General features: G+C 68.0%; 101 protein-coding genes (2 of these 101 only partly in view). 82 read left to right on the top strand and 19 right to left on the bottom strand.

The genetic code is table 11. The features are described from left to right. The 5 genes from ACIA6A_RS38645 to ACIA6A_RS38625 all read left to right on the top strand — a co-directional run. Positions 1–624 carry the 3' portion of a hypothetical protein gene (locus ACIA6A_RS38645; RefSeq protein ID WP_396103074.1) on the top strand. The gene continues 12 nt to the left of window position 1, outside the view, so 624 of the gene's 636 nt are visible here — the last part of the coding sequence; the start codon falls outside the window, past its left edge; the stop codon is at positions 622–624. 33 nt (positions 625–657) lie between these two features. Further along, complete coding sequence (locus ACIA6A_RS38640) at positions 658–1,005, top strand: hypothetical protein (protein ID WP_396103073.1); 348 nt, start codon at positions 658–660, stop codon at positions 1,003–1,005. Positions 1,006–1,038: 33 nt separating this feature from the next. Beyond that, positions 1,039–1,227: a hypothetical protein gene (locus tag ACIA6A_RS38635; RefSeq protein ID WP_396103071.1), complete on the top strand. Its 189-nt coding sequence runs from the start codon at positions 1,039–1,041 to the stop codon at positions 1,225–1,227. After that, positions 1,224–1,616 carry a hypothetical protein gene (locus tag ACIA6A_RS38630; protein ID WP_396103070.1) on the top strand — a complete coding sequence of 131 codons (393 nt, stop codon included), beginning with the start codon at positions 1,224–1,226 and terminating at the stop codon, positions 1,614–1,616. The genes ACIA6A_RS38635 and ACIA6A_RS38630 overlap by 4 nt, the downstream gene beginning before the upstream one ends. Before the next feature lie 325 nt (positions 1,617–1,941). Then, positions 1,942–2,199 carry a DUF4190 domain-containing protein gene (locus ACIA6A_RS38625; protein WP_396103069.1) on the top strand — a complete coding sequence of 86 codons (258 nt, stop codon included), beginning with the start codon at positions 1,942–1,944 and terminating at the stop codon, positions 2,197–2,199. Between the two features lie 66 nt (positions 2,200–2,265). Here ACIA6A_RS38625 and ACIA6A_RS38620 read toward each other — a convergent pair whose 3' ends face one another. The 4 genes from ACIA6A_RS38620 to ACIA6A_RS38605 all read right to left on the bottom strand — a co-directional run bounded on the left by ACIA6A_RS38620 (position 2,266) and on the right by ACIA6A_RS38605 (position 5,307). Next, on the bottom strand, positions 2,266–3,105 hold the full coding sequence (locus tag ACIA6A_RS38620) for a Scr1 family TA system antitoxin-like transcriptional regulator (protein WP_396103068.1): 840 nt from the start codon (positions 3,103–3,105) through the stop codon (positions 2,266–2,268). A 65-nt stretch (positions 3,106–3,170) separates the two neighbouring features. Continuing rightward, positions 3,171–3,770: a cysteine hydrolase gene (locus ACIA6A_RS38615; protein ID WP_396103067.1), complete on the bottom strand. Its 600-nt coding sequence runs from the start codon at positions 3,768–3,770 to the stop codon at positions 3,171–3,173. Continuing rightward, positions 3,767–4,930 (bottom strand): XRE family transcriptional regulator, encoded by a 1,164-nt coding sequence (locus ACIA6A_RS38610; RefSeq protein WP_396103066.1) that lies wholly within the window; start codon positions 4,928–4,930, stop codon positions 3,767–3,769. The genes ACIA6A_RS38615 and ACIA6A_RS38610 overlap by 4 nt, the downstream gene beginning before the upstream one ends. 32 nt (positions 4,931–4,962) lie before the next feature. Next, positions 4,963–5,307: a hypothetical protein gene (locus tag ACIA6A_RS38605; RefSeq protein WP_396103065.1), complete on the bottom strand. Its 345-nt coding sequence runs from the start codon at positions 5,305–5,307 to the stop codon at positions 4,963–4,965. Positions 5,308–5,534: 227 nt separating this feature from the next. Here ACIA6A_RS38605 and ACIA6A_RS38600 point away from each other — a divergent pair, with 227 nt between their 5' ends. The 6 genes from ACIA6A_RS38600 (at position 5,535) to ACIA6A_RS38575 (ending at position 7,326) form a co-directional block, all read left to right on the top strand. Then, positions 5,535–5,870 (top strand): hypothetical protein, encoded by a 336-nt coding sequence (locus tag ACIA6A_RS38600; RefSeq protein ID WP_396103064.1) that lies wholly within the window; start codon positions 5,535–5,537, stop codon positions 5,868–5,870. 94 nt (positions 5,871–5,964) lie between these two features. Beyond that, complete coding sequence (locus ACIA6A_RS38595) at positions 5,965–6,258, top strand: hypothetical protein (protein ID WP_396103063.1); 294 nt, start codon at positions 5,965–5,967, stop codon at positions 6,256–6,258. 72 nt (positions 6,259–6,330) lie between these two features. Further along, positions 6,331–6,510, top strand: a complete 180-nt coding sequence (locus tag ACIA6A_RS38590) for a hypothetical protein (RefSeq protein ID WP_396103062.1) — start codon at positions 6,331–6,333, stop codon at positions 6,508–6,510. Next, on the top strand, positions 6,507–6,725 hold the full coding sequence (locus tag ACIA6A_RS38585; protein ID WP_396103060.1) for a hypothetical protein: 219 nt from the start codon (positions 6,507–6,509) through the stop codon (positions 6,723–6,725). Before ACIA6A_RS38590 ends, ACIA6A_RS38585 begins: the two co-directional genes overlap by 4 nt. Next, positions 6,722–7,000, top strand: coding sequence for a hypothetical protein (locus ACIA6A_RS38580; protein ID WP_396103058.1), 279 nt, complete (start codon positions 6,722–6,724; stop codon positions 6,998–7,000). Before ACIA6A_RS38585 ends, ACIA6A_RS38580 begins: the two co-directional genes overlap by 4 nt. Beyond that, entirely contained in the window at positions 6,997–7,326 is a 330-nt protein-coding gene (locus ACIA6A_RS38575) for a hypothetical protein (RefSeq protein WP_396103057.1), read from the top strand. Before ACIA6A_RS38580 ends, ACIA6A_RS38575 begins: the two co-directional genes overlap by 4 nt. Positions 7,327–7,348: 22 nt before the next feature. Here the strand turns inward: ACIA6A_RS38575 and ACIA6A_RS38570 are convergent, their stop codons facing one another. Then, on the bottom strand, positions 7,349–7,597 hold the full coding sequence (locus ACIA6A_RS38570; RefSeq protein ID WP_396103056.1) for a hypothetical protein: 249 nt from the start codon (positions 7,595–7,597) through the stop codon (positions 7,349–7,351). Between the two features lie 26 nt (positions 7,598–7,623). On the opposite strand from ACIA6A_RS38570, the gene ACIA6A_RS38565 reads away from it, so the two are divergent. From ACIA6A_RS38565 to ACIA6A_RS38490, 16 genes are all read left to right on the top strand, one after another. Then, the gene (locus tag ACIA6A_RS38565; RefSeq protein ID WP_396103055.1) at positions 7,624–8,130 is read left to right on the top strand and encodes a hypothetical protein; all 507 of its coding nucleotides are present in this window, start codon (positions 7,624–7,626) and stop codon (positions 8,128–8,130) included. Then, on the top strand, positions 8,127–8,330 hold the full coding sequence (locus tag ACIA6A_RS38560; protein WP_396103054.1) for a hypothetical protein: 204 nt from the start codon (positions 8,127–8,129) through the stop codon (positions 8,328–8,330). Before ACIA6A_RS38565 ends, ACIA6A_RS38560 begins: the two co-directional genes overlap by 4 nt. Before the next feature lie 59 nt (positions 8,331–8,389). Then, a complete protein-coding gene (locus ACIA6A_RS38555) occupies positions 8,390–8,569 on the top strand; it encodes a hypothetical protein (RefSeq protein ID WP_396103053.1) in 180 nt (59 codons plus the stop codon). A 16-nt stretch (positions 8,570–8,585) separates the two neighbouring features. Next, entirely contained in the window at positions 8,586–8,789 is a 204-nt protein-coding gene (locus tag ACIA6A_RS38550) for a hypothetical protein (protein ID WP_396103052.1), read from the top strand. Next, entirely contained in the window at positions 8,789–8,989 is a 201-nt protein-coding gene (locus ACIA6A_RS38545) for a hypothetical protein (RefSeq protein ID WP_396103050.1), read from the top strand. The genes ACIA6A_RS38550 and ACIA6A_RS38545 overlap by 1 nt, the downstream gene beginning before the upstream one ends. Then, on the top strand, positions 8,989–9,189 hold the full coding sequence (locus ACIA6A_RS38540) for a hypothetical protein (protein WP_396103048.1): 201 nt from the start codon (positions 8,989–8,991) through the stop codon (positions 9,187–9,189). Before ACIA6A_RS38545 ends, ACIA6A_RS38540 begins: the two co-directional genes overlap by 1 nt. Then, positions 9,186–9,437, top strand: a complete 252-nt coding sequence (locus ACIA6A_RS38535; protein ID WP_396103046.1) for a hypothetical protein — start codon at positions 9,186–9,188, stop codon at positions 9,435–9,437. Before ACIA6A_RS38540 ends, ACIA6A_RS38535 begins: the two co-directional genes overlap by 4 nt. Further along, positions 9,434–9,637 carry a hypothetical protein gene (locus ACIA6A_RS38530; protein WP_396103045.1) on the top strand — a complete coding sequence of 68 codons (204 nt, stop codon included), beginning with the start codon at positions 9,434–9,436 and terminating at the stop codon, positions 9,635–9,637. Before ACIA6A_RS38535 ends, ACIA6A_RS38530 begins: the two co-directional genes overlap by 4 nt. After that, a complete protein-coding gene (locus ACIA6A_RS38525; protein WP_396103044.1) occupies positions 9,634–9,816 on the top strand; it encodes a hypothetical protein in 183 nt (60 codons plus the stop codon). The genes ACIA6A_RS38530 and ACIA6A_RS38525 overlap by 4 nt, the downstream gene beginning before the upstream one ends. Positions 9,817–9,892: 76 nt before the next feature. Next, positions 9,893–10,174 (top strand): hypothetical protein, encoded by a 282-nt coding sequence (locus ACIA6A_RS38520; RefSeq protein WP_396103043.1) that lies wholly within the window; start codon positions 9,893–9,895, stop codon positions 10,172–10,174. Continuing rightward, a complete protein-coding gene (locus ACIA6A_RS38515; protein WP_396103042.1) occupies positions 10,171–10,398 on the top strand; it encodes a hypothetical protein in 228 nt (75 codons plus the stop codon). Before ACIA6A_RS38520 ends, ACIA6A_RS38515 begins: the two co-directional genes overlap by 4 nt. Beyond that, complete coding sequence (locus tag ACIA6A_RS38510) at positions 10,395–10,595, top strand: hypothetical protein (protein WP_396103041.1); 201 nt, start codon at positions 10,395–10,397, stop codon at positions 10,593–10,595. The genes ACIA6A_RS38515 and ACIA6A_RS38510 overlap by 4 nt, the downstream gene beginning before the upstream one ends. After that, positions 10,592–11,026, top strand: coding sequence for a hypothetical protein (locus ACIA6A_RS38505; RefSeq protein ID WP_396103040.1), 435 nt, complete (start codon positions 10,592–10,594; stop codon positions 11,024–11,026). The genes ACIA6A_RS38510 and ACIA6A_RS38505 overlap by 4 nt, the downstream gene beginning before the upstream one ends. After that, on the top strand, positions 11,023–11,217 hold the full coding sequence (locus tag ACIA6A_RS38500) for a hypothetical protein (protein WP_396103039.1): 195 nt from the start codon (positions 11,023–11,025) through the stop codon (positions 11,215–11,217). The genes ACIA6A_RS38505 and ACIA6A_RS38500 overlap by 4 nt, the downstream gene beginning before the upstream one ends. After that, on the top strand, positions 11,214–11,420 hold the full coding sequence (locus ACIA6A_RS38495; RefSeq protein WP_396103038.1) for a hypothetical protein: 207 nt from the start codon (positions 11,214–11,216) through the stop codon (positions 11,418–11,420). Before ACIA6A_RS38500 ends, ACIA6A_RS38495 begins: the two co-directional genes overlap by 4 nt. Before the next feature lie 208 nt (positions 11,421–11,628). Next, complete coding sequence (locus ACIA6A_RS38490) at positions 11,629–11,892, top strand: hypothetical protein (RefSeq protein ID WP_396103037.1); 264 nt, start codon at positions 11,629–11,631, stop codon at positions 11,890–11,892. 232 nt (positions 11,893–12,124) lie between these two features. On the opposite strand, the gene ACIA6A_RS38485 is transcribed toward ACIA6A_RS38490, so the two are convergent. Next, entirely contained in the window at positions 12,125–12,409 is a 285-nt protein-coding gene (locus ACIA6A_RS38485; RefSeq protein WP_396103036.1) for a hypothetical protein, read from the bottom strand. 128 nt (positions 12,410–12,537) lie between these two features. Here ACIA6A_RS38485 and ACIA6A_RS38480 point away from each other — a divergent pair, with 128 nt between their 5' ends. From ACIA6A_RS38480 to ACIA6A_RS38400, 17 genes are read left to right on the top strand one after another with little or no spacing between them, the layout of a single operon-like run. Next, a complete protein-coding gene (locus ACIA6A_RS38480; protein WP_396103035.1) occupies positions 12,538–12,738 on the top strand; it encodes a hypothetical protein in 201 nt (66 codons plus the stop codon). A 10-nt stretch (positions 12,739–12,748) separates the two neighbouring features. After that, a complete protein-coding gene (locus ACIA6A_RS38475) occupies positions 12,749–12,955 on the top strand; it encodes a hypothetical protein (protein ID WP_396103034.1) in 207 nt (68 codons plus the stop codon). Positions 12,956–12,958: 3 nt separating this feature from the next. Then, on the top strand, positions 12,959–13,192 hold the full coding sequence (locus tag ACIA6A_RS38470) for a hypothetical protein (RefSeq protein WP_396103033.1): 234 nt from the start codon (positions 12,959–12,961) through the stop codon (positions 13,190–13,192). Positions 13,193–13,209: 17 nt separating this feature from the next. Next, on the top strand, positions 13,210–13,452 hold the full coding sequence (locus ACIA6A_RS38465) for a hypothetical protein (protein WP_396103032.1): 243 nt from the start codon (positions 13,210–13,212) through the stop codon (positions 13,450–13,452). A gap of 2 nt (positions 13,453–13,454) precedes the next feature. Next, the gene (locus ACIA6A_RS38460; RefSeq protein ID WP_396103031.1) at positions 13,455–13,697 is read left to right on the top strand and encodes a hypothetical protein; all 243 of its coding nucleotides are present in this window, start codon (positions 13,455–13,457) and stop codon (positions 13,695–13,697) included. Then, the gene (locus ACIA6A_RS38455; protein WP_396103030.1) at positions 13,694–13,900 is read left to right on the top strand and encodes a hypothetical protein; all 207 of its coding nucleotides are present in this window, start codon (positions 13,694–13,696) and stop codon (positions 13,898–13,900) included. The genes ACIA6A_RS38460 and ACIA6A_RS38455 overlap by 4 nt, the downstream gene beginning before the upstream one ends. Beyond that, a complete protein-coding gene (locus ACIA6A_RS38450) occupies positions 13,897–14,208 on the top strand; it encodes a hypothetical protein (protein ID WP_396103029.1) in 312 nt (103 codons plus the stop codon). Before ACIA6A_RS38455 ends, ACIA6A_RS38450 begins: the two co-directional genes overlap by 4 nt. Next, the gene (locus ACIA6A_RS38445; RefSeq protein ID WP_396103028.1) at positions 14,205–14,462 is read left to right on the top strand and encodes a hypothetical protein; all 258 of its coding nucleotides are present in this window, start codon (positions 14,205–14,207) and stop codon (positions 14,460–14,462) included. Before ACIA6A_RS38450 ends, ACIA6A_RS38445 begins: the two co-directional genes overlap by 4 nt. Positions 14,463–14,474: 12 nt before the next feature. Beyond that, a complete protein-coding gene (locus ACIA6A_RS38440) occupies positions 14,475–14,747 on the top strand; it encodes a hypothetical protein (protein ID WP_396103027.1) in 273 nt (90 codons plus the stop codon). Positions 14,748–14,749: 2 nt separating this feature from the next. Beyond that, positions 14,750–14,983 carry a hypothetical protein gene (locus tag ACIA6A_RS38435; RefSeq protein ID WP_396103026.1) on the top strand — a complete coding sequence of 78 codons (234 nt, stop codon included), beginning with the start codon at positions 14,750–14,752 and terminating at the stop codon, positions 14,981–14,983. Continuing rightward, positions 14,980–15,159, top strand: coding sequence for a hypothetical protein (locus ACIA6A_RS38430; protein WP_396103025.1), 180 nt, complete (start codon positions 14,980–14,982; stop codon positions 15,157–15,159). The genes ACIA6A_RS38435 and ACIA6A_RS38430 overlap by 4 nt, the downstream gene beginning before the upstream one ends. Continuing rightward, positions 15,156–15,422 carry a hypothetical protein gene (locus tag ACIA6A_RS38425; RefSeq protein WP_396103024.1) on the top strand — a complete coding sequence of 89 codons (267 nt, stop codon included), beginning with the start codon at positions 15,156–15,158 and terminating at the stop codon, positions 15,420–15,422. Before ACIA6A_RS38430 ends, ACIA6A_RS38425 begins: the two co-directional genes overlap by 4 nt. Further along, positions 15,419–15,604 (top strand): hypothetical protein, encoded by a 186-nt coding sequence (locus ACIA6A_RS38420; RefSeq protein WP_396103023.1) that lies wholly within the window; start codon positions 15,419–15,421, stop codon positions 15,602–15,604. Before ACIA6A_RS38425 ends, ACIA6A_RS38420 begins: the two co-directional genes overlap by 4 nt. Then, on the top strand, positions 15,601–15,846 hold the full coding sequence (locus ACIA6A_RS38415; protein WP_396103022.1) for a hypothetical protein: 246 nt from the start codon (positions 15,601–15,603) through the stop codon (positions 15,844–15,846). The genes ACIA6A_RS38420 and ACIA6A_RS38415 overlap by 4 nt, the downstream gene beginning before the upstream one ends. Positions 15,847–15,848: 2 nt before the next feature. Then, positions 15,849–16,115: a hypothetical protein gene (locus tag ACIA6A_RS38410; RefSeq protein ID WP_396103021.1), complete on the top strand. Its 267-nt coding sequence runs from the start codon at positions 15,849–15,851 to the stop codon at positions 16,113–16,115. Beyond that, complete coding sequence (locus tag ACIA6A_RS38405) at positions 16,112–16,654, top strand: hypothetical protein (protein ID WP_396103020.1); 543 nt, start codon at positions 16,112–16,114, stop codon at positions 16,652–16,654. The genes ACIA6A_RS38410 and ACIA6A_RS38405 overlap by 4 nt, the downstream gene beginning before the upstream one ends. Next, the gene (locus ACIA6A_RS38400; RefSeq protein WP_396103019.1) at positions 16,651–17,052 is read left to right on the top strand and encodes a hypothetical protein; all 402 of its coding nucleotides are present in this window, start codon (positions 16,651–16,653) and stop codon (positions 17,050–17,052) included. The genes ACIA6A_RS38405 and ACIA6A_RS38400 overlap by 4 nt, the downstream gene beginning before the upstream one ends. Positions 17,053–17,473: 421 nt before the next feature. Here the strand turns inward: ACIA6A_RS38400 and ACIA6A_RS38395 are convergent, their stop codons facing one another. Then, positions 17,474–17,635 carry an excalibur calcium-binding domain-containing protein gene (locus tag ACIA6A_RS38395; RefSeq protein ID WP_396103018.1) on the bottom strand — a complete coding sequence of 54 codons (162 nt, stop codon included), beginning with the start codon at positions 17,633–17,635 and terminating at the stop codon, positions 17,474–17,476. Here ACIA6A_RS38395 and ACIA6A_RS38390 point away from each other — a divergent pair. From ACIA6A_RS38390 to ACIA6A_RS38375, 4 genes are all read left to right on the top strand, one after another. After that, positions 17,604–18,005: a hypothetical protein gene (locus tag ACIA6A_RS38390; protein WP_396103120.1), complete on the top strand. Its 402-nt coding sequence runs from the start codon at positions 17,604–17,606 to the stop codon at positions 18,003–18,005. The genes ACIA6A_RS38395 and ACIA6A_RS38390 overlap by 32 nt on opposite strands. 145 nt (positions 18,006–18,150) lie before the next feature. Next, positions 18,151–18,897 carry a hypothetical protein gene (locus ACIA6A_RS38385; RefSeq protein WP_396103017.1) on the top strand — a complete coding sequence of 249 codons (747 nt, stop codon included), beginning with the start codon at positions 18,151–18,153 and terminating at the stop codon, positions 18,895–18,897. A 72-nt stretch (positions 18,898–18,969) separates the two neighbouring features. After that, the gene (locus ACIA6A_RS38380) at positions 18,970–19,248 is read left to right on the top strand and encodes a hypothetical protein (RefSeq protein ID WP_396103016.1); all 279 of its coding nucleotides are present in this window, start codon (positions 18,970–18,972) and stop codon (positions 19,246–19,248) included. Between the two features lie 123 nt (positions 19,249–19,371). Then, a complete protein-coding gene (locus tag ACIA6A_RS38375; protein WP_396103015.1) occupies positions 19,372–20,088 on the top strand; it encodes a hypothetical protein in 717 nt (238 codons plus the stop codon). Positions 20,089–20,390: 302 nt separating this feature from the next. Here ACIA6A_RS38375 and ACIA6A_RS38370 read toward each other — a convergent pair whose 3' ends face one another. The 5 genes from ACIA6A_RS38370 to ACIA6A_RS38350 all read right to left on the bottom strand — a co-directional run bounded on the left by ACIA6A_RS38370 (position 20,391) and on the right by ACIA6A_RS38350 (position 22,144). After that, on the bottom strand, positions 20,391–20,702 hold the full coding sequence (locus ACIA6A_RS38370) for a hypothetical protein (protein WP_396103014.1): 312 nt from the start codon (positions 20,700–20,702) through the stop codon (positions 20,391–20,393). A 62-nt stretch (positions 20,703–20,764) separates the two neighbouring features. Next, positions 20,765–21,214, bottom strand: coding sequence for a hypothetical protein (locus ACIA6A_RS38365; protein WP_396103013.1), 450 nt, complete (start codon positions 21,212–21,214; stop codon positions 20,765–20,767). 246 nt (positions 21,215–21,460) lie between these two features. Beyond that, the gene (locus ACIA6A_RS38360) at positions 21,461–21,676 is read right to left on the bottom strand and encodes a hypothetical protein (RefSeq protein WP_396103012.1); all 216 of its coding nucleotides are present in this window, start codon (positions 21,674–21,676) and stop codon (positions 21,461–21,463) included. An 82-nt stretch (positions 21,677–21,758) separates the two neighbouring features. After that, positions 21,759–22,004, bottom strand: coding sequence for a hypothetical protein (locus ACIA6A_RS38355; RefSeq protein ID WP_396103011.1), 246 nt, complete (start codon positions 22,002–22,004; stop codon positions 21,759–21,761). Then, on the bottom strand, positions 22,001–22,144 hold the full coding sequence (locus tag ACIA6A_RS38350) for a hypothetical protein (protein ID WP_396103010.1): 144 nt from the start codon (positions 22,142–22,144) through the stop codon (positions 22,001–22,003). Before ACIA6A_RS38350 ends, ACIA6A_RS38355 begins: the two co-directional genes overlap by 4 nt. A 21-nt stretch (positions 22,145–22,165) precedes the next feature. Between ACIA6A_RS38350 and ACIA6A_RS38345 the strand changes: the two genes are divergently transcribed. Then, a complete protein-coding gene (locus tag ACIA6A_RS38345; protein ID WP_396103009.1) occupies positions 22,166–23,302 on the top strand; it encodes an IS701 family transposase in 1,137 nt (378 codons plus the stop codon). An 89-nt stretch (positions 23,303–23,391) separates the two neighbouring features. On the opposite strand, the gene ACIA6A_RS38340 is transcribed toward ACIA6A_RS38345, so the two are convergent. The 3 genes from ACIA6A_RS38340 to ACIA6A_RS38330 all read right to left on the bottom strand — a co-directional run bounded on the left by ACIA6A_RS38340 (position 23,392) and on the right by ACIA6A_RS38330 (position 25,088). Then, entirely contained in the window at positions 23,392–23,625 is a 234-nt protein-coding gene (locus ACIA6A_RS38340) for a hypothetical protein (protein WP_396103008.1), read from the bottom strand. 26 nt (positions 23,626–23,651) lie between these two features. Then, a complete protein-coding gene (locus tag ACIA6A_RS38335) occupies positions 23,652–24,458 on the bottom strand; it encodes a hypothetical protein (RefSeq protein ID WP_396103006.1) in 807 nt (268 codons plus the stop codon). Between the two features lie 186 nt (positions 24,459–24,644). Then, positions 24,645–25,088 carry a hypothetical protein gene (locus ACIA6A_RS38330; RefSeq protein ID WP_396103004.1) on the bottom strand — a complete coding sequence of 148 codons (444 nt, stop codon included), beginning with the start codon at positions 25,086–25,088 and terminating at the stop codon, positions 24,645–24,647. 124 nt (positions 25,089–25,212) lie between these two features. Between ACIA6A_RS38330 and ACIA6A_RS38325 the strand changes: the two genes are divergently transcribed. From ACIA6A_RS38325 to ACIA6A_RS38270, 12 genes are all read left to right on the top strand, one after another. Further along, a complete protein-coding gene (locus ACIA6A_RS38325; RefSeq protein WP_396103003.1) occupies positions 25,213–25,464 on the top strand; it encodes a helix-turn-helix domain-containing protein in 252 nt (83 codons plus the stop codon). Between the two features lie 177 nt (positions 25,465–25,641). Beyond that, positions 25,642–25,824, top strand: a complete 183-nt coding sequence (locus ACIA6A_RS38320; RefSeq protein ID WP_396103001.1) for a hypothetical protein — start codon at positions 25,642–25,644, stop codon at positions 25,822–25,824. Continuing rightward, positions 25,821–26,150, top strand: a complete 330-nt coding sequence (locus ACIA6A_RS38315; RefSeq protein WP_396103000.1) for a hypothetical protein — start codon at positions 25,821–25,823, stop codon at positions 26,148–26,150. The genes ACIA6A_RS38320 and ACIA6A_RS38315 overlap by 4 nt, the downstream gene beginning before the upstream one ends. Continuing rightward, positions 26,147–26,407: a hypothetical protein gene (locus ACIA6A_RS38310; RefSeq protein ID WP_396102999.1), complete on the top strand. Its 261-nt coding sequence runs from the start codon at positions 26,147–26,149 to the stop codon at positions 26,405–26,407. The genes ACIA6A_RS38315 and ACIA6A_RS38310 overlap by 4 nt, the downstream gene beginning before the upstream one ends. After that, the gene (locus ACIA6A_RS38305; RefSeq protein WP_396102998.1) at positions 26,404–26,739 is read left to right on the top strand and encodes a hypothetical protein; all 336 of its coding nucleotides are present in this window, start codon (positions 26,404–26,406) and stop codon (positions 26,737–26,739) included. The genes ACIA6A_RS38310 and ACIA6A_RS38305 overlap by 4 nt, the downstream gene beginning before the upstream one ends. Beyond that, entirely contained in the window at positions 26,733–27,017 is a 285-nt protein-coding gene (locus tag ACIA6A_RS38300; RefSeq protein ID WP_396102997.1) for a hypothetical protein, read from the top strand. Before ACIA6A_RS38305 ends, ACIA6A_RS38300 begins: the two co-directional genes overlap by 7 nt. Next, positions 27,014–27,283 carry a hypothetical protein gene (locus ACIA6A_RS38295; RefSeq protein ID WP_396102995.1) on the top strand — a complete coding sequence of 90 codons (270 nt, stop codon included), beginning with the start codon at positions 27,014–27,016 and terminating at the stop codon, positions 27,281–27,283. The genes ACIA6A_RS38300 and ACIA6A_RS38295 overlap by 4 nt, the downstream gene beginning before the upstream one ends. After that, on the top strand, positions 27,280–27,534 hold the full coding sequence (locus tag ACIA6A_RS38290; protein ID WP_396102994.1) for a hypothetical protein: 255 nt from the start codon (positions 27,280–27,282) through the stop codon (positions 27,532–27,534). The genes ACIA6A_RS38295 and ACIA6A_RS38290 overlap by 4 nt, the downstream gene beginning before the upstream one ends. After that, positions 27,531–27,743 (top strand): hypothetical protein, encoded by a 213-nt coding sequence (locus tag ACIA6A_RS38285; protein WP_396102993.1) that lies wholly within the window; start codon positions 27,531–27,533, stop codon positions 27,741–27,743. Before ACIA6A_RS38290 ends, ACIA6A_RS38285 begins: the two co-directional genes overlap by 4 nt. Before the next feature lie 59 nt (positions 27,744–27,802). Continuing rightward, positions 27,803–28,003 (top strand): hypothetical protein, encoded by a 201-nt coding sequence (locus ACIA6A_RS38280; protein ID WP_396102992.1) that lies wholly within the window; start codon positions 27,803–27,805, stop codon positions 28,001–28,003. Next, on the top strand, positions 28,000–28,347 hold the full coding sequence (locus ACIA6A_RS38275; RefSeq protein ID WP_396102991.1) for a hypothetical protein: 348 nt from the start codon (positions 28,000–28,002) through the stop codon (positions 28,345–28,347). Before ACIA6A_RS38280 ends, ACIA6A_RS38275 begins: the two co-directional genes overlap by 4 nt. A 168-nt stretch (positions 28,348–28,515) precedes the next feature. Continuing rightward, positions 28,516–28,854, top strand: a complete 339-nt coding sequence (locus tag ACIA6A_RS38270; protein WP_396102989.1) for a hypothetical protein — start codon at positions 28,516–28,518, stop codon at positions 28,852–28,854. Positions 28,855–28,861: 7 nt separating this feature from the next. Here ACIA6A_RS38270 and ACIA6A_RS38265 read toward each other — a convergent pair whose 3' ends face one another. Next, on the bottom strand, positions 28,862–29,083 hold the full coding sequence (locus ACIA6A_RS38265; RefSeq protein ID WP_396102988.1) for a hypothetical protein: 222 nt from the start codon (positions 29,081–29,083) through the stop codon (positions 28,862–28,864). Positions 29,084–29,182: 99 nt separating this feature from the next. Here ACIA6A_RS38265 and ACIA6A_RS38260 point away from each other — a divergent pair, with 99 nt between their 5' ends. Both ACIA6A_RS38260 and ACIA6A_RS38255 read left to right on the top strand, forming a co-directional pair. Beyond that, on the top strand, positions 29,183–29,476 hold the full coding sequence (locus tag ACIA6A_RS38260; protein WP_396102987.1) for a hypothetical protein: 294 nt from the start codon (positions 29,183–29,185) through the stop codon (positions 29,474–29,476). Positions 29,477–29,673: 197 nt separating this feature from the next. Beyond that, positions 29,674–30,261: a hypothetical protein gene (locus tag ACIA6A_RS38255; protein ID WP_396102986.1), complete on the top strand. Its 588-nt coding sequence runs from the start codon at positions 29,674–29,676 to the stop codon at positions 30,259–30,261. Positions 30,262–30,325: 64 nt separating this feature from the next. On the opposite strand, the gene ACIA6A_RS38250 is transcribed toward ACIA6A_RS38255, so the two are convergent. Then, positions 30,326–30,529, bottom strand: coding sequence for a helix-turn-helix transcriptional regulator (locus ACIA6A_RS38250; protein WP_396102985.1), 204 nt, complete (start codon positions 30,527–30,529; stop codon positions 30,326–30,328). A gap of 147 nt (positions 30,530–30,676) precedes the next feature. On the opposite strand from ACIA6A_RS38250, the gene ACIA6A_RS38245 reads away from it, so the two are divergent. Continuing rightward, positions 30,677–30,928, top strand: a complete 252-nt coding sequence (locus ACIA6A_RS38245; protein WP_396102984.1) for a hypothetical protein — start codon at positions 30,677–30,679, stop codon at positions 30,926–30,928. A 241-nt stretch (positions 30,929–31,169) separates the two neighbouring features. Here the strand turns inward: ACIA6A_RS38245 and ACIA6A_RS38240 are convergent, their stop codons facing one another. Next, entirely contained in the window at positions 31,170–31,364 is a 195-nt protein-coding gene (locus tag ACIA6A_RS38240) for a hypothetical protein (RefSeq protein WP_396102983.1), read from the bottom strand. A 139-nt stretch (positions 31,365–31,503) separates the two neighbouring features. Between ACIA6A_RS38240 and ACIA6A_RS38235 the strand changes: the two genes are divergently transcribed. The 17 genes from ACIA6A_RS38235 to ACIA6A_RS38155 all read left to right on the top strand — a co-directional run bounded on the left by ACIA6A_RS38235 (position 31,504) and on the right by ACIA6A_RS38155 (position 45,546). Then, on the top strand, positions 31,504–32,103 hold the full coding sequence (locus tag ACIA6A_RS38235; RefSeq protein WP_396102982.1) for a hypothetical protein: 600 nt from the start codon (positions 31,504–31,506) through the stop codon (positions 32,101–32,103). Then, positions 32,103–32,507: a hypothetical protein gene (locus ACIA6A_RS38230; protein WP_396102981.1), complete on the top strand. Its 405-nt coding sequence runs from the start codon at positions 32,103–32,105 to the stop codon at positions 32,505–32,507. The genes ACIA6A_RS38235 and ACIA6A_RS38230 overlap by 1 nt, the downstream gene beginning before the upstream one ends. Beyond that, positions 32,507–32,698: a hypothetical protein gene (locus ACIA6A_RS38225; protein WP_396102980.1), complete on the top strand. Its 192-nt coding sequence runs from the start codon at positions 32,507–32,509 to the stop codon at positions 32,696–32,698. The genes ACIA6A_RS38230 and ACIA6A_RS38225 overlap by 1 nt, the downstream gene beginning before the upstream one ends. A 12-nt stretch (positions 32,699–32,710) precedes the next feature. Continuing rightward, the gene (locus ACIA6A_RS38220; RefSeq protein WP_396102979.1) at positions 32,711–33,157 is read left to right on the top strand and encodes an HD domain-containing protein; all 447 of its coding nucleotides are present in this window, start codon (positions 32,711–32,713) and stop codon (positions 33,155–33,157) included. Beyond that, complete coding sequence (locus tag ACIA6A_RS38215; RefSeq protein ID WP_396102978.1) at positions 33,154–33,363, top strand: hypothetical protein; 210 nt, start codon at positions 33,154–33,156, stop codon at positions 33,361–33,363. The genes ACIA6A_RS38220 and ACIA6A_RS38215 overlap by 4 nt, the downstream gene beginning before the upstream one ends. Next, positions 33,360–33,671 (top strand): hypothetical protein, encoded by a 312-nt coding sequence (locus ACIA6A_RS38210; protein WP_396102977.1) that lies wholly within the window; start codon positions 33,360–33,362, stop codon positions 33,669–33,671. The genes ACIA6A_RS38215 and ACIA6A_RS38210 overlap by 4 nt, the downstream gene beginning before the upstream one ends. Beyond that, positions 33,668–33,859 carry a hypothetical protein gene (locus tag ACIA6A_RS38205; protein ID WP_396102976.1) on the top strand — a complete coding sequence of 64 codons (192 nt, stop codon included), beginning with the start codon at positions 33,668–33,670 and terminating at the stop codon, positions 33,857–33,859. Before ACIA6A_RS38210 ends, ACIA6A_RS38205 begins: the two co-directional genes overlap by 4 nt. Positions 33,860–34,001: 142 nt before the next feature. Further along, the gene (locus tag ACIA6A_RS38200; protein ID WP_396102975.1) at positions 34,002–34,130 is read left to right on the top strand and encodes a hypothetical protein; all 129 of its coding nucleotides are present in this window, start codon (positions 34,002–34,004) and stop codon (positions 34,128–34,130) included. A gap of 384 nt (positions 34,131–34,514) precedes the next feature. Continuing rightward, positions 34,515–35,048: a hypothetical protein gene (locus ACIA6A_RS38195; RefSeq protein ID WP_396102974.1), complete on the top strand. Its 534-nt coding sequence runs from the start codon at positions 34,515–34,517 to the stop codon at positions 35,046–35,048. Between the two features lie 69 nt (positions 35,049–35,117). After that, positions 35,118–35,528, top strand: a complete 411-nt coding sequence (locus tag ACIA6A_RS38190; protein WP_396102973.1) for a GntR family transcriptional regulator — start codon at positions 35,118–35,120, stop codon at positions 35,526–35,528. A 249-nt stretch (positions 35,529–35,777) separates the two neighbouring features. Then, positions 35,778–36,962 (top strand): alginate lyase family protein, encoded by a 1,185-nt coding sequence (locus ACIA6A_RS38185; RefSeq protein WP_396102972.1) that lies wholly within the window; start codon positions 35,778–35,780, stop codon positions 36,960–36,962. After that, on the top strand, positions 36,959–39,103 hold the full coding sequence (locus ACIA6A_RS38180; RefSeq protein ID WP_396102971.1) for a ricin-type beta-trefoil lectin domain protein: 2,145 nt from the start codon (positions 36,959–36,961) through the stop codon (positions 39,101–39,103). The genes ACIA6A_RS38185 and ACIA6A_RS38180 overlap by 4 nt, the downstream gene beginning before the upstream one ends. Before the next feature lie 283 nt (positions 39,104–39,386). Then, positions 39,387–39,878: a hypothetical protein gene (locus ACIA6A_RS38175; protein ID WP_396102970.1), complete on the top strand. Its 492-nt coding sequence runs from the start codon at positions 39,387–39,389 to the stop codon at positions 39,876–39,878. Positions 39,879–39,880: 2 nt separating this feature from the next. Beyond that, on the top strand, positions 39,881–40,705 hold the full coding sequence (locus ACIA6A_RS38170) for a hypothetical protein (protein ID WP_396102969.1): 825 nt from the start codon (positions 39,881–39,883) through the stop codon (positions 40,703–40,705). Positions 40,706–40,979: 274 nt separating this feature from the next. Further along, positions 40,980–43,004 carry a hypothetical protein gene (locus ACIA6A_RS38165; protein WP_396102968.1) on the top strand — a complete coding sequence of 675 codons (2,025 nt, stop codon included), beginning with the start codon at positions 40,980–40,982 and terminating at the stop codon, positions 43,002–43,004. Beyond that, complete coding sequence (locus ACIA6A_RS38160; RefSeq protein WP_396102967.1) at positions 43,001–44,179, top strand: MFS transporter; 1,179 nt, start codon at positions 43,001–43,003, stop codon at positions 44,177–44,179. Before ACIA6A_RS38165 ends, ACIA6A_RS38160 begins: the two co-directional genes overlap by 4 nt. Positions 44,180–44,190: 11 nt before the next feature. Continuing rightward, entirely contained in the window at positions 44,191–45,546 is a 1,356-nt protein-coding gene (locus ACIA6A_RS38155) for a GH1 family beta-glucosidase (protein ID WP_396102966.1), read from the top strand. On the opposite strand, the gene ACIA6A_RS38150 is transcribed toward ACIA6A_RS38155, so the two are convergent. Further along, a complete protein-coding gene (locus ACIA6A_RS38150) occupies positions 45,531–46,127 on the bottom strand; it encodes a TetR/AcrR family transcriptional regulator (RefSeq protein WP_396102965.1) in 597 nt (198 codons plus the stop codon). The genes ACIA6A_RS38155 and ACIA6A_RS38150 overlap by 16 nt on opposite strands. A 76-nt stretch (positions 46,128–46,203) precedes the next feature. On the opposite strand from ACIA6A_RS38150, the gene ACIA6A_RS38145 reads away from it, so the two are divergent. Further along, positions 46,204–46,833: the 5' portion of a hypothetical protein gene (locus ACIA6A_RS38145; RefSeq protein WP_396102964.1), read on the top strand. 903 nt of this gene lie beyond the right edge of the window; only the first 630 of its 1,533 coding nucleotides appear in the window; it begins with the start codon at positions 46,204–46,206; its stop codon lies beyond the right edge, outside the window.

Raw genomic sequence — 46,833 nt, 5'->3', positions numbered from 1 at the left:
TCCCAGATCCGACACCTTCCCATCCCGCCCACGGCTACCGTCAGTACATTGACGATTACTGATGCGGAGGTGATCGTGCCAACCCGAACACTGATGAGTCGCCCTCGTGACGTGATCTCCGAGCATCGCTACCGTGCACCGATGACCACTGCCAGCGCCGTTGCCGCCGCCCTGCGTGATCGTTTACCGAACGTCGCGGACCGCAAGCTGCACGCCTTGCTGTATTTCGCCCAAGCCCACCACCTCGCCGTTAACCACCGACCCCTGTTCACCGAGCGCATCGCCGTGGTCGGCGACGCCATCCTTACCGAAGGCGCCGGCACCCCGGGCGGCGGCGATAGGCTCGCCGACGCCGCCCTCGCGATGGTCGACTACGTGATTGCCCGCTACGGCACCCTCACCGGCCTGGACCTGAGCACCCTGGCCCTTGCACAGGAGCCCGCCCGTGACGCCGTGGCGAAAGCCGGCAACAGCCGCCGGGCTGTTCTGGACCTCGACGGCATGGGCCGTGCGTTCCGGCAGGCCTCCGAGCATCCTGACGGCCGGGCAACCCCGTTCAGTAGCAGCGACCTAGCTGCGGCGATGTCCGCGACGGGCCGCGACTTGCCCACCCAGAAGACCTGATCGTCGTACGCGGCGAGGATGCGAGGTCGTTCGGTGTCCAGCACCCACCAGCGTTGGGACCTCGATGAGGCCAGCCTCGAACGCGCGTTGCAGGCCTGGGACGGCCTGGATCATCCGCCCGCCGAACTGCATGAGCGGGTCGTTGACTGGGTGCGGGGTGAGCTCGTGGTGGACCCGCACAAGAACGCCCAACCTGAGTTCGAGGAGTACTTCTTTCAGGCGGTCCCGAAATGCGTTCACCAAGGTCAACTGGTGGTGTGCTCGTACTTCACCTACGGGCAGACCACCACGCGACGGGCAACCGTGAAGATCGATCAAATCGCGCTGTTGACTCCACCGATCGGGCCGTCCACCGGCCTAATCTGGCCCGACGAGGACTGACTGCGGCGGCCAGCGGGCGCTACTCTGGGCGGCATGGAACAGGACGCGAGCCACGCCACGGACAAGCCCGGCACCGCCCTGCTCGAGGCCGCCGGGATGACCTCGACACCTGAAGGTCGCGCAAGCGCCCGTCAGTTGCTCGCTGAGGGTCGGGCCCGGCTCACCCCCGAAGCCCTGGCCGGCATCCGCGCCCAGGTCGGCGCCACCCCGCGCGCAGCGTGAGCGACCTCGACAGCATCAACCTGGTCCTGGACACCACCGCCATCCTCGGTTTCGTCCGCGGCATCGATGCGGTCGGTGAGGTGGTTCGGGAGGTTGCCGACGCTGGCCTGCTGGTGGCCCTGCCGGTGACGTGCATGGCCCAGGCGCATCAGAGCGCAGTCGACGAGGACCTGCTGCAGGTCCTCGCATCGAATCCGGCAACGCTGGTCATCGGCGACGAGCCGGACGAGTGGCTGACCTTGGCGCACCTACTCGGCCTGGTCGACGACCTGCCGGCCGCGTCCGCAGCCCTGCTGGCGGTCGACGCAGGATGCCTGGTGCTGACCGCCCGGCCGGAGCGGTATTCGAGCATCGGGTCCGGCGAGCTGGCGTTGCCGTTCCACGGCTGAGTGTCTCTGCGCAAGCGGAATGGCGGGACCGTTCGGCTGACCGGTTCGTCCCGTCGGGCGTATCAGCGTTCTGATCATCCGGTTCACCGCGAGGCGTGTATCGCGTAGGCCGGATGGCGTCCAGGATCATGCGGCGGCCGGTTCTTTGACTGGGGGCCGGCCGCACTACCCAGTCACTCCCGGTCCGCCAGGAGCTCTCATGTCCCATGGTCCGTATGTCGCGCCTGGATCGCCTGGCCCGTATCCCCCGGCGGTTTACGCGTACCCGCCGCATGCAGTTTTAGTGCAACCTCCTCGGCCCTCATCGGTCGTGTCGGTGTGGGCCTTGGTGATGGGGATCGTTGGGCTGCTGGCCGGCTGGTGTCTGCTGGGATTGCCGTGCATCGCTGCGGTGATCCTCGGCCATATCGAGACGGCCGCCACTGCGAACGGCGCGAGGTCTGGGCGGGGCATGGCCGTCGCGGGCCTGGTGATGGGCTATATCGGGGTCCTGCCCGCGGTCATCGTGTTCTTCTGGCTGGTGTTTGGTGCTGGTGCTGCCGTGGTGTCGCCGACCCCGACGGCTACGCCCAGCGGTCTCTGATCTACGGCATGGCGTGAAGCCCCCCAGCTCGTCGAGCTCGGGGGCCTTTTCGTTCTGCGTGCTACATCAACGGCTGAGCTGCTTTGCCGCTGCCGCGATCAGGTCCCGGCTCTGGCTCTCGTCTACGGCGCTGTCCCACAGCAGGTCCATGACGGCGTTGTAGCGCGCCCAGCGTTCCCCGGTGACCTTCTCGTAGCCGGCGAACGACTCGATGTAGCCGAGGTAGTCGTACAGGGTGAAGCTGTTCTGCGGGAACACCGCCAGTGGTCGGTTCAGCGGCAGCACCCGCAGCTGCAAGCCCAGATCGTTGGCGGCCTCGAGCTGCGCCAGCTGCGCGCGCATGGCCGCGGCTGGCGCCACCTGCCACCGCAGTGCCGGCTCGGCGACCAGGAGCCTTACCTGCCCGGGGGTTTCGCGCAGCACCTGCCCGGCCTGCACCACCACGGACGCCGCCGCGGCGGATTCGTCAGCAAGGTTCTGCATCCGGGCCTGGTCGGCGAGGACCACCCGGGCGTAGTCGTAGGTCTGCAGCACCCGCGGCACGTACGTCAGATCGAAGCTGCGCATCAGACTGGCGGTGGCGAACAGCTCGTTGTAGCGGCGCTGCAAGGCGGCCTGGCCGAACAGGTTGCGCTTCTCCGCGGTGGACCGCACCGAGGGCATTTGCTCAAGCAGGGCGAGCAGCTCCGCAGTGGTGCCTGCGTCGGCGCCGAGCGCTGCAGTGATCTGGCGGATGTCGTCGGCGGTCGGGGTTTGCTGCGCCAGCTCGAGCTTCGACAGCTTCGCCGGCCGCATGTCGGCCGCGGCGGCGACGTCCCGGCCGGTCCGTTCGCCGCGTAACCGGCGCAGGCGGGTGGCGAGCCCGTCGTCGGCGAGGAGCCATTTCTGCAGGTCGGGATCGTTCACGGCGCATCCTTCGAATCGGGTATCTCAGGATGGCACGGTTTCGAGAGATCTCGCAGCACGGACGCTCAGCAGTGCCCGATGCTGTGCTCGATCTCCACCACGGGCGCGGTAATCGTCACCTGGCCGGGGCTGAGGTGCACGTCGGTGGTCCGAATCAGCTGGTTCTTGCCGATGTACCGGGAAGCGACGAGCAGGCCGGCTTCCTGTGCACCGGGGGCATGCGCGCCGCTGGCGTCGGTGAGGATCCACGGGGTCAGGCCGCGCTCGAAAGCGTCGACGGCGCCCTTGAGCACGCAGCTTTCGGTAGTCAGCCCGCAGAACAGCAGATCCGTCCACCCGTGCTCGGCGACCAGGGCGTCCAGCTCGGGGGTGAATGGTGTGTACGCCGGCTTGTCGACAACCGCGTTGGCCCGGGCGGCGTACGGCTGGAGCTCGTCAACCAGGTCCGTTTCCGGGGCGGTCCTCACCGCGGTCCACTGGATGAGCCGCTCGAACAGCGAGTCGGGCTCGTTGATGAACCGGGTGAACGCGCTCGCCCCGCCGGCGGCCTGCCACCGGTCGACGAAATCGGCGACGGCGGCGGGCACCCATGTGGTCTGCGGTCGCACGAAACCGCGCTGCATGTCGATGACGATCAGCGCGGCGCTGGCCAGTTTCACGGTCACACTCCGGTTCGTAAAGCGTCGATGGCGGTGTGGATCTGTTGGTCGAGCTTGCTGGTGGCGATGATCGCTTCTCGCATGGTCTGGTGCTGCCCGACTTCCTCGGCGCGCGGGGAGGTGAGCCGGGAACGGATACCGCGCAGCCAGCGCCAGCCGTACGCGTCGGGCACGACGGGATCCTGGCCGGCTTCGACCTGCCGGACGATCGCGTCGGTATAGCACCACACGGCCTGGGTCATCAGCTCACACGCCACTATCTCATCGACGGCCAGGGCGCGGCGCGGGGCGACAGGGTGGTAAGCGACACCGGACCAGGAGGCGTAGCCGATGGATACTCCTCGGGCGCCGAACGAGGTCAGATCGGGTCGTTCAACGATGCCGTCGCGCAGCAGTTCCCGCTCGACCATCTGCCCGGCGCTGAGCAATTCGGCGTCCGAGCAGGTGGCGTCATCGCGGTCGAGCAGGTGTTTCGGCATGGACAGCAGTCGCACGGCCGCATCGAGGGTGGGCCCGGTCCAGCAGGATCGGGTAAGCCAGTACAGGGAGAACACGTAGGCGCTCGCTGTGGGGGCGCCGAGCTTCGCGAGTTGAGTGTCAACCCAGGCACGCGCGGCGGGGTAGCTGTTGCGACGCCACACGGCGAGTTCGGCTACCGACCGCGGCTCGAGGTCCTGGCGAAGGTGGATGACACCGACACCGATTGGCCACAGGTAGAGCTCGGCCGTGCCGGTGTCGTGGTGCAGCGGTATGCGCCGGCATTCGGCCCACTGCCCGGAGGCAGGTTCGGCGCTCTGCCACAGCTGGTGAACGGCGTCGCAGCCGAGGTGAGCAGGGATGAACTGGTGCGAGGTGACTGCGTAGGTGTCGCCGCCTGCACCGCTGCCCGTCATGGTCTCGAGGTGACCGAACAGGTCGGCGGCCTGGACATCGAAGACGGCGCACCATAGCCGCAGGTACATATCGTCGGGGACTGCGATCTGGCCTCGTTCGACGCGGCCGATCTCTCTGATGATGGTGCCGCGGTTGGTAGGGACGCCCTTGATCCCGAGTCGGCGACCGGTTTCCTGCATGGCGGCGGCGAGCCTGTCCTGGCTCCACTCACGATCTTTGCGCATGCGCAGGGCGACCTCGTTGCGTCCCGTTGGGCGTCTCGGTTCGGACATCGTCGATGTCCTTTCCTGTCGGTCGCTGACGACTAGAGGTCGGACGGTCCTTGCGGCGAGGCTGTGTCCATGGCAGACGTAGTGCGGTACTCGGTTTCTGACTCGCTCAGCATTTTGAGTACGTCGGCTGGGTTCGCCTGCCGGTACTTTCCGCCGGCTTCGAGCTTGTACCCGATGACGCCCTTGGTCATGAGGGTGTGGGCTTTGGTTCGTCCGATGCCGAGGACTTTGGCGACGTCACCGACGCGTAGCCAGTCACCGGCGCGTAGCCGGGCTCGGAGGGTCTCCCGCTCGGCGGGGGTGACGTCGCTCTTGTTCGCCATAGTGTTCGCAGCGTACCGGGTGTTCGTTCTATGCGCGTTGCCCGTGATCGTCATCCGGCTCTCCTCAACCAATCGTGCCATTCGAAGTGTTCGCACTATGCGTACCGTTCACAGCATGGCATAGTTGGCTTACGAACAGAACGAACAGTTTGAACACTAGCCTCTGGATTGCGCTAACAGCTCAGAAGGCAGGACGGCCCCGGATCACAGGCGCGCCAACGCCTCCCCGGGGCCTACGGAACAGCCATCTCCACCGCTAAGAGAAGAAGGGTCGTCCCACCGTGGATCGTACCGACCTCGCAGTTTCCACGCCTTCGACGCGTGCCTGCCCTCACTCCTGGTGTGCTGGCATTTTCTGCGCCATCAGCGACAACGGCGAACGCTTCCACCGCGGCATCCTTTCCGCCGAGAGCAACTCGGCCGAGACGATCGGCGTGGACCTGGTCTGCAACGACTACGCGGACGGTGCCACGTCCGGACCGCTGATCGACGTCACCTTCGCTGTCCTGTCCGCGAACGGTGTCGCCCAGCATTCGGTAGGCCTGACCCCCGAGGCCGCCCTGCGCCACGCAGCGACATTGATCCGCGCTGCGAGCCTCGCGCTCGCCAGCCGCTGATCGCGGCCTTCTCACCCAAGCCCCCGGTCGGCGTAGACGGACCCAACTGCCTCTGCGCCGACCGGACATCAACCTCTCCTCTCGGAGGACCCGCGTGACCAGCAAACTCGCTCCCGGCGCTTCCTGCACCAAGTACCACGGTCACCTGAGCATCCGCACGGACCGCCACCACGACGGGATCTCCATCACCGTCCTGGCCGGCGCCACGCACAGCTCCACCCTGTCGCGGACCTTCACCAACGACCGCATCGCCGCGGCCCGGGTCTGGTACCGCGAGCTCGTTGAGGCCGCCGACCAAGGCCTGAAGGTCACCCAGATCGAAGACCGGATGGCAGCGATCCTCGCCGCCGGTCACGCCGTCACCGAGATCGGAGTGCCGATCGCGTGAAGCCGCCGGCCGGGGTGGCTGATCTCCCCCTGTGTCACCGCCCCGGCCGGCCCTCCCCCGTAAGGAGCAGCCGTGACACCCCCTCAGCTCTCCAACGACCTGGGCTTCGGCCACCACCGCGAGACCGAGGAGCCCGGCACCCTCAGCCCGGTCCGGATGGTCCCGCAGTACGCGTACCCCAAAGAGCCGCAGTGGCCGGGCCAGAACGAGCTCGGCTACTGCACCTGCCATCGCAAGGAGCGCCCATTGTGACCACCACCCTCCCCTCCGTCCTCGGCGACGCGTACGAGCGCCTCCGGGCTGCTGTCGCCGCGCAGCGGGTGACGTACTCCCCCGCCACGAAGCTCTGGTACGTCAACGGGGACGCCCCGTCCGCGAACGACCAGGACCGGCTCAACGACCTCGCCGACACGCAGCTCATCACCCGCCCGGCAGCGGCCCGGACCCCGGCGGCGATGACCCGATGACCATCCCCGGGAACTCGTACGCCACCGCTGTCGACCTGCTGACCGACGGTGGCATCGAGTGGCTCACCGCCACCGTCGGTCAGCAGGTCACCTGCGACAGCCTGCGAGCCCTCGCCGCTCTGGCGGACACGGACCGTACCGCGGTCCAGGTGGTGCAGCACCTGGCCTCGCTGGATGCTCAGGGCCTCGCCGAGGTGCTGCGCATGGACGACCGCCGCCACGCCCTGATCGTGCGGGACAGCCTCGCATTCCGGCCCACCGGCGGTGCGCGATGAACATCCCCCTGGCCTTCACCTGCAACGTCGCTGGCGCCGGTCAGCCCATGCACACCGACTCGACGCTTTCCGGCGTCGCCTGCCTATTCGCATTCCGGGGAGCGGAGATGACCGCCTACGCGGTCACCCTCGTCGGCCGGGACAACGACTTCGTACGGATCGAATCCGGAAACGACACGCAGGCCGACGTCCAGCAGATCGGCCAGATGCTCATGGATCTGCACGACGCCGAGGCCGACACCGAGTTCGACTGGACCTTCGCCAACGGCCGCGGTCAGTGGCGCGCCGGGGACATCGTCCGCATCGACGTGACGGTGGGGTGCTGACCGTGACCGCTCCGGCCCGCTGTCACCTGCGTGACGTCGACGCGCACACGTTCGTCACCGTCGAGGCCCGCATCTGCGCGATCACCCCGCACCGCGACCGCACCGACCGCCCGTGGGCGACGGTCACCCTCACCGCCGACGGTGAGCTGCAGGACGTGCACGTCTTCCCGACCACGTACGCAATGACCTCCGAGCAGCTTCCGTCGGCAACCGCGTGGTCGTGTCCGCCGAGGTCGGCGAGGACCAGGGCCAGCCGTTCCTCACCGCCCACACCGTCAACCCAACAGGGGCACTGGCATGAACAGTCCGACCGTCGCCGACCCGATCGCCATGGATTGTGTCCTGCGCACCCTGCACACCACCGCCCCGGACTTGTGGGACAACCACTCGCGGACCGGGGGCCGGTTGCCGCGTCTGCACCTGCTCCTGTTCTTCGCGCAGGGTCACAACCTGGCCCGCTTCGACCGGCCGTTGTTCACCGAGCCGATCGTGCGGACCGAACACGATGTGCACGTCGACCTGCCCGCCGAGTTCGCCGGCGCGGAGCCGTCCCCGGGAAGCCCGCACCTGAACCTCATTGCCGCCGTCGTGGCCCGGTACGGCCGCGTGGTGTTCCCGGACCTGAAAGCCCTGGTGGTTGGGTCGCAGCCGTGGCAGAGCACCGCGGTCGGTGAGCCGATCCGTGTCGACGCGCTGCGGGCCTGGTTCACCCGGGACGCGGAGACCAACGACCCGGACGACGAACGGCCCCGGCGTGCCGAGCTGGCCCGGTGGGCGGCGCAGCGCAAGGAGAACGTCCGGTGACCTTCGACGCGACCACCGTTTCTGTCGAGGAACTGCACGCGATGTTCAGGCGACTTCCTGCCGCCGAGCAGGCCGCTGTCTACGAGAACGCGGGCGTCACCGCCCACGCGCTGACGACCCGAGCGTTCAGCCCCGACGGGCAGGTCACTGACGAGGACGCCCTGGCCGAGCTCCTCGAGCTGGCGAGGGCAGAGCGGTGACGGCCCTGTCCACCCCGAGTCCGCTGCGGGGTCGGTCCGCGAAAGGTGACCTCGAGTCGTTGGTCGCCGCCGCAGCCCAGCGCCGGGTCAGCGTCCGGCACGAAGACCGCTGGCCGGTGTACCTGGTCAACGGCAACGAAGCCCCGGACGCCCGGCCTCTGCTGGTGCCCCTGCTCGAGGCGGGCCGTCTGGTTGTCGCCGACCCGGACGCCGCCGAGTCCCTGATCCTGCCCGCCTGACCCGGAAGGAAAACCCGTGAGCCTCTCCACCCTGACCCCACCCGCCGGCGCGTTCGGTGACCCGGACGACTTCGCAGCCTGGCAGGTCGAACTCGACACCCTGCCCCCGATGGACCTCGACACCACCGCGCCCCGCCGCACCCGGGAGCTGACCGACCAGGAAGTCATCGACCGCGAGCTCGGCTACAGCCGGCACCGCCGCGAAGACCGGGAGGTCTGATGAACCTCGAAGCAACGGTCCAGCTGAACCGCGGCAAGCTCACAGTCGACAGCCCCGACGACGGCGAGTTGGTCCGGTTGATGGGTTGGATGCTGATCGCCGTCGCGGACGGCGAGGACTGGAAAGACGTCGAGGGCCCGAATGGTCTGCGGGCCACGGTCGGCGAGATCCGGTCGATCAGTGTGCAGGTGAACCGCTGATGGCAGCCGGGAGCACCTGTCGACTGCACGACCGCGGTGCCGCGCATATCGCCGCCCTACCGGTCGGAGTCGTAACCAGCACCGGCGATGTGATCCCCGCCGACCGGTACTGCGCTGCCTACGAGATTGAGCAAGGAAGCCTGGATCACGAACAGATTGTTCCGTTCAACAAGGTCAACGCCGGTTGGGTGCGGTCATGAGCGCCGCCGACCTCATGAAGAACATGGTCGAAGTCCTCGACCTCGCACAGCACGGCAAGTTGCCGTACCCGAACCGCGATGGGTTCTTCCGGACCAACCCGGGCCTGGAGGACGCCGCGCAGACCGCGTGCGGTGCCCACTGGATCGCCTTGGTCGAGGGGGATGGTGACCCGTACATCCTCCTCACCGGCGAGGGCGAAGACCTCCTTGCGAAGCTCCGGGCCCGGCTGGCGACGGGTGCATCGTGAGCGCCCCGACGACCGGTGTGCTGTGTCAGCTCCACACCGCTGACTCCGACGTCCACCCCGTTGACCTGCTGGAGGGTTGGCAACTCGACGACGGCGTGATCATTCCGGCCGCCCTGCGGTGCGCCCGGGACCGCGGCCCCGAACAGGACTGGCGGCGTGTCCCCGCGGACCGGATCAACGCAGGGGCGGTGCGGTCGTGACTGCCCTTGAGGAACTCGCCGAGCTCCGCACCGCGTACCGCACCGTCCGGGCCGAACCTGACGGCGGGTCGGCGATCCACCGGATGCGCCTCGACGCGCAGGCCGACCAGGTGGCCCGCGACATCGCCGACCTGATCGCCGCTGACACCTTCACCGTGCCCGAGCCGGTGCACGCCTGACCTACCGCCTTGGCCTTCAGCCCGACTGTAGACCTTGGCGGCCGGCCAGACGGGCCGAGCCGAGAAGGAGATCCACGTGAGCACCACGTTCCATGAGCTGCGCATCACCCCCGACGACCTGTACGAGGTGCACCACCGCGGGCAGCTGCGGCACACCTTCACCGAGCAGGGCCAGGCCGTGATTCTGTACCGCGCCGGTGACGCCCAGCCCATCGCCGCCGACGATGCCCGGGCGATTCCGCTCGGCGACTTCATGGCCCAGGAGCTGACCATCGCCGGCGTTTCGGCGTGGACCCCGGTCGGTGTGGACGCCCACGACTCGTACCGGATCGTCGTCAAGGACGGGGCCGGCGCGTGAGCTATCAGTACACGTACCCCAGCCCGATGGACGAGCCCGGCTTCGACGGCCTCCCCGATGCCCAGCGTGAGCTGGGCCGGGCGGTCAATGAGCGGGCCCGTGACGGTGAGCACGGCGGTGACCGCCGTCTGATCCTGCTCAGCCTGAACGTGCCCGCCGAGGACAAGGCAGCCCTGGCCATGATCTGGGGCGGCCCCGACGCAGCGAAGGAGTTCCTGCCGTGACCAGCGAAACCCGCGACGAACTGCAGCCTGGCGTGCACGTCCACGACGCTGGCGAAGACCGCCGGGGGTACGTCACCGGCCGGCACACGTCTCGCAACGCTGCGGGCCCGATCCGGGAGATCGTTGTCGACTTCTCCGGTGTCGAGGTGTCGTTCGTCAACGAGCAGCGTGCACGGTTGACGGTGGTGCCGACATGACCGGGCGGATCGTGGGCGTCCGCGAGCGCGTTCATCAGCTGACGGAGTACACCACCGGGCTGGCCTCCCGTCTGGTGACGTCCACCGACTCCCGGGTCCTCGACGAACTCGACCGGCGCTTGTCGGACCTGGCCGGTGTTGCCCTGGCCGAGCTGGGCACGACATCCGGTGCGGAGGTCGCGGCCAGCCTCACCGAACTTGGGATCCGCGGCGACCACAGCACAACCGGTAACCCGGTCGCCGTGTACCTGGCGCGCACGTTGAGCGCGCCGGAAGCGGTCGTCAGGGGCGGGATCTCAGCGGTGTTGAGCTACACCCTGCCCAACGGTGACGGGCGGTCCGTGGAAGACATCACGGTGCCGTCCGCCCTCGAGGAGTTCTTCACCGGGTTCACCGCCGGCCGGTACCCGCAGTTGGAGATGGCGCCATGAGTGAGCCGATCATGGGCCGCGATCCGCTGGAGAAGACGATGGTCGAGTCGTTCGTCCGGGAGTATCCGCAGGAGTCCGACGAGCAGATCGCGGAGCGGATGAGCAGGGCAGCCCGCAGCCTGGGCGGGGACCTCGACGAGCTGGTGACCGCGGAGATCGTCGCACGGTGGCGGCCGGAGGTGGCGTCGTGAGCGGCTACTACTACGACATCATCGACGCGTCGAACGAGCTGGTGCGGTGGTGGCCAGGCGATCAGGCCTCCGACGAGGAGGCGACCGCGGCCCTGGACGGTGTCCACCTCGAGGTGGGCGAGCAGGTCAGGGTGCTACGCGCCGCGACAGGTGCGGTGTTCGCGATGAAGCCGTACGGCGGCGTCATGGAGGTTCCAGCGTGAGCGCCTACGACAACGACCCACGGGTGGAGCAGGATCGTGGCGTCATCGACGAGGCGTACAACGTCAGGGCCGAGGCCGGCGATCGGTACGTCTATGAGGACCGCGGCGGCTTCATGACTGGCTCATGGCAGAGCGACGACGACACGGCCGGACCGTTCGACACCGCAGACGAGGCGATCCGGTCGCTGATCGGGGATCCGCAGAGAACGTGCTGGAGCACCTGCGGCAGTGGTCCGCCTCCCACGAGGAATGGTCGGAGATGTGTGACCTGCAGTACAAGGTCACTGATCTGCCGAACGGGCCCGAACGGGCTGCAGAAGCCGGCCGGATGGCGGAACTCCTGGAGTCGTATGCGGACCGCCTCGAACGCTCCGGTCTTGTCCGGGTCGGCACCACGTTCACACCGGAGGAACTGCGGACCGAAGCCGCCGAGTATCGGGCGGGCCGAGACCCGCGCGGCGAGGCCGAGTAGGTGAGCGTGGGCGCGCTCCAAGCCGGCAAGCCGAGCGCGCCCCGCACTGTCACACCCATTGAGCGAAAGAGGCGACGCCATGAAGCTACCCCAGGCCCGTCCCCGTCGACGCGGTCAGCGACCGCCGACCCCGATCGAGATCGAAACCTTCGTTGGGCTGGTGCGCCGCGAAACCGGTGAGCAGATCGACTGCCGGACGCGGTGACCGCACGGCACGGGCGTCCCGTCTCGGCTACTTGGCCGGCGGGGCGCCTTCGTCGTTCTTGCGTTTCTTGTTGCCTCCCGGCACGCCCCGGGCGATCTGTGCGGCTCGGGTGCGGTGCTGCTTGATGGCCTTCCCGATCTCGTCCCAGCTCATGTCGTCTTTGACGTGCATGGCTTTCACCTCGGCCTGGCGCAACTCCCGAACGTGGGCGGCGAGGGCGGGGAGCCGGTTGAGGACTTCGCCGAGGGCGATGGCCCGTTCTGCCCGGGTCGGCTTGGCGAGGGCAGCGGCAATGTCGGCGGTCGGATCCACGATCTCACTGTAGTGGGCGGGCATCCTTTCGATCCGCCAGTGCGGTGGCGCACGATCAGCGCCTTGGCAGTGTGGTGGTCGCCCACTACAGTGATGGGTACCCACTACACCCACTCGTCTGGAGCGCCATGACCGCCGAGCTGAACGCGGCCTGCCGCGAACACGTCCTCGCCGTCGACGACACCACCCCACACGAAGCGGTCCTCGCCGTGCTGAGGAAGTGCGAGCAGATACGCGCCGAGTCCGCGCAGCACCCGGGCGGCGTCGGTCACTTCTTCGCCGACGAGGTCGAATCCGTCATCGCTGCCGCCCTCAACATCAAGCCCTGAAGGAGACCCCATGAACTTCGCCGACGAGGTCCGCATTAAGCACCCCCACCCGGGCGACGACCCGGTCGCCCGCCTTCGTCACGCCCTCGACGTGTATGAGGCCTCACCCGACGACCGGGTGGTCCTGGATGTGGTTGGCCTCGGCGTGTACCCCGAAGGCGCGACAACCCTGACGCTCGGGGACCTGCGCGCCCTGGCCCGCCTGATCGGAGCCTGACCGATGCTCAAGAGCGAACACACCATCGACATGGTCAAGCGTCGCCTCACCGGCAGTGGCCCGGTCCGGATCGTCGACCTGATCTGGGATGCGCACTTGCTGACCGTCGACGGGGATCTGCGATGGATCGGCAACGCCATGTACAAGCTCGACGACGCCGGCGTGCTCCGGCACGTGACATGCGACCCGGAGCACGACCACACCGATGCGTGCACCGTCGAGCTGATCGGAGCCTGACTGATGACCCGCACGCCATGTCCGCCGAACGCCTGTTCGACGAGTGCGTCGCCGTCATCACCCGCGCCGCATACGACAGCGAAGGCGCGCACGAGCAGGCCATGGAGCTGATGGCCGAGTCCCAGGACCGGCATCAGGCCGCCGGCCACGCCCGGGACTGCCGTTCCGGCGTCTACACCCTGGCGCTCGGCAAGGCCCAGGCCACCCAGCTGTTTCAGAAGTACAAGCCGGAGCGCTGCTCGTGTGGAAAGGGCGTCTGAGTATGGACTTCACCGAGTACCTCACCGACCACTGCGTTGATACCAGCCGCCTGTGGTGGAACTACGAGTTACCGAACGGGCTGACCGCCATGGTGCGTCCCTCGACCGAGGCACTCCGCTTTGACATGGAGATCGACAACCCGGATGCCGATAACGGCATGGACGAGCCAAAAGGCCTCACCACCACCGACGTCGAGGCCCGGCTGACTGACCTCGCCGCCCACCCCGCTGAGGTTGACGCGTGAGCGTCAGCGACATCACCCCCATCGCGGTGGTCGCCGCGATCCGGGCCGGCCACGACGACGTCGACAAGCTCGCCGAGAAGTTCGTCGTCCTGCACACCTCCCACACCCTGCGTTCCACCCTGAAGGAGCTGGGCGATGCGGGCCGGGTGGAGAAGGTCGAGCAGCTGCCGTCGGGTGCTTGGCGTCTTCGGGTGCTGCCATGAGTGGCCGGCCGAACGTCGACGCTGACCCGATCGCCCGCGAACGCCTGGCCCGGCAACGCCTGGCTGCCCCGCCGCTGGTGTGCCGCGAGCGGGTGCTGCAGGTCATCCAGGACAGGCTGTCGGCCGGCCAGGTCGTGACCCGGTTGACCCTGGCTGACGACTTCGACGTCTCCCCCAGTCACTTCGGGTTGCGCCGCACCATCCACGAACTTGCCGACGCCGGCCTGATCCGGTTGGTGCCGGACGAGTCCGGGATCGAGGACTACGTCATCACCACCCCGGCCAGAACCCGCAGGAGAGCAGCGTGAGCGACATCCGCACCCAGGCCGCCGACATCATCGAGCCGCACATCACCGGAACGTTCAAGCGCCGCGACCACGCCGAGAGCATCGCGTTGAGCCTCGACGATTCCGGCAAGCTCCTGGGCGGCTTCGACACCCACCTGAATATGCGGGAGCGGGTCGCCACCGACCTGGGCTGCCGCATGGACTGGCCAGTCGCCGAACGGGTCGCCGCCGAGCTCGACAAGGTCGGCCTGCTCGCCAACTCCCCCACCACCTAAAGGAGCCCCACCATGTCTGACCAGCTCACCGCCGCTGAATGCGCCGCCCTTGATGCGTGGCAAACCGTGTCCGCCGACACGACCGGAATGCTGTGCGCGGTCCGCGCCGCGCTCCGGCAGATAGAGCGATCCGAGGACGCCCGGCTCGCCGTCCACGAGCGCACCGTCGCCGAGATCGGCCGGATGGTCGCCGCGTTCGACACCCCGCACGACTCGGGTCGGGTGTCCGCGTTCGTGGGCGACCTCCGTCAGATTTTGCTCCGGCTGCGCAACCACGAGGCCTGAGCATGCCTGACCAGCCCACCAGTGCCGTGACCATCCTGGCCACTGGCCTAGACGACCTCTGCGGGCGGATCAACCAGTCCCTGCCCACTGACGGCAACTACATCAGCCACGACGCCCCTGGCATGGATGAGGCCATCGACGCGCTGGTGGCTTTCTCCGTCGAATGCTCCACCGCACTGGACCACCCCACCGTCCGCGCGGCGCTCGCCGCGGCCCGTGAAGGAGCCACATCATGACCGTGACCGACATCCGTTCCGCGACCGCCCTGCCGCAGTCGCAGGACCCGCGCGAGCTCCGTGCCGCGCTGAAGGACCCGGCGTACGCACCGTGGCACGACCAGATCCGCGAGTCCCTGGCCGCCCTCGAGGCCTGCGTCGGTGACGCCGCCCGGTTCGGGTTGGCCGCGGAGTGAGCAGCCTCCGCGACGACCTCGCCGCCTACATCCGCAAGGTCGACGAGGGCTACGAACTCAGCCCGTACCAGCTCGCCGAGCTGGTAGCCGTGTTCCTGCACGAGGAACGTGATCTGGTCAGCGGCGGGCTCGCCGACCAGATCCAGGACTTCGCGTACGAGCAGAACCGGGGGGCCGGCTACCGGCACCCGAAGCCGCTGACCTCCGATGCGCTGGCCGCCGATGTCGTGGACCGGTTCGGCCTGGACAAGGACCAGCCGTGAGCGACATTCGCACCCAGACGTTCTCTGTGTCCGTCAGCGCCACGGTCATGCCGCCGCTGACAGAGCAGGAGGTGCGCGACGCGGTTGCCGACGTGGCGTACCGCAAGGAACGCGAGCACGGCATGGGCGCCCTCAGTGTCAGCGTTGCTGAGGTGCTGACCGAGCGGGAATACCGGCTGTGACCGACGTCGACCTGACCACCGGTCAGCGGTGCCCGCTCCAGCAGCTCACGCACACCGGCCGGCGCCTGCACCGCGACTTCGACGGCGCGTTCTGCCTGGATCCGCAGCAGCCCCGCGACCTTCCCGAACCTCGGCATCCAGCCGACGTGGAGCCGCTCATCGAGGCTGGGCTGCTCGTTGTGAAGCCCACCCCGAGCGTGTGGCTCGGCCACCGCATCGTCCTCACCAGCAAGGAGATCTGACCATGGGCTATGCGTTCTACACCCTCGCCGATGGGCGAGAGGCTGGCTACGGCGTCACCGCGGTCTGCGACGAGAAGGACTGCACCGTGGAGATCGACCGTGGTCTCGCCTATCTGTGCGGAGAGACGCCGGGCGGTGACGAGTGGGGTTGTGGTGACTACTTCTGCGGACAGCACCTGACCCTACTGCTCGACGTGCCGGACGCGCCGCACACGTGCAATCGCTGCGCCGACCGCATCCTCGGCGAGGACAAGGCAAGCCAGCTATGACCGATTACTCGACCGAGCCCGTCACCGGGAAGGTGTACGGCAACAGCGGCCTCCGTGAGGTCGCGATCGACGCGTGGGTGGGTGTCGATCACACCCTCCCGGCCGACCTCTCGGACTGGCACAATCACCGGCGACTCTTGCTGGGCCCGTACGGACTGTTCCTGGCATTCGAGCAGGGCCGCAACGCCCCGCCGTGCGTGTTCGCCCTTAAGTCCAACCCGGGCGTGGACCTGGCGAACGCTGATGGGTTCCGGTTGAGGGACCTGCCCGACGACCCAGACGACGAGACGTTCCCGGCAACGCTGCGAGACCTGTACTGGCCGGTCGCCGAACTCACCGACCGGCTCGCCGCCGACACCCGCCGGTCGATTCGGGACCGCGGTGTTGAGGTGATGACGCTGCTGTTCGCCCGGATCGCCGAGCTCGGCATCGTTCGGGCCCAGGAGTTCGACGACGGCGACCTGATCGGCCTGGACCGTGACATCGCCGCAGAACTGCCGGCGGCGTGGGCAGCCCTGATCGCGGAGGAGGGCCGATGAGACCGACCGGCTACCGACGCTTCCGCTTCACATCCGGAGACACCGGCTGGGACACGGGCCTGCGGCTGTCCGTGTTCCCGCGCGAGGTGCCGCTGTACTGGCGGGTGTGGGCGACCTGCCGCCGGGAGGACATTCGCTGGGCGTTTGCGAACGGCGGTGACCAAGACCGGTTCACCGCGCTGGCACTGGAGCACGCCGCCGCCCGCAGGCAGGGCCGCCAGCCGGATCCCGAGGTCGACGCGGTGAAGACCGGCCCATGGTGGGCCCGAGCCCGGTGGGTGGGCCGCTGCCTCACGGCGGCCGCCGCCACGTCAACGGTCATGCTCGGCCTCGCCGTCATCGCGCTCGCCGCCCTGGAGCGCGTCGGCGTGGTCCAGGTGCAGGTGAGCTGGCGGTGAACCGGGCCTGGTGCATGTTCGCTGGCCAGCCGAACAGGGTGGAAGGCCGGTCGAGGCGAAATCGTACGCATGTCCTGCCGCGCCGTTGACGAGGTCGAACGTTGAGCGTCCGTACGCTGGATCCCATGACCGCACCTGTACTTGACCCTGCCACGGGTCAGCGAATCGACGATGACCAGGACGCTCCGCTACTCACTCGTCATGAGGCTGCTGTCATCACCGTGCCATGCCCGCGCTGCAGAAAGCCGGTGAGCTTCGCCCCGATGGACGTGGGCGGCATGGAGTCGCCGGGTGGCCGGCGCTACCGTCCTGGCAGGCAAAAGTTTAGTTGCCGCTGTTACACCCCCGAGGGGGATTGACCCGAGAACGAAGAAGGCCCGCCACCATCCGGTGTGCGGGCCTTCTGCTTGTCCCTGGTGGCTTACTCGCAGGCCACGCCGTCACCGTCACGATCCAGCTTGCGTGAGTACCCGGGGTCCCCCGCGTAGATCGGGTCCGCGCCGGCGGCACGCACAGCCGTGCAGTTCGCGTAGTAAACGGCGGCTGGCTCCGTGGTGGCACGCTTCGTCGGCTTCTTCGTCACCGGCTTCTTCGTGGTGGGCCGCGGCCTCGGCCGGGTCGTGGTCCCCTTCGGCTTCGGGGTGACCCTCACTGTCGGCGTCACCGTGGTCCGCGCCGGCGTGGGCGAGGTTGTCGGCGTCGCGCTGGGCGAGGTGGTCTCGACCGGGGCGGGACTCGTGGTCACCGCGGGGACCTCTGCCTGGGCCGGCGTACTGCTGATCGGTGCGGCCAGTTGCGGGGCGGCAGCGTTCTTCGTCGCAGGGTCGTCAGCGGTCATGTTCACGATCGTCACCCCACCGCAGCAGAGCAGCACCGCGAGCACGGACACCCCGGCGATTAGCGGCCACGCCTTCATCTTGGCCCGCCGAGGGGGCGGCGGAGGGGCGGGGTAATTCCACTGCGGCGGTGGGGTGGTCATCGGACCACTGTGGTCGATGCGTCACAACCAGTCGATCATCCGACCGGACATCCAGTTCAGGATGATCGTCGCGTGATTCCGCGTCACAGCGGGCAGCCCCGGGCGTAGCATCCGCGGCCATGACCGCATTCCTCACCGGGCTCGCGCTCTTCATCAGCATCATCGCGGCCCTTGCAGCGATCTCGTCCGCGCATTCCGGTAAGCGAAGCGCCGCGGCATCAGAGAAGTCAGAAACGCACGCTGGCAACTCTGCCGTCTCTGCAAAAGAGTCGGTTGCGGAGGCTCGCAGATCAGCTGATGCAACCGAGCGCGGTGCTGCTGCATCCGAACAGTCAGTCGAGCAGTCCGCGCGCAGCGCGAAGGCCGCCGAGGAGTCCTCCGAGCATGCTGAGGTTTCGGCGAAGGCCGCCCGCGACTCGGCGGAGGCAGCGCAGCGGCTGACTCGGGCTGAGGTTGAGCGCGACCATCGTGATCTGCACCCGAGGGATCTCAACGCCCGATTCTTCTACGAACGCACTACGGTCGGCGACCGGCTTGTACTGTTCTTCACCTTTACGCCGCTCCGGACTTATCGCTGCAAAGGTCAAACTGTCAGCGGCACCTCGTCGAGCCCGCTCGGCCTCCCCCTCGTCGCCGAGGCAGGCAAGCGAGTGAAGGTGCAGGTGGCCGACATGACGAATCGGGACAAGCCAGCTTACGAGATGCTTGAGATGCAGTTCTGGCCGCCGCTGGACGTTGACAAGGGCGGGGACTGGGAATGCCCCTGCGACCGCAACGCTGATCCTGAAAAGGGAGCGCATTGGGATTGGAACGTGGAGATCGAGCCGCCGGACAAGCCTGTCGATCCTTGGATTGCTATGGTCTAGTACTTCAGCGGGAGATTTTTAGGGCTCGGTGAGGGCTTGCCGGGCGTAGTGACTGGTCATGGCTTGGTCCTGGTGTCGCCGCCGGTAGATGGACCAGGCGATGACGTCGGCGACACGTCGTGCCGGGTCGCCGCCCACGCATTCCTCGCCGCAGCGACCATGGCCAGCAGCGAAGTGCCGGTCGGCCTGATCGCGATCACGGTCAACAAACTCCGTCGGCTGTTCCAGGCCTTGATCATCGATCCTGCACGACATGTCGCCGACCCCGTCGTCCGGTCAATCTTCCGACGCCGCCATCAAGCCACGGCCGAGAACAGCCACTATGCCTCGCAGGCTCTCACGGAGCCCTAAAACGGATCTCCTGCTGGAGTACTTGCCCGGCCACTTCGGTGTGTCGGGCTTTGTGCTGCCCTGTCCGTCGCCTCGGCGACAATGACTCGATCCTGTCGTACCGTCGTCGTACGCTCCGCCGTTATGCACTCTCTACTCCATGCCGCTGAGACATCCAGCGCACCAAGCGAGGCCGACTGGCTAGCCGTCGTCGTGGCCGCCATTGCCGTCATAGTCGCTGCCGTGGCCGGCTTCTACGCCAAGCGGTCCGCTGATGCAGCAGACAAGAACGTCACCGCCGCCGAGCGTTCCGCGAGCGCCGCCGAAGTATCTGCCGCCATCGCCAAAGATTCCGTTTCCATAGCCAAGGACTCTGCGTACGCGTCGAGCGTGTCAGCGAATGCCGCCGCGGACCTGCTCCGAGTCGAACTCGACCGGCTGCACAACGAGTATGAGCCGAAAAAGAACGGCGAGTGGCTGTTCGTGCCGCACAATCGGCACCCGGATCACAGGTGGTTGCAGTTCCGATTCAAGCTGGATCGTGAGTACCTGGTGCTGGCGACGGCGTCAGCGACCAACGACACGGTCACGACCGTGTGTTCGGTGACGCCACCGGGGCAGCCTGATGATTGGTGGCTGGTGTGGGTGGAGGACTGGTCATCGGACCGGGATCACAGTGCGTGGCGGGAGCTGACGTTGCGTTTCTGGCCGCCGCAGGCCCGCGTGGGCCGGGCAAGGCCGTGGAACTGCGTGTGTGGCCGGCAGCTTGATCCGGGCGAAGGTGACACAGCCGCGCATTGGGACTTTGAAGTGGATGTGAAGCCGCCTGAAAGCTATGACCTCATGGCGTCGCTGGGGTGAGAGGGAACGCAGACGCGATCGCGCAACTGACGCGTTCTGGCTGGGTGTCGCGTTAACGGTCCGAGGCTCTGACCGGTGCCGTCCATACGCGGTCTGGCCGGGCTGAGCGAGAACAGATCTCAACCCCCGCAGTCGCAGTCGCAGTCGCAGTCGCAGCTGATGATCGCGAGACCCCTCATGAGCGTCTATGGTCAGCGTTGTCCGGAAACAGGGAAGCCCGCCTGCCTGCGCAGTGCGGGCTTCTCTGCGTTCCCCGGAAGGTCGCGTTCGAGTCCAATCAGACGGCCCCGACCGTGGCATCGCTAGCAGCGGCCCACCGAGACTTGGTTACTGACCTGCGTCGCGATCACAAATCCCCATCCATACGCCGACTCAATTCGGAACCAGCGATTGGTGCCCTTCCACCACTGATTGTCGATCCAGCATTTCATTGTAAGTGAAGCGCCATTCGGGATCTCATACTTGTGATTGTTGGTGCTCGGCTCATTCCACAGTGAGCATGTGCTGCTGTTGCATTTGGGGCCAGCGGCTGACGCTGGCGCGGCCATGATGGTGGTTCCTGCACCGACGGCCAGAGTTACGGCTGCGACCGCGGCAATGATTGTGATCTTCAAAGGGTTTCCTTGGGCCAGGGCGATACGTCGCCGCACCGCTTTACCAAAACGGATAAAACGTATCACCGGACGAGGCCTGGTCCGGCTGGAACGCAACTATCGGCGCGCCAGCATGAACCGCAAGGCCTGCGCCCCTGCGGTTCCCTGGCGTGCGGCTCCGCACCGGCCAGGATGGCGAGCTCGTCGCCGTCGAGCCAACCGCGGCGCAGCAACGCGGCAGCGACCCGCTCGATTGCGTTCCAGCATTCGGCCACCAGCCGGTCGTCGATGCTGAGGGACTCACAGAGCGACACCCCACCGCCCGCCTGCCACAAGTCGGCGGCGTCTCCCCTACCGCCCGCTACCGCCCCGAACAGCCACTGATCATCGTCGTAGTCCCCATGCATCAACCACGCCCGGACGGCAGCCTCCCCCGCGCGCATGATGGCGAAGTGGTCAACGGAATGGATGGCCGTAACTTCCAGATTCGCTCCGTAGTGAGCGGTCGACGTCGCGTTGCCGGATCCCTTCATGGAGGCAAAAGCGTCCGTGGCGCCGAGAGCAACAGCAACGACGTCGTGTCCCGCTTCGTGAATGGCGCCGGCCTCGGACTGGCACAGACCGGGCAGGGCTTGCGGCTTCGCCGACCGGGTACGGATCGCACAGCCGCGCGCATTCGGGGCAGGTACCGTCGGGTGGCAGGTAGTTCTCAGGCCAGATGCGGGCACCCAGGATGAGCTGCTGGTGCCGGTCGCACACGACGTCGATGAGGCGCAGCATCAGGACGTCACCCCGGCCATGACGTCGCACTCAACGACACCGTCCTGCTCGGCCATGCCGTAGTCGATGAGCTGGGACACGTGCACGTTCAGGTCGCGCCGGCAGCGCCCGCACTCGTCGACACCGGCCGGGTTGGCGGTGAAGTCGACCTCGATCACACGAAAGTGGGACGGGTAGGTGGTCTTTCGAGTGCCGTTCTGCACGTACAGGTTCACGGTGGGAGGTCCCTTTCACTTGAGGGGGCGGGCCGCCGCCTGGACGCGGGGGAATCAACAGGCGGCGGCCCGGGAGGAAAGCTCAGTCGGGCAGGTTCTTCAGGGCCACGCCGCCGTTGATGCACACCTGGGCAGCGCAGAAGTAGTCGTGGATCTCGCCCGGGGTCAGCTCCGGGAACGCCTCACGCAGCCCGTCGGAGATCCGCCCCAGGGCGTCGTTCTCCAGCAGCTGCACGGCGACCAGCAACCGTTCGTAGTTCAGGTGCCATTTGCGGCCCTCGGAGTAGACCCGGACGGCGGCGAAGTGGCGGTGGGCGCCGGCGGTCATCGGGGGTCTCCTTCGAGGGTGCCGAAGCAGTGCAGCCGCATGTCCTCCACGACCAGCACCTCAGCGTCCGGGTCGTGCGGCCATCCACGGTTGACCACACCTAGTACTGCAACGGCAGTCAGCAGGCGAGACGTCTTCATGATCGGCTCGTTGGGCATGGTGTGACGGATGTCGATGTTGCGCAGTGGTCGGCGGAGCTGGACCGGTTGCATGCCCGTTTCGCGGGCCGTTTTACCAGGTCTGAGCCACGTCGGCGGGCCCGGCAGTACCTGTCCGGGCTGGTCGCGGGCTTGGACCGGACCAATGGCTGGACCCTGGCCGAGCAAGCCGGTGACCTGACGCCCGACGGGATGCAACGGTTGTTGCGGTGGGCGGACTGGGACGTCGACGCCGTGCGAGACGACGTCCGCGATTACGTGATCGAGCACCTCGGCGACCTGACCGGGGTGCTGATCATCGATGACACCGGATTCCTGAAGAAGGGCGTCAAGTCCGCCGGCGTGGCCCGGCAGTACTCCGGCACCGCCGGCCGGATCGAGAACTGCCAGGTCGCGGTGTTCATGGCCTACCGCTCGGACAAGGGTCACGCGTTGATCGATCGGCAGCTCTATCTGCCGCAGGCCTGGACCGATGATCGTGAACGGTGCCGAGCTGCCGGTGTCCCGGACGAGGTGGAGTTCGAAACGAAGGTGCAGATGGCTCGCACCATGCTGGCCGGAGCATTCGCCGCCGGCATTGCGGCCAGCTGGGTCACGATGGACGAGGCCTATGGCCAATCGAAATCACTACGAGTCTGGATGGAGGAACACGACCAGCCGCACGTAGTCGCGACCCGCCGCAACGATGACGTGGTCACCACCCGCATGGGTCACGCCCGGGTCGACAAGCTGATCGCGTCCCTACCCGGCCGGGCCTGGTCCAGGATTTCCACCGGTGCGGGCGCTCACGGGCCTCGCGAATACCTGTGGGCCCGGGTCCCGATCCGGGTGTTCTGGCGGCCCGCACGCGGCCATTGGCTGCTTGCCCGGCGCAACATCACCACGGGTGAGCTGGCCTACTACGTCTGTTACGGGCCCCGGAAAACCCGGTTGATGGACCTGGCCCGGGTCGCGGGCAGCCGGTGGGCGGTCGAGGAATGCTTCCAGCAGGCCAAGAACCAAGCCGGCCTGGACGAGTACCAGGTTCGTGACTGGAGGGCCTGGTATGCCCACATCACCTTGTCCATGGCCGCCCACGCCTGGCTCGTCGTCGCGAGAACCCTTGCGTTAAAGGGGGAACCGGCACCGGCGACGACATGATGATCGGCTACACAGTACCCGAGATCCGTCGGCTGCTCGCCGCACTGTTCGTCCGCTGCCAACAGCCCAAACAGCATGTCTGGTGGTGGTCACGCTGGCGCCGCAGACGCCAGTACCAAGCCCGCCTCAGCCACTACAAACGCCGAGGCTACCCACTCCGATGAGTGCCGTTGCAGTACTAGGAGCGGCGTCCAGCCGGTGAACCACACCGTCGGCAGCCCGGTGCCGTCGATCACGCGGGTGCCGTGGTGCACGACGTCGACCTCGAGGCCGCGGGTGTAGTCGTCGACGGCGGTCTTGATGATCAGGCCGGTGCGGACCATCCGGGCTGGAGTGTGGAACGGGAGCATCACGCCGCCGCCTGCCCGGCCGGGTCCCGGAGCTCGACCGGCAGCCGTAACCCGACCAGGCGGTGCTTCACCGCCGGGTGCATCAGCAGTTCGCCGCCGATCCGGTCGTGCATGGACCTCAGGGTCTGCGGGCTGACACCGGTGCCGGGCCCGCAGTAGACGACCCCGTCACGCTGCAACCGGGCGGCCCGCTTCTGCACGGCGTTGAGGGACTTGCGGAAAATCTGGGTCCTGGTCACCCGGACCGGGCGGGACACGGCACTGACCGCGTCAACGGTGGCCCAGGCGGCGGCTGTACGGGCGGCCCGGCGTGCCTCGTTCCAGCCGTCCGTGTTCCGACCGGCCTGCACGGTGGCGACGGTCGCGTTGTGTGCGGTGTCGTCGGCGGCCTGCCAGGTGTCCTGGTCGGTGCGGAGCCGGGCGGCAATAGCGTCCCCGTCCACCTCGTCGTACTCGGTCTGGATGGCGGCGTCCGCGGCGTCCTGCGCGGCGGCCTTGGCCTTGAGGAACCGCTCGACGTCCGCGACCATCCCCCCACCGGTCTTGCGGTCCTGGATCAGCTGGTCGAGGGCGGCGCCGCCCTCCCGGTTCTCCGCGGCACGGCGGAGGCTGGCGGTGAGCTGGTGAGCCACCGTGCGCGCCTCGCGCTCGTTGCCGAACTGCTCGGCCCACTCCTCGTGGGTGCCGGTGAGGATCTGCATGGTGACGCCCCCGTCGATGGTGGGGATGAGACGGATCCGGTGGTGGCCGGCGTCGGCTTCGAGCGGGGATCCGTCGGCGGGGAAGGGCTTCGTGGAAGACTGCATCTGGCTCGACTCCTGTTGGCTCAGGTGTGGGGCAAGGGCTCCGACTGGTGGGTGAGATCACCGGTCGGGGCCCGTCTTGCTATGCCATCACCCTAGCCAAGTTGGCATGGTCCGTCAATTACAAATGGCATGGTTGTCGACAAGAGAAAAGCCCCCACCTCGCGGCAGGGGCTCAGAAGGTGCGAATCAACCCTGAGAGACACCCGAATCGGTGCGCGGCAACATGCCGGCAGCCCGCGCCCTGCGCACCAAATTCGCGGCGGCAGCAGGCGAGGCGTTCATCTTCTCCCCGACCTCTTTCGTCGGCGGCCGGCCCGCACGCCACGCCTCCTGGTAGATCGCGGCGGCACGACGCAGCCGCTTCACAGTGGCTGGCCGCATGCCCGCCACAATCTCTTCCGGTGCGGCCTTGGCCTGCGGAATTCGGTCCAATGATTCACGGTCTTCCAGCATGATCCCGGCCAGCTTGAGGTCGCGCATCACCGTGGTCGTGACCGGCGGCGACTTGTCGTCCAGCGGGTCCAGATGCACACCTGCGACGTGGGGTCGGCCGTCACGGCGAGACCACCTGAGAGTCAGCTGGTAAGGACCCTCATCCGGGTCGGGCCATCGGCGGCTGGTTTCTTCCACGCGCGCACGGTAGGGGTCACCTGACTAGCGAGGCAAGCACCGGCAAGATCTTTCTCCGTGTTGATTAAGCACTGTCAGGCCAGATGCACTTGCGGTAACCATGCCAACTTGTCATGCTTGACTCATGACCGAAGAACAGCGGGACATGCTGCTCGTCGCCGCGGTCCGCTACTGCCGGGGAGGACTCGGCAAGCGCATCCGACAGGGAGCCCGCATGTCGCAACAGGAGATGGCTCGGCGAGTGGGCGTGGACACGTCCGCACTCTGGCGCTGGGAGCACGGCAAGCGCCGACCCCGCGACGACGCCGCCGTGAAGTGGGCGCAGGAGCTGATGTGGCTGGAGCTTGCCAGTGCCGCCACCAGCACAGCAGCCTAACACAGAACGAGCCGGGCCATCGGGTCAGGGCCTCGCCATCGCGGAGGAGCTGGACCACAGGCATGGCCAAGGCCTGTACCCGGCAGGACAGATCCGTTCCCCCGCCGATCGGGTCGTTGCCGACGGCCAAGCCTTCTACGACCGCTACCAACGTCTCAAGCTCGAAGGAGAAGCGTCATGACCAGCCCGACCTCCGACCCCGCCAACTACTATCCCTGCGGCTGCCTGCGCAACAGCGCGAACGCTCACCGCGGCAACGGCGCCGAGGACGGCCCGTGTCCGGACTTCGAGACCGTGCCGCTGGTGCCCGGTGCGGCCCGGCTGAGCGAGTTCACCTGGAAGCGCAGGCCCGGCCGGTGACCCGCACCGGCCGTACCCTGTGGACCGCGGTGATCTGCGACGAGAACCGCAAGCGGGCGTTCTTCGCCTACGACGACGCTGCCGGGTACGCGACGTTCGCCGACAGCTGCTTCGTCGTGTCGATCATCCGGGACAGCGCCCTGCCGCGCAGTGTCGACGGCCGACTCATTCCGGAGAGCGGGTGGGCGGCAGTCGATGAGGTCCACACCGTGGAATCCCCGCTGATCGATGACACATCCGACGAGCTGGGTCTGGCGGTCGTGTTCCGCCGCGCTCAGATCATGGCTGCCGCACTGAACGTGGCCGAGACCGGGGACGTCTCGTGAGCGACGTCGACGACCGGTACGCGAACGACCGCTGCCCCGACTGCCGCCGGCCCCGAGCCACCCCAGCCGAGTGGGAAGCTTTCCGCGGCAACGACTGCAACGACCCGCACTGCGCGTGGGGTGGGGACTGCTGCTGGTACGAGGTGCCCTGCTGCATCCCCGACGCCAACGTGCTCAACCTGGTGGTTCGTGCCCGGAAGATTCGTGGGCGCCGGTCATGGGCGGACGTCCCGCACCTGCACGCGGTCACGGCATGACCGACGAGCAGCTTGCCCGCCAGCTCGCCGAGCGCATCAACGCCGGGCTGCACGGCACCGTGGACCCGGAAACCGGCTGGGTGTCGGCCCGGCTGTCCGAGCTGATCGCCGCAGCGCGGGCGACGATCGATGACCAGACCCGCACTGAGGAGGCACCCATGTCCCTGATCGACTCCGACGACGACGGTGAAGCCCGTTACGAGCTGGAAGCCCGCGACGAGCAGACCGCGCAAGACGTCGCCGAGCAGCGCATGTCCGACCGTGAGCACGACGCCCAGGAAGACATGCGCGTCAACGGCGGCATGGACCCGGACGAGCCGAGCACGTGGTGACCGCCACCTACCAGCGCCGGCCAGTCAAGGTCCAGGCCGTGCAGTGGCGCGGAGACAACGCTGCCGAACTGACCGCCCTGCTCGGCTCGGACTTCGACGTCCTGGACGCCGCCGACCGGGCCAACTGCGACGACCCCGAGGCCACATCCGAGGTGATCGAGATGCCGGACGCCCGGTGGCGGCTGATGTACATCGGAGACTGGGCGGTCAAAGACGGCGACGCTCAGTATCGGGTGTCGGCGTACGAGTTCGAGAACGAATGGGAGCCCACCCGATGACCGCCAGCACGCCCGCCCCGGAGGCATTCGCCTTCGCCGCAGCCCTGCGCTCCCCGGTCGTCCGCGCGCAGCTCGCCGAACTCGGGTTCAACGGCGAGGCAGGCGACGTGGTTGTGCCGGTGCGTGATGGTGAAGGCTTCACCGAGGCATCCGCCCGAGTGGGCGACGACTGCCGCCGCGCGCTGCTGGTGGCGGTGGACGACGCACTGCCATCCGGCTGGTCGATGGACTGGGCCAGCATTGACCCGCACAAGGAGGCACCGTGAGCAACCTCGACTACGTCAGCATTGTCGCCCCGATCGACATCCGGGTGTGCGGCGTGGACCTGACCGTCCTCACGCTCATTCGTGCCCTGGCCACCAGCAATCCCGAGCGCGACCCGGACGATGTGATCGCCTGCGGGGACATCACGCTGGACAAGCTGTGCCGTGCCGGCCGGACGCCGAAGGCGCACGTGTTCGCCGCGGTGGCCCGGCTTGAGGAATTCGGCCTGATCCCGGAGTCCCGGATCCGATGACCAAGCCACCCGAATTGTTCCAGGTCAGCGAGTCGCAGGTGCATCCGGACGAGCGCTGCGAAGGCAGGACCGTGGTCTTCTCCCCGCACGCCACGGAACACTGGTGGGTCGACTGCGTGCTGCACCACGAGCACGACCCACAGATCGAGCCGCACGCCGACGGCGACGGGGCGTTCTGGGGCGACAACGGGGAGGTCGAGTACCGATGACCACGATCGAGATGCCACCGACCACCTACCGGCCCTGCGCTGGCTGCAGCGCTCCGGCCGTGTCACCGTTTCCTGCGACCTGGTTCCTCGACCTGGTCAAGGAAGGGCCGCCGCAAGGCTCGGTCGGCGCGTTCGTCACCCCGCACCGACCCGACTGCACCTTGCCCGTGCCGGAACCGATCCCGGGGATCGCGACCCGGATCCCCGGGAAGTACGTCACCGGCCTGAGCATCAGCTTCACCGGGGTGCCGCTGTCGTGACGGCCTGCCGCGACATGCACAACGAGCGCTGCGAGGCCCCATCCGAGCTGTGCTGCAACCGGTGCGAAGAGGTTGCGCACACCGGCCTGTTCCCGCACGCCGACGGATCAGCGTGCGTACTCCAGGGTCTGACCGCTGGCCCAGACCTGGCCCTGCTGCGTGACATCCAGTACGGCACGTTCTGGCAGACGATGGACGGCCAGTGGCGGCACAACACCCGCCAGGCCAACCTCACCGACAACGAGAGGGCAGGGCTCAAGCGTTGGGCTACGTGCGAGCCCGGCAAGGGCGCGCACCTCAGCAACGAGGGCTACGACCTGCTGTTCCCAATAGAGACGACATGATCAACCCCACCGCCAGCAACCTCGGCCGCGCCCTGAGCGGAGCGAGCAAGGCCACCGGGAAGTGGCGCGACATCATGGTCTCGTCGTCGGCGCCCGCAGCCCTGCCGCTGTAAAACTGCCGGTCAAGAACGCTTCCTGTGCTATGGAGCGGTTCACTACGGTCGATGTATGACCGATGAGCTGCAAGACCTTCAGGAAAACGCGGGGCGGATCGGTGAGGCGTTCACCCACCACGACGCGAAGGCTCTGGCTGGCCTCACCCCAGAGGAACGTGCCATCCAGACCGAGATGCGTTGGCGGCTTCACCAGTACGTATCAGGCATCTGGGACGCACCCAACGAAGGTCCTGACGGCCGGCACGCGGTCGACGTCGGAGGCTACGGGGGTGTCGGCGCCCTTCTGGACCTACTGATGTTGCTGTGGGCGAACGCGAAGGAAGCCCAGTACAAAGCTGGCGAGGACCCGGATGCGGACATCGTGGAGATCACCGTCGAGCACGACGAGTAACAGGCCGTCATTCGCATTCTGGGTCGTCGTCCCGGACTGCGGCGACGTCGTCGAGGAAGTCTCGTAGCCCGGGCGGCCAGTGCGCCGGCGCGGCCGGGGCGAACACAATCAGGCCTGCCTCGGCGAGGATCCGCGCGACGGCTCGTGGGATCGGCTCGGTGCAGCGCTGCTCGAGTAGCAGCGACCGCTTGTCGTCGTTGAGTTCGTTCCAGGCGTCGAGGAAATCCACAAGATCACGGTAGGGCGGCCGTCGCCATGTGATCAGTGCATTGCGGAACCCCGCACACCGTCGTTGGTCAAGGTGTCTGCCCGACCGACGAGGATACCCATGATCTTCCGTGAATACCTGCTGCCCCACCTCGACATTCGTGGCTCCGGCCGCAGCACACCCCGCCTCATGGTCGCCAAACGCAAAGCCCCCATGCACATGGTCTGGGAACTGCGGTTCGTCGAGGACGGCGGCCGGGTCGTGCTCGCCCCGAACGACCAGGTGTGGCTCACCCACGAAGACGCCATAGACGTGGTCCGGGCGCTCGAGGAGGAACAGCCCGCCACCCTGCAGGACGCGGCGTGGATCCTCGACGACCTCGGCTACCGGGCGGGCACCTACACAGGCAGGTGATCGCGTACGCCGTAGGTGGTCGTACCAACAGCCGCCGGCGGCGCCGACCGGGCAGGGCACGCCGATGACCGGCCTAACTACGGCGCGGCACCACTATCACTGAAACGCCCATAACGGGACACTCGTGGCGTGGCCGGGTGTTGGCTGAGCCGGGCCGCGCCATCAGTCTCACAGCCCGCACCAGTTGGAGCACACCCATGATCGAGCCCATACACCCTCAGCCGGACCCCCAGCAGCAGCCGCTGATCCGGACTACGCCCGCATGCAGGAGCCGCAAGCCGCTCTGGATCGCCCTCGCCGCCACCGTAGGCGTCCTCACCGTCGTCGGCGCTACCGTCGGCGTGACCCTGGCCGCCACGTCAGACCCGCCGGCAACCCCGGCAGCACAGCCCCTCAGTGCCTGGGACCGCGAACAGCAAGCCGCTGCCCAACCTAATGTCGCCACGGACGAAGGCACGGTAGTTGTTGACGAACCCACCTCCGGGCCCACTCTCAACCCGGCGCTTGTCGAACTGACCTACAAGGTCACCGACAAGCAGTGCTTCGGGTCCGCCGGCTGCAACGTCTCTATCAAGCTGCAGCTCGGCTACGGCGGCCCGGACCTGGCATCCGACGAAACGTGGGAGGTCACTTACCAGGTGAAGGGCGACGACGACGGTCCCATCATCGGCACGTTCGAAGTCACCGGGCAGGAGTACACGGTCCCAACGGAGTCCCTGTCGACAGCGAGCAAGAACACCAAGATCTCAGTGGAGGTCACCGACGTGGATAAGCAGGGGATCTAGCGACTCCCGCACCGAAGGCGTCGGCTCAATCGAGTCCGGCGCCTTCGTCATGCCTGGGCCGCGGTCAGGCGTCGTCGCCGTCGAGCAGGTGCGGCCGGTTTGCCTGGATCCACGCCTCGACGTCGGTGGAGCGCCACACCTTGCCCATGGCGAGTTCCCGCCACGGCTCCGGGAAGTCGCGGCGGCCGATCAGGATGTACGCCCGCTGCCGGGACACTCCGAGACGGATCCGGATCTCGTCCGGGCCCATCGGCTCGAGCTCTGCCACACCCAGAAGGTAGACAGATCGTGATCTTGTCGTGGCGCAAACCCAACACTGAGTAGCCAACATGGGGTTTACGTGACGTAACCTGCATGGCATGAAATCGCCGGGACCAGCCATCGGCGACGGCACCTCCACCGCGGAGGCCCGCCCGTGACCGCCGACATCGAGCACACCCCCACCCTCCCGTCATGGCTCTGCCGCAACTGCGCCGGCCAATGGCCGTGCCGGACGGCGAAACTGCAGCTGCTGGCGACGTTGACCCCGACGCAGCTGACCCTCCACGGGTGGAGCTACCTCGAGGACGCAGCCCAGGACCTACCCGCACTGAACCTCGCCGCCGCGCTCGCACGGTTCGTCACCTGGCCCGAGCACGCTGACGACCTTCAGCCCGGCCCGGAATGACCGCCCCGTCACCCGCGTGTCCCGCCCGCGACCCACGGAACCCGCACGGCACCTGCTCCGGACCTGGCGGGCACGACGGCCGGCACATCACTGTTCTGGGATCCTGGAAGCAGGACCGGGCGTCCTGCACGGACCGGTGGCACATCATCGGCATGTCGACTGCCCTGCGACCAGGTGGACCGCTGCCATGGTGTCCGGGCTGCAGTCAGCTGGCGCCGGCCAGCCAGACGAGCGGCAAGGGTCAGACCGACGGTTCGTAGTCCTTGCGCCGGGGGATCTTCACACCCGGTCGCTTGAGGAACGCCCTCACCAGCTGCCGCACCAGCTCCGAACGCTGCTTGTCCCCGACGACCGCGCCGAGCTCTTTCCAGTCCTCATCGTCGAGCCCGATCGGGCGACGCTTACGTACGTGACGGTCTGCGGGCTGATCAGGCATGCGCCGATTATCACCTGTGGACGTCCACTCTTGCCGCATCTGGCATCCCACCTCCGGGTTTCGCATCGACCAATCATGCTTGCCAATTGATAGAATGTGGACGTCCACACAGGCACGATCTTGGCAGCTAGGAGTTGACATGGAATACCTCAATCCTCACACCCACAACCTCGACGGGCACGCCAAGACCATCGGCGACATGACCGCCGAGATCCGGGCCAACAACGTCGAGAAGGGCTGGCGCTCGGCCGAAGGCGGGCCCGGCGACAACACCTGGGGCGACTACCTCGCACTGCTGCACTCCGAGATCTCCGAGGCGCTGGAGGCATACCGGGACTGGAAACTCGACGACGCCACTGGCCGCAACACCGCCAAGCCGGACAAGCCCGAGGGCGTCGGCTCCGAACTGGCAGACGTGCTGATTCGCCTGCTCGACATGTGCGACGTGTTCGGCCTGACGCCGATCGACATGGACATGGAGCTGGCAGACGTGGCGCCAATTCCCCTCACCCCGGGGTCGTTCGGCGACCACATGGCACTGCTGCACTTCCACGCAGCTCAGATCGTGCTGACCTGGCGAACTGTGGACCAGCTGCTGTCCACCTTCCTTCGGGCGCTGGTCACCGTGGCTGAGGTGTACGGCATCGACCTGACCGCCGAGTACGAGCGGAAGATCGCCTACAACCGGACCCGGTCGTTCCAGCACGGCGGCCGGACGCTGACAGGGACGGGTGCCTGATGATCCGCGCCGCCCGTCTGGCCGTGTCCCGGCCCATGTACGCGTTCAAGCCCGACACATGGCGTGAGCGGTACGTCGGCTCGTTCGAGGTCGACGCCGTCTGGTTCAAGCGCAAGGACGGCATCCTGTCCGCCGTCATAGGCACCTACCACCCGATGGTCCTGGGCTGGCACAACGAGCCCACCGACGGCACCTACGAGTCCTGGATCGCCGCCGCGGACGACAACCGGTACGGCGGTTCCTGGGCCGCGAAGTGGAACGGTGACGGCCTGCTGTGCTTCGACACCCCCGTGGCGCCGGACACCGTGCACGAGCACATCGACTTTCTCAACCCGATGCTGAAGAACTTCCCCGACGTCCCGACCGGATACGACGGCTGGTGGACGTTCCCGAGGGGAACCTGATGGATCTGCGCCACCTCGCCGTGATCCTCGACGCCGGCGCGAAAGCCGCCGAGGACATGGAAGACGCCGGCCTGTCGCACGCCCTCAACCACATGTGCGAGGTCGTCACGGTCTACGCGTTGCAGCCCGACGGCGGCATCCCGCTGCCGCTCGACGACACCTTCGCGGTCATCGCCGCTCGCTTCGAATAGGACCCCAGCCACATGACCCCCACCGTCGCAGGCACCGACGCACTCGCCAACCTCGCCCACCACGGTCAGGTCGACAAGGCCGGCCACCCGTACATCGACCACCCGCGCACTGTCGCCCGGATCCTCCGCGACCAGGGCTACAGCGACAACGTCATCATGGCCGGACTCCTCCACGACGTCGTCGAGGACAGCACCCTCACCCTCAACGACCTCCGCGAACTCGGCTACCCGGAGAGCACCGTCCGAGCCGTCGACTCAGTGACCCGCCGTGCCGGGGAGGACTACATGGACCTGGTTCGACGCGCCGCCGCCGACCCCGTCGGACGGCTCGTCAAGTTGGCGGACAACGAGACGAACAGCGACCCCGCACGGCTGGCACTGCTCACCCCTGACGAGCAGGCGCGACTCACGCAGAAGTACGCGAAAGCCCGGGCCGTCCTGCTGGGCGAGACGTCGTGAGCGACGGCGTGCACCTGGTCCCGCTGCTCGACGCCGCGATGCACGGTGACCGGCAGGCCCTCGACCGCGAACTCGACCAGCTCGCCGACGAACACGTCGCCCACCTGGCCGACGTCGGCACCCTGCTCAACCTGGCCGCCGGCCTGAAGCTCGCTGAGCGGACCGCGAACGGCACCCGCACCGACCACCGGAAGGGCAAACCATGACCAGCACCGCAACCGCCCGCCACGTCCTGGACCTGCCGCTGCCCGCCAACGACGCCGGCGCGGCCACCGTACGGGACTACCTGATCGCCCTGCTCGCCGAGCTGTGGAACGAGGAAGCCGGGTTCTCCAGCAAGGCACCGTTCGGGAACAGCGGCTGGCAATACGACCTGTACCCGCCCCTGGTCCTCGACGGCCTGGTCGCCGGCCGCTTCGACGAGGACGGTGAGCTCGAGGACGACTTCGAACCCGCGAGCGCCGACGTGCTGATCCTCGCCGCGATGGCCGAGCTCGGCTGGGTGCCGTCATGAGTCTGCACGAGGTCTACACCGACGGCCGGACGATCCGGGAGTGGTTCGTGGTCGACAAGCGCGACGCCGTGCACAGGGTCGACTCGGAGGCCGAGGGCCACGCGGTACTGGCGGAGAGCGGCAACGCTGTGGGCGTGTACTTCCGCGACGTCGTCACCGGCCCGCTGGTCGAGGTGGCGGCACGATGACGTGGGTTGACGAACGCGCTCCGGCCGTCGGCACCCGGATCCGGGCCCGCCCGATCGGTCAGGAGGAGTACGGCGACCTCGTCTTCGAAGTCCTCGACGTCGAGGATCCGGTGCCCGCCGAACGGCTCGCTGAGGGCATGCCGTGGAAGACCTGGTGGCCAGTGAAGACCCGCTGCACCGCGCCGTGCCCGAACGACTGCTGCCAGAAGACGGCACCGGCATCAGCTGGTTACTGCTCGCCGCGGACTCCTTCATCGAGACCGGCACCTGAACGTGGAGGGCCCGCGCGCGTTGGTCATCGAGACGCTGCGCGGGCGCCCCTACCGCCACAACAGTGCGACGGCGGTGGACGAGTGCCCGCGGCGAGAAACGGGCGATGACCATCGCCTACATCGACAGCCGGAGAGCAGATGACCAACTGTTGGCCACTTACGGCGAAAGGTCACCGGCGAGCGGCGAAAGGTCAGACTTCCTCGCGGGCCCATGGATCAACACCACACGTTCCGGGTCATAGATGGACACCCCGCACTGAGGACAGTCGATCAATGATCCCCACGCCGTAACGACTTGTGATCACATCCGTTGCAAGGACAGATCCACAAGTGCAGAAGCCCTCACGCCGCAAGGCCAAGGGCACCATCACTGGGGGGTACTGATGGTCAGCGACACAGGACACCACACCGGACACCAGACCCGCGACCTACGTGACCTACGCCAGCCCCACCCCAACGAGCCGGCGCAGCCCCGACGAACCCTCGAAACCAGCGACACCGTCAACCGGCGGTGGGGTGCGGCGTTCATCGCCGCCGGGCTGGCCCTGATCCTTGGCACCACCATCGTCACCGGCGCCCTGCCTGAGGTCATGACCGTCAACGTCGGCCCGGCCGGACTCACCGTCATGTCGGCGTGCATGACCACCGGCTCCAGCCTTGTCGTCGTGGGCGGCCTCGAATTCTTCAGCCGCTATATCCGCGCCTACCTGCGCCGGCTGGAAGCGAACCAGCGGAAGATCCTCGACGGGCAGGCCAAGATTCAGGCGCGGCTTGACGACCACGCCGACCAGGCCGGTCTCACCGCGGCTGCGGTGAACCGCATGGAACGGATCGTGGAGAAGGTACCGACCTACGGCGAGACCATCGTCAAGGGCATTGAGCTGGGCAAACAAAGCGGTGGCGCGTTCCCGGGCTGAGCTCGTCTCGACCCTGGTGGTATAGACACCTCGACCACCAGACCACCAGGGGCTCACCCATAACATCCGGTGATCAACCCGCAGCCCGGTGGCGCTGTCTACGCACAGCTCGCCGCTAAGCTGCGGCACAACATCCTCGATGGGCACTACCCGGCCGGCCAGACGCTGCCGTCGGAGCGGAGCCTCTCGCAGGAGTACGGCATTGCCCGCGGTACCGTCCGGCAGGCCATGGCGGTTCTGCGCGCGGAGGGGCTCGTGGACCCGCGCAGGGGTCATGCTGCTGTGGTGCGTGAACACCCTGAGGTTCAAGACCTGGTCGTGCCCGCGGGGGCGACGGTGACCGCGCGGATGCCCACGCTCGACGAGCGTGTGACGCTGAGTATTGGTGAAGGGGTGCCGGTGCTGAGTGTCGAGCACGCGGACGAGACCGTGCGGGTGTACCCGGCGGACCGGTGGCGGGTCCGACTTTCCGGCACCTGATCAGGTGTCGAACACCCCGGTTTCACGGGCCGTGTTCCCCAGGATTGCCCCAAGCCCCACCTCGGTTTTGATCAACGAGTCACGGAAAACGCCAGTCCACCTGGGAAAACACAGCGTGACAGTCGAATTGGGCTACCTTTCGTCATCCTTAAGTTCATCGATGTCTCTTGACCTTTTGCGGACGACTTAGTTTAAGTTGCCTAACTGTTAATTCCCCTTCCGGTTTCCCCCGAACCCCGGAGACGATCCATGCGCAGATCCCCGCTGCTGGCCGCCGGTGCCGCAGTCCTCGCTGTCCTCGCGTCCGTCGGCCTGCACCTGGCCCCGCAGGCGGACGCCGCCGTGGTCCAGGCGACGTTCGCCCATCCCGGCGTGCTGCTCAGCCGCGCCCAGCTCGACTTCGTGAAGGGCAAGGTCGCGGCCGGTGAGCAGCCCTGGGCCGCCGCCAACAGCCAGATGATGGCCAGCCGTTACGCCGCACTCTCCCGCACCCCCGCCCCGCGGGCGGTCGTCGAGTGCGGGTCCTACTCGAACCCCAACAACGGGTGCACCGACGAGCGTGAGGACGCGATCGCCGCGTACACCGACGCGCTGGCCTGGTACATCACCGGCAACGCCGCGTACGCGCAGAAGTCGATCGCCCTGATGGACGCCTGGTCGGCCACCATCACGTCGCACACCAACAGCAACGCGCCGCTGCAGACCGGCTGGGCCGGCTCGGTCTGGCCGCGCGCCGCCGAGATCATCAGGTACACGTACTCCAGCTGGCCGAACCAGGCCCGGTTCGCCACGATGCTGCGCACCGTCTATCTGCCCACGGTGATCGCCGGCAGCTCCAGCAACGGCAACTGGGAGCTGTCGATGATGGAGGCCGCGGTCGGCATCGCCGTGTTCCTCGACGACCGGGCCAGTTACGACCGGGCGATCACCCGCTTCAAGGCCCGCGCCGCCGCGTACGTCTACGTCACCGCGGACGGCTCGCAGCCGAAGTACCCGCCGGTCGGCAACGTCGACACCAGGGCCGAACTGATCAGCTACTGGCAGGGTCAGAGCACGTTCGTCGATGGGCTCGCGCAGGAGAGCTGCCGCGACTTCGTGCACACCGGGTACGGCATCTCGGCCATCGCGCACGTCGCCGAGACCACCCGCATCCAGGGTGCGGACCTGTATCCCGAACTGCAGGACCGGCTGCGGCACTCGCTGGGCTTCCACACCAAGTTCGAGAACGGTACGGCCGTCCCGTCGACCATCTGCGGCGGCTCGGTCACCAAGGGGTTCGGCCCGGTCACCGAGGTCGCGTTCAACGCCCTGCACAACCGGCTCGGCATCGCGATGAGCAACACCCAGACCTACACCGAGTCCCGGCGTCCGCAGGGCACCAACAACCTGTTCGTCGCCTGGGAGACCCTCACCCACGCCGGGAACCCGGCATGAGAATCCGTCACGTCGCCGCGTTCCTCGTCCCCCTGCTGGTGATCGGCGGCCTGGGCGTGACCTCCGCACTCGCCGCGACCACCGGCTCGGTCGTCAGCAACGCCAACGGCAAGTGCCTGGACGTCACCGGCGGCAGCACCGCCAACGGCACCCTGCCGCAGATGTGGACCTGCTCGAGCGGACCCAACCAGAGCTGGACGTACGGCGACGACCTGTCACTGCGAGGACTCGGCAAGTGCCTCGACGTCGTGAACGGGGCCACCACCGACGGCGCCGCGGTGCACCTGTGGGACTGCTACGCCGGGCTGACCAGTCAGCAGTGGACGTACTCCGCGGCCGGTGACCTGGTGAACGTCAAGGCGGACAAGTGCCTCGACATCAAGGACAACAACCAGGCCGACGGCGCGAAACTGCAGCTCTGGACGTGTTCCGGAACGGCCAACCAGAAGTGGTCCGTCAACGGCGCCTCCACCCCGCCGCCCTCGACCGGCAATCCCGATCTCGGCCCCAACGTCACCGTCTTCGACCCGTCCATGTCCGCCTCGACCATCCAGAACCGGCTCAACACGGTCTTCAACCAGCAGGTCCAGAACCAGTTCGGCACCCAGCGGTACGCGCTGCTGTTCAAGCCCGGCAGCTACACCGTCGACGCCAACGTGGGCTTCTTCACCCAGGTCGCCGGCCTCGGTCTCACGCCGGACGCGGTGACCATCAACGGTCACGTGCACGCCGAGGCCGACTGGTGGCCGGACGGCTCGCAGAACGCCACCCAGAACTTCTGGCGCTCCGCCGAGGGCCTGTCGGTCACCCCGGGTGACGGCCTCGACCGCTGGGCCGTCTCGCAGGCCGCGCCGTACCGTCGCATGCACGTCCGGGGGAATCTGGCGCTGTCCGACGGCGGCTGGTCCTCCGGCGGTTTCCTGTCCGACACCAAGGTCGACGGGCAGATCCAGTCCGGCTCGCAGCAGCAGTGGCTGACCCGCAACTCCCAGATGGGCAGCTGGAACGGCTCCAACTGGAACCAGGTCTTCGTCGGCGACCAGGGCGCCCCCGCGAACAGTTTCCCCAGCCCGCCCTACACGACCGTCGCCCAGACCCCCAAGATCGCCGAGAAGCCCTATCTGTACGTGGACGCGGCCGGCGACTACCAGGTCTTCGTCCCGTCGATCCGCACCAACGCGGCCGGCACGTCCTGGGCGTCCGGCACCCCGGCCGGATCCTCGCTGCCGATCAGCACGTTCTACATCGTCCGACCCGGTGACACCGCCGCGACGATCAACGCGGCGCTGGCGGCCGGCAAGAACCTGCTCGTCACCCCGGCGACGTACCACCTCACCGCCCCGATCAACGTGACCCGGGCGAACACGGTCGTGCTCGGCCTCGGCCTGGCCACCTTCATCCCCGACAACGGGGTCACGGCCGTCACCGTCGCGGACGTGGACGGCGTACGCGTAGCAGGTCTGCTCATCGACGCCGGCACGACGAACTCGTCGGTACTCATGGAGGTCGGCCCGGCCGGCTCGGCCACCGACCACGCGGCGAACCCCACGGTGCTCTCCGACGTGTTCTTCCGCATCGGCGGCTCCATCGCCGGCAAGGCCACCGTGTCCCTGCGGATCAACAGCGACGACGTCATCGGCGACCACGCCTGGATCTGGCGCGCCGACCACGGCAACGGCGGCACGGTCGGCTGGACCGTCAACACCGCCGCCAACGGCCTCGTCGTCAACGGCGACGACGTGACCTTCTACGGCCTGTTCGTCGAGCACTACCAGCAGTACCAGACGATCTGGAACGGTGAGAACGGCCGGACCTACTTCTACCAGAACGAGATGCCGTACGACCCACCGAACCAGGCGGCGTACATGAACGGCGGCACCCAGGGCTGGGCCGCCTACAAGGTCGCCGACACGGTCACCAACCACCAGGCCTGGGGCCTGGGAAGTTACGCCTACTTCAACGTCAACCCGTCCGTGGTCAACGCCCGGGCCTTCGAGGTCCCGGCCAGGACCGGCATCAGGTTCACCGACATGGTGACGGTGTCGCTGGGCGGCACCGGCACCATCTCCCGGGTCATCAACGCCAAGGGCAACCCGGTCAACAGCGGCCACCAGGTCGAATACCTGGTGACCGGCCCCTGACCACCCGAAGGGCCGGTGCGACGCGGAAATGCATTGCACCGGCCTTCCGGCTGCTCCAAGCTGGATCTATGACGAGACTCTACGAACACGTCCGCCTGGAACAGTCCACCCGGCGCTCGCGGTCCGCACTGTCCCGCAGACTGACCACATCCGTCCGAGCCTGCGTCGTGGTGGCCAGGTACCCGAAACTCAGCGCGGCCTGGAAGCGCCCCCCAGCCTGGCGATGACCACCGCGCCCGGCCCGGGCCGCAGCGGGACGGGGAAGTGCCTTCTCGCGTCCCGCATGGCCGTCCTGCTCGCGGCACCCGTCATCGAGATCGACGACTTCGTCTCGTGGGAGTGCTTCGCGGACTGGTGGCCACGCCTCGACGACCAGGTCCTCACCCCGCTGCTGGCCGGCCGGGACGCGACCTACCAGGTCAGGGACTGGACCGACTGGTACGGATCGACGCTCGGCGGCTGGGAGACGCGACACTGGGCCCCGACCGTCATCCTGGAGGGCGCCACCTGCACCCGCCGAGAAACGATCGGGCGCCTGGCATACACGATCTGGGTCGAGGCTCCCGCAGAGATGAGGCTGGCCCGCGGGATGGCCAGGGACACCCGTTTCCCGGGCAAGGAGGCCGGTGGAAACGCTGGATGCGCAAGGAGGACAGTTTCCTCGGCGCGGACGGAACCCGCGGTATGCGCACCCGGCGACGAGAACGCATATGATTCATATTTGTCGCCTGCCAGAAAGTCGACAAACACAGCCGGAACGTTGATAGATTCCTGAATATGCTCCTGACTCAGAGCGCCTTTCTGGAGATCGCCTCGTACGCCGGTAAAGGACTGCGGGACTGCCTGAGCCTCATCGCCTTGCACAATCGTGACCGGCAGAGATCGTTTCTCAATCCTGGTACCGTGCTCTGCGCCGTTTCCACGTGGGAACGTTTCGTCCATGATCTGGTCGACGCCTCGTCCACAGCCCGGTGGAGCATGCGCGACACAGGGTGGAACGAGGACAGCTCCTTGCCCTGGCCCGGCTCCCGCGGCGACCTGAAAGGCGAAGATGCACGCCGTCATCGGTGCCGCATCGACCAAAGACTGCTTGACCTTGAAGTACTCAAAACCCCGTTGACAGTGCTGTGGGATGTGCAGGTCGCTACCTCGTGGAGAGGTGCAGATCCAACACGGTGGCGACGCGTTGGCTTCACCGTGGGTGACGTCGACGGCGACGAGTTGAGGCAGGCCATGCTCGGGGCAAAATCCGCGCGCGACGCCGCCGCCCATCGTCTCTATTTCAAGAAAGCGCACCAAGCGCTAGGCCTCATGAAGGCCGGGACAACACCGGACGAGGCCGATTTCCTTGACTGGTGTTACGTGTGGCAGAGCGACAACACTGTCAAGAGTGGAGCTGACGGCAGCGGCGAGCCGATGGGCCGGCCGACGATCCAGAGCGGTTACGCTCGCGGCGTGGTGGGGTTGTTCCTGCAACTGGTGGACCAGACGATCGCCGCTGTCGATGCACATCAGGATTGGAACATCCGGAGCCGGGCCATTCCCGCTGAGTGGTTCGCATCCGACTTCGCGAGTAAAACGTTGCCGCGTATTGTGATCTGAAGACCCACGGCGCCGTGAGCCGGGTTCGATCCCCGCGGCGCATGCCGCGAACCCCGGCCGGCGATGACCGGCGAGCGCACCCCTGAAGACCGCCTTCGAGGTATCGATCTGACGGGTCGCACCTCCGGGGCCGGAGCGTTCGCGTGGTCAAGTATCGACGGGTGGCGATCGCGCTCCGGAGAAAGTTTGCCCTGGGGGATGGCCTGAACGATGGCTCGTTCCTATGCTGTGCCCATCTTGGTAGATCAGATGATCGACCAAAAGGAGGTACCGCATGAGGCGGACGCTGCTCGCCGGAGCCGTTGCTCTCATCGTCGTCGCTGTCCCCACCGCCGCACCGGCGGCCGAGTCCTGGTCCCCCGCCTACGATCTGGACAATGCCTGCGTCGCGCTGCAGGCGTTCAACGGTTCCACCTCGCTCGGCTACCTCAACCGTAACGGCGCCGGGGGTTATGGGTTCACCGCGACCCGGGCGTCGGCCGAGCCGTTCCGGTTCGACGCCACCGCGCTCGGGCGGTACACGATGCGCGACTCCACCGGCGCGTACGCGTATCAGAGTGTGATCGGTTTCGTGATGACCGGCAGCTCGTACGGCGATCGTGCGGACTGGACCGTCAGCAGGGCCGGCGGTTCCTACAAGGTTGTCTCCACCGCCACCGGCCAGCAGCTCGGTTCCTACCTGGGTGGGGTCGGCGCGGGGTCGGCCACGCTGACCACGGGCACCGCCACCGGGTGTTCGACGACGCCCGAGGTCGCGACCGGGGTCAGTGGCACCGCCGCGCCCGGGGTGACCGCCGCCGGGAAGCTCAACGGGTGGATCGACGCGCACGCGCATGTCACCGCCGCCGCGGCGTTCGGGGGTGAGATGCACTGCGGTGAAGCGTGGGATCCGGGTGGTGTCACGGTCGCGCAGGCCGGCTGCCCGTCGCATGCCACGCTCGGGGTCGGGGCGGTCTTCGAGGCCATCATCGGGGGCACCGACCCGATCGACTCGGCCGAGGACGGCTGGCCGACGTTCGGGGACTGGCCGCAGCCGGAGAGCCTGCTGCACGAGCAGTCGTACTATCGCAGCATCGAGCGGACGTGGCGGTCCGGGGAACGGGTGCTCAACGCGCTGCTGGTCGGCAACCGGGTCATCTGTGAGCTGTACCCGTTGCGGGAGACCAGCTGCGACGAGATGGACCAGGTCCGGGTGCAGTACCAGTACCTGAAATCCATGCAGGACTACGTCGACGCGCAGAGCGGCGGTCCCGGTCTCGGGTGGTTCCGCCTGGCGAAGACCCCCGCGGATGTACGCCGCATCGCCGCCGAGGGCAAACTGGCCGTCACGATCGGGGTGGAGATCTCCGAGCTGTTCGGGTGCAAGCAGACCGCGGCGTGCACGACCGGTGCCATCGACGCGGGCCTGGACGAGCTGGTGGCGATGGGCGTCAGCGGGCTGTACCCGGTGCACAAGTTCGACAACGCGTTCGGCGGCACCCGCTTCGACACGGGGCTGACCGGCGCGGCGGTCAACATCGGCAACCTGGTGTCAGCCGGGCACTGGTGGCAGGCGCAGTCCTGCACCGGGGCGCACGACAACGAGCAGCCGATCGTCAGTGACGACATCGCCCGGCTGCTGGCCCTCGGCGAGCTGGACCTGCCGGCCGGCACGATCGCCCCGGTCTACCCGAGCGGGCCGATCTGCAACGTCCGGGGCCTGACAACGCTGGGCGCGTACCTGATCGACAAGATGATCGACCGCGGGCTGATCATCCACATCGACCACATGGGGGTCCGGACGGCCGCGGCCGTGCTGGACCGGGCCGAGGCGGCCCACTATCCCGGGGTCGTGTCGGTGCACACCTGGTCGGACCGGGCGATCGTGGACCGGATCCTGGCGCTGGGCGGTTTCGTCGCGACGTACGGGTTCGCGGTCACCGACCCGGGCAACGGCGAGCCGAACTTCCTCGCCGAGTGGCGGGCCAACCGGGCGCTGCCGCACGCCGCCACGATGACCGGTTACGGCGTGGGCACCGACGTCAACGGGTTCGCCCAGCAGCCGCAGCCCCGGCTGACCGCGGCCACCCAGCCGTTCGCCTACCCGTTCACCGCCCCGAACGGCACGACGGTGAACAAGCAGGTGATGGGCACCCGCACGTTCGACATCAACACCGACGGCGTCGCCCAGTACGGCCTGTACGCCGACTGGGTCAACGACCTGATCGGCCAGGCCGGTGCCGACGGCCCGGCGCTGCGTCAGCAGCTCATGAACGGCGCCGAGGCGTACACCGCGATGTGGGAACGGGCCCGCTTGTGACCACACCGGTGGTGGCGCCGCCGAGGGTGGGGCGTGGATGGATCGCGGCCTACGTCCTGGCCATGGTCGGCGTCGCCGCCGGGTGGTTCGGCCCGATCCAGATCCTGCTTCCCGAGCAGGCCGCCCGGCTCGCCGAGCCGGGCGGCAAGGAAGCCCTGTTGTCACTGGTCAGCGGCATCGGGGCGGCGGCTTCACTGGTCGCCAACCCGCTGTGGGGCGCGGCCTCGGACCGGCTGCACGGCCGCCGCCCGATCCTGATCGCCGGCACCGCCGTCGGGGTGACCGGCCTCGCGGTGCTGGCCGCGGCGCCGTCACCGCTGGTGATGGTCGCCGGGTGGGTGCTGGTGCAGGCCGGGCTGAACGGCCCGCTCGCCGCGCTGGCCGCGATGCTCGGCGACCGGGTGCCGGAGTCCCAGCGGGGCACGGTCGGCGCCCTGTTCGGGGTGGCCCAGATCGTCGGCGTGGTGCTGGGCACCGCGGTGGCGGTCGCGTCCGGTGACGTACGGATCGGCTACCTCGCCCTGGTGGTCGCTGTCCCGGCCCTGATCGTGAGCTTGTTGATCACCCACCGCGAGACCGTCGTGCGCACCACGACCTGGGTACGGCCGCGGTTCAGCAGCCTGTTCGCCTGGGCGTGGCTGATCCGGTTCCTGCTGAATCTCGCCAACGCGCTGCTGCTCGTCTACCTGTACTACTACCTCGGCGACCGGGTGGGCGTCGCCGATCCCGCCGCCCTGGTCCTGGTCGCCACGCTGATCAACGTCGCGGTCACCGCCGTCGCCGCGACCGCCGGGGGCATCCTGTCGGACCGCTGGCAGCGCCGCCGGGTGTTCATCGGGGCCGGGTCGGTGACGCTGGCCGCCGGCTTCGTGGTGCTGGCGCTGGTGCCCGAGGTGCCGGCGGTGCTGGCCGCGTCGGCGTTGCTGGGCTGCGGGTGGGGCCTGTTCATCGCGGTGGACCTGGCCGTCATCACCGGGGTGCTGCCGGACGCCGAGTCGCGGGCCACGATGCTCGGGGTCGCGAACATCGCCGCCGCCCTGCCCCAGCTGCTCGCCCCGGTGATCGCCGGCGTGGTGGTCACCCGGGCCGGCGGCTATCCCACGCTCTACCTGATCACCGCCGGCGTGGCCCTGCTCGGCCTCGCCTGTCTGCCGCGACTGCGTGGCGTCATCTGAAAGGGAACAGCATGCTTCAACTGCCGGCGGGATTCCGCTTCGGCATGTCCACCGCGGCGTTCCAGATCGAGGGCGCGGCCGCCCTCGACGGCAAGGGGCCGAGCATCTGGGACACGTTCACCGCGCGGCCCGGCACGATCCGGCACGGTGAGGACGCCGCCGTCGCCGCCGACCACTACCACCGCTACGTGGAGGACGTCGGGCACATCGCCGAGGCCGGCACGCACGACTACCGGTTCTCGTTCTCCTGGCCGCGGGTGCTGCCCGGCGGCCGGGGGCAGGTCAACGGCAACGGCCTGGACTTCTACGACCGGCTGGTGGATGAGTTGCTCACCGCCGGGGTACGCCCGGTGCCCACGCTGTACCACTGGGACCTGCCCCAGGCGCTGGAGGACGAGGGCGGCTGGATGAACCGCGACACGTCCTACGCCCTGGCGGACTACGCGGCGGTGCTCGTGGACCGGCTCGGCGACCGGGTCCGCGACTGGATCACCCTCAACGAGATGAACGTGCAGATCCTGTACGGGTACGCGCTCACCGACCACGCCCCCGCGCTGGGCCTGGGTCTCGGCGCGCTGCCGGCCGCCCATCACCAGCTGCTCGCACACGGTCTCGCCGTGCAGGCCCTGCGCGCCGGGGGTGCCGCGACGGTCGGGGTGGCGAGCCAGCACTTCCCGGTCTCCCCCGCGAGCGACGACCCGGCCGACGTCGAGGCGGCCGCGCTCTTCGCCGGGCTGACGAACTGGACGTTCTCCGACCCGATCCTGCTCGGGGAGTACCCGGACCCGGAGTTCACCGCGTCCGTGCCGGCCGGCGACCTGGAGATCATCTCGGCGCCGCTGGACTTCTACGGCGTCAACTACTACGAGCCGACCCGGATCGAGGCGCCCCGCGAGGGCAAGGACTACCACGGTGTCCTGGAGGTCGACGTCCCCTCCGGGCTGCCCTTCTCCCCCGTCGCGGTGGAGTCCGACGAGCGTACCGACTTCGGCTGGGCGATCGTCCCGTCCGGGCTGACCGACATCCTCGTCACGCTGCGGGACCGGTATCCGGGGCTGCCGCCGGTGGTCGTCACCGAGAACGGGGCGTCGTTCCACGACGGCGGGCCGGGCCCGGACGGCCGGGTGCACGACCCGCGCCGGATCGCGTTCCTCGAGGCCCACCTGGGCGCGGTCGCGGCCGCCATCGACAAGGGTGTCGACGTGCGTGGCTACTACGTGTGGTCGGCACTGGACAACTTCGAGTGGGCCGCCGGTTACGACGAGCGCTTCGGGCTGGTGCACGTCGACCGCGACACCCTCGACCGTACGCGTAAGGACTCGTGGTTCTGGTTCCGTGACCTCATCGCGGGTCAACCCCGGAGCTGATCGACGAACGCCGTGGCGAGCCGGTTCAGCCGCTCGCCACGGCCCTCCTCGGCCCAGCCGTCGACGAGGCTGAGCAGCGTGGTGCCCTCGACCAGGATGATGAAGTCGTCGATGACCTCGTCGTCGTCCACCCCGCCGCGCAGCTCGGCCAGGTCGCGGGCCTCCCGCAGGCACACCCGCAGGATCTCGCGGATCCGCAGGTGCGAGTCGCGCCGGGACGCGGCCAGCCGCGGGTGCGACAGCGCGGCACCGGCGAACGCGACGTTGACGTGCGCGTCGGCGGCCCGTTCGGCGTCCAGCGGCAGCACCGCCTCGAGCGCGGCGCGCAGCGCGGCCAGCCCGGACAGGTCCCCGCCGAGCCGGAACGCCCGGTCGACGATCCGGTCGTAGACGGCGGTCTGCGCGGCGACCAGGATGTCGTCCTTGCCGCCGAGGAAATGCGCCAGGACGCTCAGCGAGCACCCGGCCTCGTCGGCGATGGCCCGGGTCGTGGTGCCTTCCACCCCGCGCTCGCGGACCACCCGCCAGGTGGCCGCGAGCAGTTCGGCCCGCCGCAGGTCATGATCCACAAGTCGGGGCACGCGGCCAGCGTATGCCGCCCGGGCGAACTTTCGCACACCGGCCATCTGCGCAGGTCAGCAATGATGCACTGGGGGTATGGCACGCTCCGCGGTCGCCGCTGTCCCGCTCCCGCCCATCCCGGCCGACGTCCACCCCACCGATCACCGGCCCCGCCGGTCGCCGCTGCTGCCGCGGGTGGCACCGGTCGCCGTACCCGGGATCCTGATGCTCGTCCTGGGTCTGACCGGGTCCGGCCGTCCGGCCCTGAGCTGGGACGAGATCGCCACCGTCGACGTGGCCCAGCGGCCCGCGGCGCGGATCTGGGAGCTGCTGCACCACATCGACGGCGTGTTCGGCTCGTACTACCTGTTCATGCACTGGTGGACCACCACGGCCGGGATCAGCGCGCTCGACCTGCGGCTGCCGTCGATCCTGGCCATGGCCGCGGCGGTGGCGCTGACCGGGGAACTCGGGCGGCGGCTGGCCGGCCCGGTCACCGGCACGCTCGCCGGGATCCTGCTGTGCCTGATGCCGAACATGTCGCGCTACGCCGCGGAGGCCCGGCCGTACGCGTTCGCGTGCCTCGTGGCGATGACCTCGCTCCTGCTGCTGCACCGGGTCCTCGACCGGCCCGGATGGCCCCGGCTGCTCGCCTACGGACTGGTGACCGCGCTGCTCGGCGTCGTCCATCTGCTCGCGCTGACCGTGCTCGGCGGGCACGCGGTC

Source organism: Actinoplanes sp. NPDC051494, from assembly GCF_044454705.1.
GTDB lineage: Bacteria > Actinomycetota > Actinomycetes > Mycobacteriales > Micromonosporaceae > Actinoplanes.
The sequence above is the reverse complement of the archived record's forward strand: the minus strand, read 5'-3'. Positions and strand labels throughout refer to the sequence as shown.

Excerpts from the sequence above, each read along its gene's own strand:
- ACIA6A_RS38460 (WP_396103031.1), top strand. The coding sequence starts at position 13,455 with ATGGACTTCACCGAGTACCTCACCGACCACTGCGTTGATACCAGCCGC.
- ACIA6A_RS38180 (WP_396102971.1), top strand. The coding sequence starts at position 36,959 with ATGAGAATCCGTCACGTCGCCGCGTTCCTCGTCCCCCTGCTGGTGATC.
- ACIA6A_RS38565 (WP_396103055.1), top strand. The coding sequence starts at position 7,624 with ATGAACAGTCCGACCGTCGCCGACCCGATCGCCATGGATTGTGTCCTG.
- ACIA6A_RS38575 (WP_396103057.1), top strand. The coding sequence starts at position 6,997 with ATGAACATCCCCCTGGCCTTCACCTGCAACGTCGCTGGCGCCGGTCAG.
- ACIA6A_RS38295 (WP_396102995.1), top strand. The coding sequence starts at position 27,014 with ATGACCGCCAGCACGCCCGCCCCGGAGGCATTCGCCTTCGCCGCAGCC.
- ACIA6A_RS38635 (WP_396103071.1), top strand. The coding sequence starts at position 1,039 with ATGGAACAGGACGCGAGCCACGCCACGGACAAGCCCGGCACCGCCCTG.
- ACIA6A_RS38475 (WP_396103034.1), top strand. The coding sequence starts at position 12,749 with ATGAACTTCGCCGACGAGGTCCGCATTAAGCACCCCCACCCGGGCGAC.
- ACIA6A_RS38155 (WP_396102966.1), top strand. The coding sequence starts at position 44,191 with ATGCTTCAACTGCCGGCGGGATTCCGCTTCGGCATGTCCACCGCGGCG.
- ACIA6A_RS38365 (WP_396103013.1), bottom strand. The coding sequence starts at position 21,214 with ATGAAGGGATCCGGCAACGCGACGTCGACCGCTCACTACGGAGCGAAT.
- ACIA6A_RS38350 (WP_396103010.1), bottom strand. The coding sequence starts at position 22,144 with ATGAAGACGTCTCGCCTGCTGACTGCCGTTGCAGTACTAGGTGTGGTC.
- ACIA6A_RS38545 (WP_396103050.1), top strand. The coding sequence starts at position 8,789 with ATGAACCTCGAAGCAACGGTCCAGCTGAACCGCGGCAAGCTCACAGTC.
- ACIA6A_RS38540 (WP_396103048.1), top strand. The coding sequence starts at position 8,989 with ATGGCAGCCGGGAGCACCTGTCGACTGCACGACCGCGGTGCCGCGCAT.
- ACIA6A_RS38405 (WP_396103020.1), top strand. The coding sequence starts at position 16,112 with ATGACCGATTACTCGACCGAGCCCGTCACCGGGAAGGTGTACGGCAAC.
- ACIA6A_RS38305 (WP_396102998.1), top strand. The coding sequence starts at position 26,404 with ATGACCGACGAGCAGCTTGCCCGCCAGCTCGCCGAGCGCATCAACGCC.
- ACIA6A_RS38260 (WP_396102987.1), top strand. The coding sequence starts at position 29,183 with ATGATCTTCCGTGAATACCTGCTGCCCCACCTCGACATTCGTGGCTCC.
- ACIA6A_RS38235 (WP_396102982.1), top strand. The coding sequence starts at position 31,504 with ATGGAATACCTCAATCCTCACACCCACAACCTCGACGGGCACGCCAAG.
- ACIA6A_RS38465 (WP_396103032.1), top strand. The coding sequence starts at position 13,210 with ATGTCCGCCGAACGCCTGTTCGACGAGTGCGTCGCCGTCATCACCCGC.
- ACIA6A_RS38340 (WP_396103008.1), bottom strand. The coding sequence starts at position 23,625 with ATGGTCCGCACCGGCCTGATCATCAAGACCGCCGTCGACGACTACACC.
- ACIA6A_RS38170 (WP_396102969.1), top strand. The coding sequence starts at position 39,881 with ATGCTCCTGACTCAGAGCGCCTTTCTGGAGATCGCCTCGTACGCCGGT.
- ACIA6A_RS38480 (WP_396103035.1), top strand. The coding sequence starts at position 12,538 with ATGACCGCCGAGCTGAACGCGGCCTGCCGCGAACACGTCCTCGCCGTC.
- ACIA6A_RS38255 (WP_396102986.1), top strand. The coding sequence starts at position 29,674 with ATGATCGAGCCCATACACCCTCAGCCGGACCCCCAGCAGCAGCCGCTG.
- ACIA6A_RS38375 (WP_396103015.1), top strand. The coding sequence starts at position 19,372 with ATGCACTCTCTACTCCATGCCGCTGAGACATCCAGCGCACCAAGCGAG.
- ACIA6A_RS38400 (WP_396103019.1), top strand. The coding sequence starts at position 16,651 with ATGAGACCGACCGGCTACCGACGCTTCCGCTTCACATCCGGAGACACC.
- ACIA6A_RS38240 (WP_396102983.1), bottom strand. The coding sequence starts at position 31,364 with ATGCCTGATCAGCCCGCAGACCGTCACGTACGTAAGCGTCGCCCGATC.
- ACIA6A_RS38410 (WP_396103021.1), top strand. The coding sequence starts at position 15,849 with ATGGGCTATGCGTTCTACACCCTCGCCGATGGGCGAGAGGCTGGCTAC.
- ACIA6A_RS38450 (WP_396103029.1), top strand. The coding sequence starts at position 13,897 with ATGAGTGGCCGGCCGAACGTCGACGCTGACCCGATCGCCCGCGAACGC.
- ACIA6A_RS38385 (WP_396103017.1), top strand. The coding sequence starts at position 18,151 with ATGACCGCATTCCTCACCGGGCTCGCGCTCTTCATCAGCATCATCGCG.
- ACIA6A_RS38605 (WP_396103065.1), bottom strand. The coding sequence starts at position 5,307 with ATGACGATCACGGGCAACGCGCATAGAACGAACACCCGGTACGCTGCG.
- ACIA6A_RS38195 (WP_396102974.1), top strand. The coding sequence starts at position 34,515 with ATGGTCAGCGACACAGGACACCACACCGGACACCAGACCCGCGACCTA.
- ACIA6A_RS38185 (WP_396102972.1), top strand. The coding sequence starts at position 35,778 with ATGCGCAGATCCCCGCTGCTGGCCGCCGGTGCCGCAGTCCTCGCTGTC.
- ACIA6A_RS38435 (WP_396103026.1), top strand. The coding sequence starts at position 14,750 with ATGCCTGACCAGCCCACCAGTGCCGTGACCATCCTGGCCACTGGCCTA.
- ACIA6A_RS38175 (WP_396102970.1), top strand. The coding sequence starts at position 39,387 with ATGGCCGTCCTGCTCGCGGCACCCGTCATCGAGATCGACGACTTCGTC.
- ACIA6A_RS38580 (WP_396103058.1), top strand. The coding sequence starts at position 6,722 with ATGACCATCCCCGGGAACTCGTACGCCACCGCTGTCGACCTGCTGACC.
- ACIA6A_RS38205 (WP_396102976.1), top strand. The coding sequence starts at position 33,668 with ATGAGTCTGCACGAGGTCTACACCGACGGCCGGACGATCCGGGAGTGG.
- ACIA6A_RS38505 (WP_396103040.1), top strand. The coding sequence starts at position 10,592 with ATGACCGGGCGGATCGTGGGCGTCCGCGAGCGCGTTCATCAGCTGACG.
- ACIA6A_RS38440 (WP_396103027.1), top strand. The coding sequence starts at position 14,475 with ATGTCTGACCAGCTCACCGCCGCTGAATGCGCCGCCCTTGATGCGTGG.
- ACIA6A_RS38335 (WP_396103006.1), bottom strand. The coding sequence starts at position 24,458 with ATGCAGTCTTCCACGAAGCCCTTCCCCGCCGACGGATCCCCGCTCGAA.
- ACIA6A_RS38165 (WP_396102968.1), top strand. The coding sequence starts at position 40,980 with ATGAGGCGGACGCTGCTCGCCGGAGCCGTTGCTCTCATCGTCGTCGCT.
- ACIA6A_RS38325 (WP_396103003.1), top strand. The coding sequence starts at position 25,213 with ATGACCGAAGAACAGCGGGACATGCTGCTCGTCGCCGCGGTCCGCTAC.
- ACIA6A_RS38320 (WP_396103001.1), top strand. The coding sequence starts at position 25,642 with ATGACCAGCCCGACCTCCGACCCCGCCAACTACTATCCCTGCGGCTGC.
- ACIA6A_RS38220 (WP_396102979.1), top strand. The coding sequence starts at position 32,711 with ATGACCCCCACCGTCGCAGGCACCGACGCACTCGCCAACCTCGCCCAC.
- ACIA6A_RS38355 (WP_396103011.1), bottom strand. The coding sequence starts at position 22,004 with ATGACCGCCGGCGCCCACCGCCACTTCGCCGCCGTCCGGGTCTACTCC.
- ACIA6A_RS38535 (WP_396103046.1), top strand. The coding sequence starts at position 9,186 with ATGAGCGCCGCCGACCTCATGAAGAACATGGTCGAAGTCCTCGACCTC.
- ACIA6A_RS38230 (WP_396102981.1), top strand. The coding sequence starts at position 32,103 with ATGATCCGCGCCGCCCGTCTGGCCGTGTCCCGGCCCATGTACGCGTTC.
- ACIA6A_RS38610 (WP_396103066.1), bottom strand. The coding sequence starts at position 4,930 with ATGTCCGAACCGAGACGCCCAACGGGACGCAACGAGGTCGCCCTGCGC.
- ACIA6A_RS38470 (WP_396103033.1), top strand. The coding sequence starts at position 12,959 with ATGCTCAAGAGCGAACACACCATCGACATGGTCAAGCGTCGCCTCACC.
- ACIA6A_RS38500 (WP_396103039.1), top strand. The coding sequence starts at position 11,023 with ATGAGTGAGCCGATCATGGGCCGCGATCCGCTGGAGAAGACGATGGTC.
- ACIA6A_RS38210 (WP_396102977.1), top strand. The coding sequence starts at position 33,360 with ATGACCAGCACCGCAACCGCCCGCCACGTCCTGGACCTGCCGCTGCCC.
- ACIA6A_RS38225 (WP_396102980.1), top strand. The coding sequence starts at position 32,507 with ATGGATCTGCGCCACCTCGCCGTGATCCTCGACGCCGGCGCGAAAGCC.
- ACIA6A_RS38430 (WP_396103025.1), top strand. The coding sequence starts at position 14,980 with ATGACCGTGACCGACATCCGTTCCGCGACCGCCCTGCCGCAGTCGCAG.
- ACIA6A_RS38270 (WP_396102989.1), top strand. The coding sequence starts at position 28,516 with ATGACCGATGAGCTGCAAGACCTTCAGGAAAACGCGGGGCGGATCGGT.
- ACIA6A_RS38285 (WP_396102993.1), top strand. The coding sequence starts at position 27,531 with ATGACCAAGCCACCCGAATTGTTCCAGGTCAGCGAGTCGCAGGTGCAT.